We start from the raw sequence: 57,671 nt of genomic DNA, 5'->3' as shown, positions 1-57,671 counted from the left end.
CACCTTCGCCGGTTTCTATTACTCTTTCTTCGATAGTAGCTCCGTTTTGTAGAGTGATGGTATCTTGTCCGCTTCCAGTCGTTATGATATTTTTAGTAGGCGTACCGTTTTCTATTTTTCCAAGTAGTACGCTTCCATCTACTGTTATTTCGTTATTTCCATCACCTAAATTTATAGAAGTATCATTTTCTAATTTTACTTTAGGGGTGGCTACTGATTCCCCAGTAGTATCGGAGATATTTACTACGTCTCTATCGGCACCGCCTTTAATTTTTACGGAATCTAAATTTATACCTCTATTGACTTCAGTTGAATCTCTAGTAATATTTAGAGTGTTTACTCCGTCGCCCATAAGTATATTACTATTAGTAATTTGAGTTCCGTTAGTCATGGAAATTGTATCGTTACCGGCTCCACCGTCAATAGTCGAGTTACCACTAATAGTAGCATTCTCACCGATAGTAATCTCATCGTTACCGCCGCCGCCGCTTATTATAGAGCCGCCGCTCATAGTTAAATTATTGCCTATCGTGATGATATCGTTTCCGTCTCCGGTGTTATTTACCGCGCTTCCGTTATTTCCCCAGTCGCCGTGTATACCCGCGCTATTAGCAAGCGTTAGATTATCGCCCGCGGTAATAGTATCGTTACCTTGGCCGCCTTTGATGTCCGCCCAGTCTTTAATAGTCGCGTTATTCGCGATATTTACGGTATCATTGTATCCTTGACCGCCGTCGTCCATATGGATATCGGAATTCGATATGGTGGCATCTTTTCCTATATTTAAATTATCTGCACCATATCCTAAGTCGACGTGTGTACCTCCACTAACAGTACCATTTATGTTTAGTGTATCGACATCGTCTCCGGTTATAAGCTGAGAATGTTCTACGGTAGCGCCCGATGCTACGGTTATAGTATCGCTACCTCCGTTAAGATCGAACGTCGCGTTTTTAACGATAGCTCCGGCATTTACGTTTACGTGATCTTCGCCACCGTAGTTTACTATCTTAGTTTGATATTGAGAAACACCAGGACGTACTTCAGCCATATTGTTTGATTGATCACCGAATACCGCTCCGGAATTTATATTTACGGTATTTTTTGTTCCTTGTAATTCCACGGTAGTTTTACTAAACGTACCTCCGGCGATATTTACGACATCCCCATCGCCCATATACTTCCCGTTTCCGGTACTTATCTTAGTTTCGGTAAAATTTCCGCCGTTTATATTTATTTTATCGTCTCCGTCTCCGCCACTTATTACCGAATTTTCTTTTATTACACCCCCGTTTATGTTTATCTTGTCTTCTCCGTAAGCGCCTAAAATTTTCGCATTCGTAAGAATTCCGTCATTTATATTCGTCGTCGTTTTACTATGAGATGTATGAATTTCAGAGTCCGTAATCTCGCCGCCGTTAATATTTATGGTATCTAAGTCGTTTGTGCCGCCGTCTTTATTATCTAGTCCGGAATAAATCTTACTACCGTTTATTACCTTAGAACCCGCATTAATATTTATAGTATCGCTACCGTATCCGGCTATAACTTTTGAGTTGTCTATTATCGCTCCGGTACCGATATTTATCCTGTCGTCTCCGATTTTGGCGTCTATTTTACTATTTTGTTCAAATTTAGAATTTGTAATGTTTATAATATCGTCGTCATCGTCGCTATACCAAGCAGGTTGATCAGATACGCCGGCGCGTAGTTCCGCGCCATTAGTAAAGGTAATGCCGTCGATGTTGATCCTATCGTTACCCTCTCCGAAATCTATTACGCCGCTTTTTATAGTTATCCCTTTTTTGAAATTTATCGTATCTTCGCCATTACCCATCTTTATATTAACCGTATCCAGATTTTCATTTATGTATGCGGTATCATTTCCGTTTCCGGCAGATATAGTGGCACTAGTTACGCTTGAGCCTTCCTTAATATAAATAGTATCGTTGCCGCCGCCCATACCTACGCTACTACCTCCGCTTAATGTAGCTCCGCTCTCTATATGAAGTTCGCTGTGTTTATCGTCATTATCGACATCGCCCGCTTCTATTCTAGCTTTACCGTCGACGGTTCCTCTAACGTATACGGTATTGTTACCCTCGCCGGCTTTTATTCTTGATTCTCCGGATACGTGCCCGTTTATATTTATCGTATCATCGCCGCTTCCAGTACTTATCTCATTAAAATGATTTGGATTACCGATCATATTGCCGTCTATATTTACGGTATCTTTTCCGGCTCCAGTTTTTATATCTCCCCAAGATAGATTTGCACCGTTTTTAATATTAATCGTATCATCGTCCTCGCCGGTGTCTACTCTAAGAAATTTGCTAAAAGTTGCTCCGCTTTCGATATTAAACGTATCTTTTCCGCGTCCAGTACTTATTGCAGCATATCCACTCGTTTCTCCGGCAAAATTTACGGTATCATCGCCGTCTTCGGTATCTATCATCGTATTATCGCCTAGCTTACCCTTGATACTAACTACGTCGCCTCCCTCGCCGGTATTTATATTGCTATTTTTTATTTCCGCTCCAGCATTTATGTTTACCTTGTCGTCACCGCTGCGAGTATTTATCGTCGACGAGTTCTCTACCGTTCCGTTTATGTTTACGGTATCTACTCCCGCGCCGCCGTATACGTTAGAGTTATTTCTAACCGTTCCGTTGATATTTATTTCGTTACCTGCGTCAAAAGAATTCTCATTGACGTCGTCGCCGTATACCGATGAATTATCTATTACCGCACCGGATTTGATGTTTATAGTATCGTATCCTTCGTTACCTTGGATTTGAGTTCCGTTTTCAGCCGTTCCGCCGAAATTTATAGTATCGTTGCCTTCATTAGCGTAAATAGTTGCGCCCTCCTTAAGAACTCCGGTCGAACCTATGTTAAACGTATCATCGCCGTCGTCACCGTAAACAATTCCGCCCTTGATCTCTCCGTTCATGTTAAAGGTATCGTCGCCGTCTCCGCCATATATTCTAGTGCCGGAGCTACCGCTAATCCCTACGAATGAGCCTTGATTAAGATTGATCGTGTCGTTACCGTCGCCGAGAATTATCTGATCATTGCCGTAATTTAGTATAGAGCCAGATTTTACATTTACTACATCGTTTCCGTCGCCAGTTTCTACACGAGAATTTACGTCACTAAAGGTTCCGCTCATATTTACCGTATCGTCGCCGTCGCCCGTAGATACCGCTTCGCTTAGCCCCTCATTAATATTTACGTAATCGTCGTTATCGGTAATTTTGCCGTTAGCTTGAGAGTTAATAATCTCGTCGTTATCGGTAGTTACGTTTAGAGTTAAATTTCTTTTATATATGCCGTATTCTACTCCGTTTAGATTAGAATACCTGCTTCCGTCTTGTTCGCCTTGGTTTTGATTGGCGCCCATCTCAGTAGGATTATTAGCTAGATTAACGCCATCAAGTCCGTAGTTGTCTATCGTTTTTACTCTTACTTTAACGTTATTGATTTGATTTGCGTCGGCAAGATTTACGGTAGTACCGCGCGTCCAAGTATTGCCACCGTCGGTAGAATACTCTATAGAGTTTGCGTCGTAATCTACTCCAGCTACTCCGCCGCTAAAATTTAAATTTAACGTAGTAGGTCTAGCTGTCAATGCAGTAGGTAAAGATAGGTCATAAGTCATAACTCCGCCTTCGTTAGAGCCAGCAGAGCTTATATTTATACCAATTTTAGGTGTAGTTGCCCCAGCTCCAGCCCCAGCTCCAACAGCACTTCCTCCACTTACACCAAAGCTATTATCTCCACCTGCTGCTAGAGATAAAGCATCTATGCTTCCTACATTAGCATTGATGTTACTAATGTGGCCTCCTTCTGCAAAGCTAGTAGAAGATAAGCTTACGCCATCTCCACCATTACCACCTGCTTGTGGACCACCTGCAGCAGTTTCTTCTAGAGCATTAAGGTCTGTTCCTTTTAAGATGGCTTGTTGTAAAGCTGAGATATCAGCTACTGTTTCGTTATTGTTAGAGTCTTGATCTAGAGTTAGAGTGTCTTTACCTATTAAAGTTATATCTTTACCATCAGTTTGAGTTATTGTTACTTTAGAGTTAGAACCCTCTGTAACTATCTTTTCACCTTGGTATACAATATCTCCTACACTTAATTGTCTTACCTCTCCTGTTAAGTCATTAAGTGCTCTTGCTATTCCTCCGTTTATACTTTTAACTACTCCGGCTTCTTTAGCCATCATGTTCTCCTTATTGTTATATTATTTGAAATTTTGAATGAATTATATAAATTTTAGAAGTATATGTCTATTGTACTGGGGTACAATAGATACTAACCTATAAATTAAGCTCAACATTATTATTGACTGCGTTTTCGTTTATATTAACATAATCACTCAACTTAATCCCTCAAAAATTTTTAACATTATTGAAGTCGATAGTATAGTTACATATTCCACATTGGTTGCTTATTTTTACTACTCTCTACACTACCTAACTTGTTTTATTGCTACGTTAACTAGTTATTAAAGCCAAAAATTAGAACAGTTGCCAAAATAATACAAGATTAAAAACTGTGGTATTTATTTGGAGTAAAACCCAAGAAATTCTTGGGTTTTAAATAAGATATTATAAATCCAGTGTAACATTATTTTCTATTTTAATACTTACCGTTTCGCCATTTACGGTCGTAGAATACGTTCCGTCATTATTATTTTGCCATGAAGACGTATCCGTCTTATGAACGGTATCGTCGCTACCGCCTTTTACGGTAAGAGTATTGCCGGTAGTTTTATTGATATCTAGCACGTCTTGTGCAGTAATGTTTAGTTTTGCGCCGTTTATACTCGTCATATCTACCGATTTTACGTTTTTATCCGTTATAGCAGATAACTGGGATAGATCTACGGTTTTATCGCCTTCCATATCGGTTATATTTACCTCCCCGTTTGTATGAGTTATAGATACTTTGTTTTCAAAATTTAAGTTATTAAATCCAGCAGAAGCTCCGTTTTTCAAAACTAAAGTATCATTACCCCCATCTCCGTTTATAGCTATGCTACCTGAATTATTTATAGTAGCTCCACCACTTATACTTATAGTATCATTGCCCTGATTGCCTCGAACCGAAGAGTTCGTCAAAGTAGCTCCAGAATTTATATTTATAGTATCGTTTCCTGCATATCCATAAACGTGACCGCCGTTTAAATTGGCTCCAGAATTTATATTTATAATATCATTACCTTCGCCTGCACTTATATGCGTACCGCTTTCGAAATTAGACCCTGAATTTATATTTACAACATCATTACCACTTCCAGTTCCTATTCCAGTTCCTTGTGTTGTCGTAAATGTAGTATTAGTAGCATTTATAGTATCGTTGCCCTCTTTCGTCCAGATATTAGTATCGTTTACAGTAACGTTATATAAATTTACGGTATCATTGCCAGTTCCAGTATCGACCTTGACGTTTTTATTGTAGACATTGTCGACTTTGTTTAGATTCATATTTCTTATTGTAACAGTATCGTCGCCATCTCCACTAATAATTTTACCACCGATAGAACCTTTCCTGTCAGCTCCTCCGTCGATATCGATCGTATCCTTATCTTTTCCGCCTAAAACATCGCCTCCGATCTTTGAGTTTGAAATTTTGATCTCATTATCGCCGCCATAAGTGCTGCCCTCGACATTGCCTTTTATGGTGGCGTTTTCTATGGTGATTTTGTTTCCATCAGAATTTGCAGCTCCACCGTATGCGCTAGGATTTTCTCCATTGCCGCCTCTTACGCTTCCTTTTACGGTTGCGCCGTCTAAAATTTTGATCGTATCGCTATCTTCTCTACCATCAACGTTTCCTAATATTGTAGTGCCTTCGCCGCGCACTGTGATCTCGTCATTTCCCCACAAGCCCCATACATGACCTGCTTTTGCGCCGTTTTCTACAAAGATTTTATCGTCACCGCCTCTACCATTTATGTAAGTAGCATAAGCATCTTTACCACTTACGGTTATAGTATCGCCTCCTTCATCTCCTTGTATATAGCTAGTCCTTGCACCATCTTTTACCGTGATGATGTCATCACCGTCTCCACCAGCTATGATTTTCGCGCTTGTTCCTTTACCGCTTACGGTTATAGTATCGGCATCGGCGCCTTTATCTTCTATATCCAAGCTTGGTCTTACTTTCTTTTCATACTTATCGTTCTTTGTTTTCGTGTCGCCGTATATAATGCCATCTACTTTAGCACCGCTATCTACGGTTATAATATCTTTTCCCGCATTACCGTATACGTTTCCGTTTATTATAGATCCGTTTTGTAAAGAGATCTTGTCTACGCCGTCGCCACCGCTAATAGCATCTGTGGTATCATCTCCTGTATAATCTTTAGCGGCTCGTCCACTTACCGTAGAATTATTTACGGTTATACCATCATTTCCAGAACCACCAAAAATTTCTACTGTCTCTGCGCCATTTTTGAGATTGACATTATCGTTTCCAACTCCACCATATACAGATTCTATTTTTGCATTGTCTACTGTTATTTTATCTATGTTATCCGATCCGAATACTTTTAAATTTTGGCTAGGATCTACTATCTTAGCTACTGAGCCGTCATCCGGATAGTTTGAAGCTTTTGCCGTGCTAGTCACCGCTAAATCTTTAGCATTATCTTGACCGATGGCAAGGTTGCCGTCTTTACTTACATACCAACCTTCTTTATAATCAAATGCGCTAGGGGCAGTAGGATCGTCAGGAGTTAGATAATCTCTACCATCAGTATGTCTATATAAGTGGTATCCATGAGGTATAGAAGAGTGAAATGAAGATAATAGTCCTGATGATACATCCTCTCCTGTATACGCCGACAATGGAATTTTTATACTTCCCGCTGGTAAAGCAGGTCCTGTTGATTCAGCTCCAGCCCCAGCTCCAACAGCACTTCCTCCACTTACACCAAAGCTATTATCTCCACCTGCTGCTAGAGATAAAGCATCTATGCTTCCTACATTAGCATTGATGTTACTAATGTGGCCTCCTTCTGCAAAGCTAGTAGAAGATAAGCTTACGCCATCTCCACCATTACCACCTGCTTGTGGACCACCTGCAGCAGTTTCTTCTAGAGCATTAAGGTCTGTTCCTTTTAAGATGGCTTGTTGTAAAGCTGAGATATCAGCTACTGTTTCGTTATTGTTAGAGTCTTGATCTAGAGTTAGAGTGTCTTTACCTATTAAAGTTATATCTTTACCATCAGTTTGAGTTATTGTTACTTTAGAGTTAGAACCCTCTGTAACTATCTTTTCACCTTGGTATACAATATCTCCTACACTTAATTGTCTTACCTCTCCTGTTAAGTCATTAAGTGCTCTTGCTATTCCTCCGTTTATACTTTTAACTACTCCGGCTTCTTTAGCCATCATGTTCTCCTTATTGTTATATTATTTGAAATTTTGAATGAATTATATAAATTTTAGAAGTATATGTCTATTGTACTGGGGTACGATGTTGAAAAATTTGTATGGCTAGCTTTTATCGTAGCCTTAAAATTTAGCCTTTGCCTTTAAAATTCTTAGCATTAGTTTTAGTAGAGATTGATTTTATTTAAAAATTTAAAGACCTACTAAAATACAAAGTAAGTCTTTAAATATGATCTTATAAAGCCTTTATATCTCCACCGATAACCCTTAGCCCTCTACTATCAAATATCGCCTTTACGCCAGCTACTTCTATCACGACACTTGATCCCTCTATCGTTACTTTTGTACTACCTACTTGATGGATTATCTTATCTTTGGCATTTACCTCATAAGTCGTCTCTATATTGCTAAATTTTGAATCAGCAATCTCCGTGTGCTGGGCAGCTGTTTTTGTTGTGAAATTTGACTTAGCATTTATATCAATGTAGCTATTTGCCTGAAGCACAATATGCTCGTTACTAAATTCATTTATGCCTTTTTGTGAATTTAGCTTATAGCCACCATCTATATTTTGCTCTTTTGTGCCTTTTACCTCTTTCATCTCATCATTATGTATGGTCGTATTAAGATTTGATTTTACTTCTACAAATTTATCATGTCCTACAAATTCATGACTATCTTGACCTACTCTTGTATTGTTATCAACAGCTACATTTAGCGTATTTGAGACACCAACTACTGTATCTTTTGAAAGTCCAACTGTTGTTAGATACTCGCCTCCGACATTTACATTTTTTGCTAGATCTATCGTCTGAATGTGGGCTTTTTTTACTCGTTCAGTATAACTTCCATGCACTTGTGAGCTTTTGTCATTTAGTATTGTTTGAGAAAAGTCGTTATTTACAAGCTCGTCATAGTCCTTTTCTGCTTTTACATAAATTTGCTCTTTATTTTTTAAATTTGATAAAGTGATCTCGTTTATACCGGTCTCATCTGCACCGATTGTCTTTGAGCTAAGAGATGTTTGGTGATAGTTACTATCTACATTTACAAGTGGCGTATTTGAAGCATTATATAGGCTACCACTTACTACCGGGTTGTCTATGTCATTTTGTAAAAACGAGATGATAACCTCATCACCGATCCTTGGTATGGCAAAAAATCCTGAGCTATTGCTAGCAATAGGCGTTATCACTCTTAGATAAGCACTCTTGTGATAGCTTGCGTTGATGACATCATCTTTATCGATTATCTCTTGCGTGCTAAAAGCATTTAACCTCACCTTTACCCTACCATAGCTATCAGTATGGATCGTGTTATTTTGGCTGTTTAGTCCATCTTGACCGACTACAAGACCTAGCGTGATATCTGGTGCTTTTGGCTTTTGTTTGTAGCTTGGGACAAATTTCACACTACTTGGAATGATACTTATCTCATTTGTATATGAGCTTATAAATTTTTTATCTTTAAACGGAACATTATCGCCTAAATTTAAGGTATTTTCTAAAACACTCTCATCAATATAAGTATGCTTTAAAGCTATTATTTTAAACTCATATTCGCCCTTGCTAGCGTCAATGGCTACCGAGATATTGTCATTTAAATTTAGTGCGAATACATTTGAGCTAGCGGTAAATTCTTTTAAAAGCATATCGCTTCTTAGTTTTTTAAGATAGGTACTAACTTCAAGCAAGCTAGTATCGCTAAATGAATACTCATCTAAATTTATATGCTTGTCATAGATATTTACCTGCTCGTCAAATATCTTTTCATTTTTACTCTCTAGCACATTTGGATAAGCTGTATTTTGAAAAGAGTGCGTAAAGCTATTTGCCTTTAGCGTCTCGCTCTTTGTTATTTTATTTATGTGTTCGGTTGCTAGATTATTATTCAAATTTACATTAAAGCTTACTTTTCTAGCTTCCTTGCCGTTACTTGTATCGCTTGAAGTAAAATTTTCATTTTGATTGCTATAAGCTAGTATAAATGTATCATGAAAATAAATTTTTTCATTGTCTTCATAAAAATATATACCACTATCATGACAAAGCCTTGTTATGAAAGCTAGATCACTCTCATTGTACTGGGCTATAAATTCTCTTTTGTTGTAGTTATTTTTGATATTTGAGAAGTCTAGCTCTTTGGTTAGTCTTTGTTTATTAAAAGCTAAAATATCTTTTACTACTTCTAAAATACTCTGGTCTGTATAAATTCTATTTGCTCTATTTATGCTTAGTCTATATAGTGGCGAAGTTAGCTTAAATTTAAAGAAGTATTTTTTATCTATATTTGTACTAGTCTCATCATCTACGCCAAGATACTCTACATCGCTTACTATTCCACTAAAGTGCATATCGTTTGAGCTGCCATCTGGAACGATATTTTTATTTGTTGAAGACGGCCTTTTTATGCTTAGCTTTATACTTTTATCAAGATACTTATATATGCTTGAGTAGCTTTTATCGTTATTGTAGATGGTGTCTAAATTCTCATAAAGCGGGTTTTTCACCAAATTTATATAGGCAAAGCACTCTATGCTAAATATACTTTCTAAATTTTCATAAATATCTGCACGTGTAACGATAAATTTATCGTTTGACTCGTTTGCTATCTGAAGAGTCGAGAAAGTATCGTTAGATACGCCGTAGTCCACAAAGCCGTCTGTTGCTACTGAATTACTAGATGCTAGCGTGACAGGCTTGATTAGTGATGATGTTGGTGATGTTAAATTTTTGTCCATTTGTTGCTCTTTCAATCTTTTTTCGTTTTCTTCTTCTTGTAATCTTTTTTCAAATTCTTTAATATCAGCATCATTTAATTTAATCGTAGGCTTTGACTCTTCCAGTATGCCAAGCCTTTTTGCCTCTTTATATTTTCTGAATTTAATTTCTGTTTGATCGTCTATGCCTCTTTTTACTCCTTCTCCAGCAGCATCAAAAATTTTGCCCATTAGCGGAGGTTTAGGATAAACTCTTATAAAAGCATCTACATTGTCTTTTGCATTTTGTGAGGTAGTTTTTTCTTTAAAGTCTTTTAAATCAGTATTATCATTTTTTACTTCGAGTTTCTTCTTACTTATATTAAATAAATCCATTACCTATTCCTGCCTTCTACTAGCTCATCAAATTCTTTTTCGTCATTTACAATTTTTAAAATAGATTTTAAAACGGCATAATCTTTTGGGTCTTGCCCATGATCTAATAGTTTTTTGATCAGTTTAAATTTCTCTTCTTTAAATTCCTTATATTTTGATGTTTTTATAAATTTAAGCAATTCTTTACTGGCTCTTTTATTCTCTATTGGAACTCCATTGCTATTAAAAAAAAACGAAAAGTCAAGCCCTATTGATGTAGATAGCCAGCCATTTGGAGTAGCACCCTTGTCTAAAAGCATGTCAATAGTTCTAGTCTTGTTTGCATCGTAAGCAAATTCTAATAAATTCGATCTAGCCATTAAATTATTTAATTTTACGCTAGCATTAGCATCACAACCCAGTTTGTCTATATAATATTCTATGTATTTAGCGGTATTTTCATCAGTTATTTTTTTATCAAAAATAACCCCAAACATATCTGTACAATTTGCTTCATGCGAATATAAAGATGTTATGAGAAATATGATTATTACTAATTGCTTCATTGCGCTAATTCCTTTTGAATTCTATTCTTTAATAAATTATCTAGATCTTTTTCATCATTTATGAGTTTCAAAATAACCTTTAAAACCTCATAGTCTTTTGGGTTTTGTCCGTGCACTAAAAGCTTTTTAATTAGCCTAAATCTATCGTTTTTAAATTCTTTATATTTTTGAGTTTTTATAAATTCTAGTAGTTCAGGGCTAGCTTTTTTATTGTCTATACCGACACCATTTTCCCTAAAGAAAAATGCAAAGCTCATGCCTATGGACGTTGCTAAACTAGCATTAGCTGATGTTCCTTTTAACAAAAGAGTATCAAAAGTTTTTGTTTTATTTACATCATAAGCATATTCTAATAGATTTGGTCTTATTGAAAGATCAGGAATTCTTATAGTCATATTTACATCGCATCCAAGCTCATCTATGTAGCATTCTACGCATTTAGTAGTATTCTCGTCGTTCGTATTTTTATCAAAGATCACAGCAAACATATTTAAACAATTTGCTTCGTGTGAATATAGAGATGTTATGAGAAATATGAGTATAACTAGGTGTTTCATATCGCATTTCACATATCATGTTAATTTAAAAGATAAAGATAAAAAGGGCTCATCTGTGTCCTTCTGGCTAGAAGATGATTTTATTAACCCTAGGGGTAAACCCTAGGTTGGTTTTAAGCTTTTTTAGTAGCTTCTCTCCAGTCATCGCTTCCGCTTGTACCTGCAGCTACGTGTTCCCAAACTATCTTTCTATAGTTCATTGAAACTTTGAAAAGCTCTGTTTTGTCGCTGTTTAGCTTATCTTGAGCATTTGGACTTACTAGAGTAATATCTGTTATAGTTGCATCTTCTAGTTTTGTAGTAAAGAAATGTTCCGCACCACCACTAGTTGATGTTCTATACCAATAGATCTCAACCTCTGGAAGTCTTTCACCTTGTGTTAGAGCATTGTAAAGAAGTGGAACAGCTTTATTTAGTGATGTAGTAAAACTAAATGGCTTATGGACTCTTTGACCTGATGGTTGGCCACTTTGTGGATCAGTTGGAACTGTTACTATATGAGAAACCTCTTGAGCCATAATCTCATCTTCGTGACCTGACTGATAGCGATTACCTATACTAGCTTCTGTTGAAGCACCACTTGAAATAAGTCCTTGTGTAGAACCTTTCACTTTAATATACACTGGTTGTGACATATTTACTCCTATTAAAAAGTTTGGATTATTCTATCTTTTATTTACTTTCTGTTTTATTAAAAACATTACTTTTTTAACATATAGCTTTGAAGAGCTTTATGCAATAGATAATTAAACGCTTCCTTATCTTCCTTAGTACTTTTTAGTACGGCTCCTGAAAGATATTTAAAAAATGAGTTATTCTCGACTATATCATACATTTGGCTATATAGCTCTTTGCAGATAAGCTTAACCAAAACCGCATTTATCAGTTCTGTCGAGTCACTAAGAGGAAGAGTTTTCATGATTGTTTCCATATCTTTTGTATTTAAAGTCCTAGTCTGCTCACTTATAGGGCTCATATTTGGTTGCAATTTTATACTCTCAACTATCTTTGTCAAAAGCTCATCCATGCTTTTTGCAGTAAGCATATTTTGATTATTTGCATTTTCTTCTTCATCAAAATTTTGAGCTATCTCATTTAAATTTAAAACTGCATCGTGCGCATTTTCATTTAAAGTGATATCTTTTTTATCATTTATTAATGAGTTTATCTTTGGCTCTTCTTTAAAATCAACATTTGAAATTTTACCAACTGGCTCAAAACGTTTATCATCAAGCTTGTCAAAATTTTTCGTATTTTCTATTATCTTATGGGCTTTCCCTATATATTCATCAATTCTAGAAGGATCTATAAATATAAATTTTAACTCCCCTATCCTAAAGACATCGCCCAAATTTATGACACTCTCATAGTCATCTGGAAGCTTTGAATATGAATCACTATAAAAAATTTCACAATCTTTATAGCCACAAATTGTGAAAACCCCCTCTTCAAATCCAACATGAGCGTGTTTTGGTGCGATTGAATCGCTCATATCATTACAAGAAAATTTTGTAGTATCTAACGAGCCTATATCACCGCCATTTTCATCAAAAATGATAAATTGAGCTGAAAAGCTTGACGCTTTATCGTAATTTTGTATAACTGCTGCTATTTGTTGCATATTTTTTTCCTTAATAAAGCATCTTCTTTGGTAAATTTATCGTTGGTATGATATCCATAAGCTCTAAAAGCTCTCCTCCATTTGGCGTTACTTCAAAGCCAAAATACGAATCTCTTCTACCATCAAAATTAAGCGTACTAACGCCAACGCTACTAAAATTTGAAGCTTTTAATATCTTATACCAGCCCCATTCTCCATCAAAGCTTAGCTCTTTTCTCTCACTTCCAGTACTTGAAACTGCATTGAATTTAAACTGTGTTGATATATCAAAATTTTTACTTGAAACTATCAAATTTGAGGCAATTGTATGATCGTAAGTCAAAGAGTTATTAGAATAGCTAATATTTATATGGCTAAAATTTGCCGATAAGTCGACAGCTTTTAAATTATAATTTAATTTTAGCTCATCATTTGAATCAAGCATTAAATTTGAAATTCTGTCTATATAGGCAATATTTTTAAGGAAATCCCTACTAAATCTTAGCTCTTTTGCATATTTTGGTCTTATTTTATAACCATCAGCAGTTTTACTTAAGATTTGTTTTAGATATTTATCATAAAAGCTATTCCAAGTTCCGTTTTTGCCAAAGAATCTTTTAAATTCTTCTATGCTGACAGCCTTTGGAGATTGTTCGTTAAATGGATAAAATGGCTTGATAAGACTTTCAAAATCATCAAAAACATCATCTCTATATGCTGTTGATAAAAGCACCGAAGCACCATTTTCTACTTGTTTCCATGCAAGTGTCGATAACTTTTGATAATATTCATTTAACTCATCTGGAAGCTTCTTAGCATCATTATTTAAGACAACAAATGGGTCGTTTTCATTTTTTATACCATTTATTGCATAAACTATTTTATCATCGTTACTTTGAAGCATTTCGAAGTTATAGTCACTAACTTTTTTATAAACACTTGTTACGTCATTACTTATAATATCTAGCAAGTCATTAGAATTTAACGCATGATAGTTAGTAAATTTAGCACTAAAGTCACTGAAAACACGTTTTATCTCACTTGAAGCAAATCCTAGAGAATAGATATATTTTAGTAAATTCTCATCATTTAAATTTGTATTTTGATTAGTTAATTTTATTAAAGAATTTAAAGGATTTTCTCTCTTTGACAAGATGTCGAGCTCTTCTATGACCTCTTTTTTTGTGCTAAATTCATTTGGTTCTATTTCTCTTAAAATTTGGCTCCACTTATCAGCATAATTTTGCAAATAAAGTTCTATTACAGCAATGCTTAGCTCTTTCTTATCATTTGAGCTAATATCTTTTAAAGAAGAATTTGTCTCCATTAGCCAAGATTCTATTCCAGCTGTTTGATCTATGTTTGAGCTAAGCTTTGACAAGAAATCTCTTAAATTTTCTTTTGTATAAATTTTATTAAATGGCTTAAATGCTTCTTTTTCTTGGACTACTGTGTATAAATTTTCAACATCTTTTTTAATATCGTAAAAAGATTTATCGTCCTTGAATGATATGAACTCAAGTATATAGTAGAGCCTTTGTGCTCTTTGAACAGGTGATAGCCTCGTATTTGCTATACTTTGAGCAACTGTATCTGCAGTTATGTTTAAATTTTCTGCCTTTAAAATAGCCTCAATATGAGCTAAAAATTCATCTTTTGCAACGCCATATTTTTCAAATTTATCCCAGTTTGTACTAATCCAAATTTTAAATAAATCCACATTTGTGTAATCTTTATCAAAGAGCGAATCATACATATAAAATGCTTTTATTAGCTTATCTGGATCGCTTTCATTTTTTAGTATATTTTCCATTTCAGTTAAAACTGTATTTTTGAAAAAATCAGCATTCAAATCATAGTAAAGTGCTTTAACTGGAGTGAAGCCTTTATAAGAAGTATCTAGTGTTATATACTCAAATTTAGTATCGCCGCTAAAGATTCTTGGATAGTCATTTAGACTTTGTTTTAGTAAATTTAGAAGCTCAATCTTTTGTGTTGGAGAGAGATCCTTATATTTTTTACCATCAAGGTATGAAGAAATTTTATTTGCATTATTTATAGCATTTTGCTCTTTTATATTTTTGGTCTCTAGAATAAAACTAGAACCCAAATATACTCCAGCACAAAGTATGGCTACTAAAACAAAATTTATAAATTTTGTAAATCTATTTTGAGCACCAAATTTATTTAAGTTGGCTTTAAAAGCTATCTCTTTTAAAAATGATTTTACAAAATAGCTTTGTTTACTATAGTTATTTACCGCTCTTAAAAGTGGTTTTTTGATATTATATCTATCGCAAATAGTGTTTGTAAGGTAGTTTATAGGTATATTTTCTTGATAAGCACTTACGAAATAAATTCCATTTATGGTTGAGCTATTTTTAAGTGCATTTTGAGAGCTTAGCTTTGTTACAAAATCTTTCACTAAAGCAAAAAAATTATCAAGTTGTTTTAAAAAGAGATATGAACGTTTTTTATCTTCCAATAAATGCGAAATCGAGTTCTTACTCATGAGATGTTTAAATAGTGACTCACTTAAGCCTTTTAGTTCAGTTTCTAGTGATTGTTTTGAGAAATTTGGATCTAAGTTTATTCCTAGAGCTTTATTTGCCACATCTTCATTGAAAAGCCTAAAATAATCTCCCATGCCATCTATTAAGTCAAGCTTGCTAAAAACAATATAAATAGGAAATTTAGTCTTTAGATGTTTCTCACAGTCATTAACCCTTTTTATCATATATCTAATTAATTCATCAAAATATTCTTGCGTGCCTTCAAGGAATTTTTTAGTATCTATGATTAAAACCGCACCACTTAATCTAGCGTTAAAATCATTTCGTTTTAAAAAGTTTAAAAATTCACTCCAGATACTTTTTTTAAGCAAGTAATCCCTATTTTTATCCACATCATCTTCGGGAAGCTCTTCAGTAGCTGTTGGCTGATATAGGCTCTCTTGTGCGAAATGTATACCCTCAGTATCTAAAAGTGCACCAAATTTTGAAATATAAAGATTAAAGTTTGTCGTACTTTTATGTATTTTTTTATAAGTATCTAAACTATCAGATAGTGGAAATTCGATATTTGAGTAGTTTATAAATGCGCTCTTTCCAGCACCTTCGTTACCCATTATCATTATTAAAGGTAATTTTTTAAAATTTATATCTTTTTTCCAAGTCGTTTTGGCATCTTTCAAAGAAAGCATAAAATTTCTTTTTGCCTTACCAAAACTATCCATAGACTCTTTTTTTATCTCTTTTAGCTTATTATTTTTTTCATCTTTTTGAGATGCTAAATAGTGCATTAATGGCTTGATTAAAACAAAAAATAAAATAACTGCCCAAAATGCAATTAATATAGTGACTCTTGAACTTATACTAGCAAAGCTATATACATCGTTAAAAGCTATAAGTGGAGCGTAAAGCCAAAATAAGATACTTAATGCAATAGAAGCTACCAAAATTGTACTGTGTTTGAATCTAAAAAAGATAAAAAATCTTCTTAGGTAATCGATAAATGCCATTGATGCACATCCTTTTACAAATAAATATATTTCTTTAATGTAATAATAACAAATATTTTAGATTTTATATCTGAAAATTTAAGAGCAGAGCCTAAATTTTATAAAATTTGACATATTTTTATTACTTTTAAGCCTTGCACCAAGGCCTATTTTACTATAACTTTCATCTATTCCAAGCCTTAGCTGCATCTTTGGAGAATAGTTTATTTTTATGTATAAATCAGCAACAAATTCATTGTTTGTAAAAAAAATAAGAGTATCTTGAAGCTCTTTAAATTTTCTTCTTTTTGGGAAAAAATCAATAGCTTCTTCATAATCTATACCATTTATATAAACTGCTATTTTAGTTTGTTTCTCAAAAAGCTTTTTGCCAAGTATAAAATTTCTGCCCAAAGTCCTATTTTTGATACCAAGCGAATTTAAATTTGAAGGTGCTATGAAAATTTGATTTGGTAAATTTTCCAGCAAAAATAGTTTATTTTTTAAATTAAAATGACGCTGCAAGGCAAACTCGATCTCTCTTTTAGGCCTTCTTTGACTAATAATAAGCGGAGAAAATGGTAAGAATTTTTTTGCTAATTTTTTATTGCTTATGTTTAATATATCCAATAAAATCTTTGAAATTTTATCGTCAAGCTCTTTTTCAAAAGATCTTGCATAATTTTTTAAACTAATGCTATCAAAGAAAAGCCAAAGCAAGTAATTGTCAAAAAAGTCAAAAAATTTCTCGAAATTATTATCGCTACTTTTCGAGATCTTTTCTAAAATATAACTTGTAAGATGCGAGCCACTTCCCAAAAGACCCATAAAATTTACGACAATTTTTACCGCATCCTCTTTATTTAAGCTTTCAAGTTCATTAATCGGATAGGCAAAACTTGGGCTATTTTTTAAAAAAATATCTCTTCTATTGTGGTGCTTTAGGCAGTTCTTTACTAATTTAAAAAAAGAAGCTTGATTTAGTTCTTTGTTCATATTAATTTTTTTTTACCACCTAAAAAGTCATAATTAAGCAAAATTTTACTCTTTATACACTTTATTTTAAGCTCACAAAATGAATTAATTGATGCAAATTTTGATAAAAATTTAGCCAAATTTATACCTAAAGCATAGACATTTCCAATACTCTCAAATTCGCTTTCATCTATATAGAATATGCAGAGCAACCCTCTTTTTGCAAAGCCTTGATCAACTCTATAAATTTGCTTTGTTTTTATATCATAAAGCGAGTTTGCAAATTTTTTAAAAAACTCATCATCTGGCGCGCTAAAGGTATTAAGAAGTGCTAAAAAAGAGCCCTTCTCTAGTATACTTTGATAGCTAAAAGATAAGATACTGACTAGTTTCCAAAGAAGATTTCCATCTATTTTTACTCGCTTTACACTAGTTGGAATGGTTAAATTTTTAGTTGTTACACCTTGATGCGATAACACTCTATCTATTTCACCAAGTCTTAATTTACAAGGCAAATCACCATTGCAGCAAAGTGCATCTATACTAATGGTTTGATCTTTAGAGTCACTTTTAAAAAAAGAAATTTCTTTATATGAGTTTAGTTTTATATCTGTTTTATTGCTGACAAAATAATAATCTTTTGCTCGCTCATCATTTAAAAATTCAAATCTCTCAAAACTTTTATAGTTTTTTAATATCCTTTTTTCATTATTACTACTATGGGCGACCACCTTATTGATTGAAACGATTTCATAAGCATCGATATTTGAGCGATCTAGAAAAATTCTATATTCGCTTCGCCTATTGTTATTCAAAATAGGCTCGGCACTCATTGCAAATAAATTTATTGCAGGCGTAGCAAAAAGAGAAAAATACTCTAGTCTTGGCACATATCCACTTGGCATATCTTTTGAAAATATGAATTTAATATTAAAGCTTTTTGCGGAAAAATTTTTAAGAAAACTAAGTCCATTTAATCGCACAAAATTTAACTTTGAAGGAAAAAATGATAGCTCTTTTAAAAGCTCAAACGCTTCAAATCCGAACTCATCACTCTTTATCAAACGCTCATCAAACTCATCTAAACTAAGTTTATCAGGGCTTAACTTTATCTCTTGACCACTATCTTCAAAACTTATTGTAATAAATTTCAAGTAATTTTTTAGCCACATTAAGAGCGTAGAAGAGAAGTAAACATTATTTCCAAGATATAAATTTAAAAAATCTATATCAAGTTCTTTTGTGCTAAGCTCGTCCTTTGTAACGCTTATATTTAAATTTAGAAGATAATCACTCTTGTTGTTTGACATAAAAGCTTTTGTTATCTTTAAGGGAAGTAAATTTATGTCAAAGATCGTTTGAAATTTGCACGTTATGCCATTGATCTGCTTTGACTCGACTATACTTCCTTTTGGTATAAATTCTCTCACCCCAGAGAAGTCATCTCTTAAGGTAAATTCTTGCATACAAACTGATGGAAAAGGATTTGTATAGCTTGGCATTAATATATTTACTAAAGACTCAGCGATTAGTGGGATATTTTCATCTAGTTCTTGCCTGATCCTAGATGTTAAAATAGCCATATTTTCTATTATGCTCTCAACATCAGGATCTTTGCTTTTAGTATCTAAAAAGGGTGCTACTTTTGGAAAATTTTTAATAAAAAGGGCTCTTGTTTCATCAAGATATGCCATCTCTTTTTGAAAATAAGCTAGATTATTTTCATTATAATCCATTATAAAATCTCACAATATCTATTGTTTTTAAAAATAACTTTTAGCAAATACTCTTTGAAATTATCGTTTTTATGCTTATAATTTATATTAAAGATGATACGCCAAGGCTTTAGTGAGTCATCGTATCCGATAGATGTTACTTCTATTCTATTCTCATTTGAGCTGATTAGTTCATATATTGCCATACCAAGTTTATGACCAAGCTCATTTATCTCAACACCCATCGACCAAAGATCAATAATACTATCATTTAATCGGCCGTAGTTACCAAGTCTAGAGTTTAAGATAGTATCAATGTGATCTTTTATGTCGCTGTCTAGATCTTTAAAATATGGACGTAGCTTTGATTCATCGCTAAATTCATATAAAATTTTATCTATCAGCGACATAGTAAGCTTACTCTTTGTCTAGTTTTCCAACCAAAGAAAGCTCGAAATTTGCTCCCATAAATTTAAAGTGAGGTCTAGCCAAAAGCTCTATTTTATACCAACCAGGCTCGCCAGCTATATCACTGACGATTACTTTTGCGCTCCTAAATGGTCTTCTACTTCTAACATCTGCTGGTGGGTTTTCCTGATCTGAGATGTATTGTCTTAGCCATTCATTTAAGCCACGCTCAACATCGCTACGCTCTTTCCATGTACCTATCTCTTCTCTTTGAAGCACTTTTAGATAATGAGCCAAACGAGAGATCAAAAATACATAAGGTAGTTGGGTTCCGAGTCTGAAATTTGTCTCAGCAGCTTTACCTTCTGGAGTATTTGGGAAAATTTTAGGCTTTAACGCAGAGTTAGCAGAGAAAAATGCAGCGTTATTGCTATCTCTTCTTAAAGTAAGAGCGATAAATCCATTTTCTGAAAGTTCAAATTCTCTTCTATCTGTGATCAAAACTTCGGTTGGAATTTTTGTTTGAACGCTTCCATAATTTTCGTAAGTGTAAGTTGGAAGATCCTTTACAGCACCGCCACCTTTTGGCCCAATGATATTGCCGCACCATCTATAATCAGCAAAACTATCTGTAAGCCTTGTAGCAAACGCATAGGCCCCATTGCCCCAAAGCATATCATCGTGATTATTTACAGTTTCTCTATAATTAAAGCTCTTTATAGGATTATCTTCTGGCACATAAGGAGATCTTGTAAGAAATCTATTTACCATACATCCTGTGTATTTTGCATCTTCATTTTCTCTAAAAGTTCTCCATCTTGTATATTGTGGGCCTTCTAGCATGCTTTTTAGATCTTTTATATTTTCAAGCTCACCAAAATTATCAAGTCCGAAAAATTTAGCAGAAAGAGATGTAAGAAGCGGTGAATGGCTCATTGCAGCAATTGATGACATTTTATTTAAAAAAGTCATATCTTGATTTGATTTATCTAGCTCATAATCAGCCACTATCGCACCAACTGGCTCACCACCAAATTGTCCATATTCAGCTGAATAAATTTGTTTATAAAGTGTACTTTGAGTTATATCTAGATTGTTTTCAAAATCATCTAAAATTTCTTCTTTTGTGGCGTCTAAAAGATCAATTTTTACATTTTCATTAAAATTTGTTCTCTCAACCAAAAATCTAATTCCACGCCAAGTTGATTCTAGCTCTTGAAAAGATTTATTGTGTAAAATTTCATCCATTTGAGCAGATAAAAGGGTATCAATGTGAGCTATCATCTCATCAAGTGCGAGCTTATTTATTTTATCTTCAGCATTATTTGTTGTTATTATATTTGAAATAAACTCAGCAACTCCTTGCTTTACAACACTATAACTCTCGTCATCTTTTGAATATTTACTCCTTTGCATTATGCTTTCAATGATAGGAGTTTTAACTTTAGTTTCAGACATTTTTATTCCTTATCTTGTTCGTCTTTAATCTCTAAAAGAAGTTGTTTTCTACTATCTTCATCTTTTATAGCTTCTAAAACCGCTTTTCTAAAATCAGGCATATTACCCATAGGACCTTTTAGCGCAACTAAAGCTTTTCTAAGCTGCAAAAGTTTTTTTAGCTCAGGAATTTGATTTATAATATTATCTGGATTAAAATCATGGATGCTTTCAAAATCAAGATCAACATTTAAGTCTTCATTATTAGAATTTAGCTTATTTTTTACAGAGAAATTTGTATGAATATCTAAGCTTTTCATAACCTGATCAAAATTTATTTTATTGATAGAAATCACTTCACGATCTTCAAGTGGAGTTTGGTTTTCACCAGTTAAATTTGCAACTACCATAAGTTTTAATGGAAGCTCTACATCAGCCTCTTGGTCATTTGTCTTAGTTTTATAAACTATATTTATGCGTTCTTTTGGTGGAGTTAGATTATCTGCCATAGTAACATCCTTTTTTCGTAAATGATTTAAGAATTATATTTAAATAAAATTAAAGGTGATTTAAAAAAACATATTTTATCACACAAATGTTTTTGCCTTTATATATATGTCTGATAAATAATCTTTAAGCTCGGTATTTTCTATGAAATTAACTATTTGTGCATAGGTAGCTTTTGCATTATTATTCATACCTTGTGCAGTAAAAATTTTTGATAATTCAAGCATAAAATTAAGCTCACTTTGAGCACTTGAAGCATGCTTGCTTTTGTCTAGTTCTTTTATTAGATCTTCAAAACTCATATCTTTTTTACTATCACTGCTGGAAGTAAATTCCAAAGAGTTGCTTTTAATAAAAAATTTACTTATATCTTCACTAAAAAAAGCTTCTCCGCTTTGAAATTTGAGCTTTTTTATATCTGGAAATTTATCAATAAAATTTAAAACCATATCGCAAATAAGATCACTTTGCCTTGCAAGTCCAGCACTATTTAAAAACTCACAAAATATCGTAATGCCTTCTATCCAAAATGGATTAAGTGCTAAATTTCTTATAAATTTTTCTAAGTTGTCAAGATTTAATTCATTATTTTTTTTAAAAAGCATAATCAGATTTTCATCAGGATAACGTATCTGTGTTATTTGATCGCTACTTGATGGGAGCGCCTTTATTCTGCCCCACATTGCTTCAAAAATTAAAGCATAAGCATTAAAATTTTTAATATCACTCCTTAAAAGCATTAGTGATAAATTTATAAAATATTCTCTAAATTCTCTATCATTAAATGTGCTAATATCATTGCCACTAAATGAAACGTTTTGATAGTAAGTTGGCTCAGTTTTAGTAATGACTTTTGGCTCTTTAGCTTTTAAAATTTCTTCTTTTTTTTCTTCTATATAAAGCGTATCAAAATGTGTACCAAGCTCTTGTGAAAGCTCAGGCACAAGGTCATTAAACGCTTTTGCGTCAGCTTGATCCAAAGCTTTATCATTAGCTTGCGTAAAAAGCTCTATTGTCTGAGCTATTATCTTTTTTTTAGCAGGTAGCTGCTTTTCGTTTTTTGCAAGCGAATTTGGCTCTTTTTTCAAAATAAATAGAAAAAAAGCAAAGGCTTTTATAAGTGTCTTAAAAGCCTCTTTGTCGTTTAAATTTATAGCAGAAATCGCTAAGAAATTTAAAAGCTTGGCGTCAAGACTAAACTCACTTAAGGCTCTTAAAGATGAGCTAAATACGTAATCCCACTTTATGCTATCATGCATCAAAGTTTTATACTTTGACATTTCATCAGTTAAACTAATATAAAGCTCATTCTCTAAAAAATCTTCATTAAATTTATTACAAAAATTATCTTGCACTTACTTGTTATCCATAAAATTCTCTATCTTATTATTTAGGACACTATCGTTTCTGATATTATTTTGATCCATAGAATATGTACTATATAAAAACGCGGCTGCGATCATAGCAATGGCTAGCAAAATGAAATAAAATTTTAAGCGCTTTAGCGAAAATATCTCAAGAAAGCTTTTCTTTGTCTGTTTTAAGTAGCTCTTTTCAAATACATTTTCATCAGCTTTTATGAGCGGAGAAACGGCTGCAGCTATATTTTCACAAAGGTAAGAAATTTTTTCATTGCAATCTTCTTGGGTTTCATATTTTCCTTTATAGCCAAGCACCAAACAAGCATATATAAATTCCAAGAAATCTTTATTTTTGCCAACATTTTCAAACCACTTATCCATAATGCCAAAGAATTTATTTCCGCCTAGATTTTCATTAAAAAATCTTGTTGTCAGGGTATTATTGGCCCAAAAGCTGTTCATAAAAATTTCATTTTTTAGTAAGCTCTCATCTATAAAAACACAAAGGCAATATCTAAGCCTAATGATATCGTCTTCCTCATAAATGCTTAGATTTGATATCTTTGAAGTGGTACTTAAGATATCGTTTATCAATTTTTCACGTAAATTTGCCATTTCGCTTTGTGAAAAATTTTGTAATTTTGAAACCCTATTTGCCAAAAGAAGTAATGGTAACACGTGATCTAGTGCAAGATTTGTGCCAAGGCCCAAAAGATTTGTTTGACTTAAAACTGAGGTTTCATTTTGATTTTCGTTCATTTTTATCCTTATAATAAAGCCCACATTTTAATGTCAGCATTTGGTAAATTTGCCGTTATATAAACGCTAATCACATTTTGATTTGCAAAGCTTTTAAAAATTTCATCTTTTTTGTCTATCTTATAATAGATATAATCGTTTAACTTTGGTAAAGTGCTAGGAACAACAGAAATTTGCTCTACGTTTATACCTCTTAGCTGTGAAGAAACTATGCCTTTTATATTTGATTGAGTATGGATTTTGCATTGCTCTTTGAAATTTTTAAGAAGATACTCATTTTTCGTATCGCTGTGAATAGCAAAATAAATTTCTGAGTTTTCAATAATGCTTGGATTATCAAAAATACAGTCATAAAAGCCGTGATTATTTTTAACAATCTGTGCCATTATATATTTTGGAGATAAGATATGTGAGAATAAAAGTCTTAGATTATTTATCAAAGGCACAAAAGTTTGAGTTAGATTATTGTGATCGTAGGCTATAAATTCGCTAAAACTATTATCGTGACTAAGTGCCAACAAATCAGCCTGAAAATCAACTAATTTTTCATACAAATACTCTGGGTGAAATTTATCTTTCTTTAGTAAATAAGAGAATATTAAATGCCATTTTTTTAGCATATTTAGTGTTAAATATGTTGAAAAATCAAGTCTATTTTTAGCTTGATCAACACCTCCTAGCAACCCAAAATAACTCTCTTGATGTTGCTTTGTAGCAAAGCTAAGCTCCTCTATAAAATTTGTTATGAAAGTGTTTTTACTGATGTCAATACAAGTTGGAATAAATTTTTCGTCAAGTGTTATTTGCTTATTTAGGTCTATATTTTTTATTTTACAAATTGGTATGCTAAGCTCGTAAGGCATCTTTGAGCCAAATACTCCAAGAGACGATCTTTGGCTTGCTAGGATTAGATTTTCTTTATCTTGTGTAAAGGCAGAAGATAGTTCAAAATCATCTTTATCATCTAGCTCATTTAATATATCGTTGCTAGCTTCATCATGCACTCTTGAGCTAATAAGTGCTTGCTTGGCTGTAAATTTTAAATTTGGTAAATTATTTTGCAAGCTAATATCGACCAAATCTGAGCTAATAGGTAGTTTTAACACTAGAATGGCTGAGTTTAGCTCGCTTGGGCTTATCTCAAGTGGCTCTGGTAATTCATCTTGATCTGGCGCGTTAAAAATCGTACCATCTTGAGAGATACAAGAAATTTTAGTTAGCCCTATTTTGCCTTGAAGCAAAAGATCGCTTGAAATTTCTAAATCTAAAACACCGTATAAATTTGAAAAAGAAGAGATGGTTTTTAGGTTTAAATTTCTCTCAAAATATCTTTCTTGCTGCTCGAAATGAACCTTATCAACGTTCATTCCGTTATACCAAACGACTTTTAACTTTTCAGACATTTTATTTGCTTGCTTGTATTTTAGAGCTACTAGCGTCTAAAACATTTACGCCATTTTTTGTTATTTCAAAAACTATATTTTTTTCTTTTATCTCTTTTGTGGCTTTATAAGCCTTGATATTTGTCTTGCTCTGATCAGCATAAAGTACCAAAATACCGACATACGGAACTTCGTCAGGATATACATTTGTAAAAGCATATCTATTTGTATTTGGCTGAATTTGTGTTTTTATGGAGTCAATCTTATCATAACCTAGTATTTCACCATTTCTCTCGGCTAGATCGATAATGCTAGCTTCTTTAAATTTAGCCACATCTCTTAATTTATAAGCTATGATAGTTATAGGAACATTATCGCCATGATAGTTCAAATTTGAATTTGGCATATTGCTTATAATAAGATCTTTTGCGCATCCTGTAAGAAATAGCATAAATACTAAAAAAGATAGAAATTTAAATATTTTTTTCATGAGTTCCTTTACCTGATTTTAATAATATTATTTTTGCGTAATTATATCTAAAAAATTTAGATGATGCTCATTTTAAAATTAATGTTCTTAAACAAAACTTTTATATCTGTTCTTATTCTTTTTTATCGTTTTTATTATATTTATTGATCATACTATCTACAGCCACCTGTGTTATTTCCAGTAAGTATACTTGCTCCAGCTTCAGCCGCGGTCTTATTCTACTCGCCCACTTTTATGTTTACACTCTTGTGGCGTTGTAACCAATCCACATTATAAATACAAATATAGCCTGTATCAAAGAAATACCGCCTATCGTGACGTCCATTTCTTTCAAATTCTTTTTCGAAAAGTCGCTCTTTTTTATACCGTTTTTAATTATGTAATATATATTAGTCAAGATTATCCCAGCAAAAATAACGTCACCGTAGTGTTCTCCAAAGAGAAGTTTTAGGATTACTATAAAGCCAATACACAATATGCTACCAAAAAAAATAATTAGAAATTTTTTTATTTTTTGTTATCCTTTCTATCTTTGTCATTTTTGCTTTTTATGCTATCGGCTACTGCTTGACCTGTTTCTGTCACAACTGATACTATGCTTTCAGCCTCAGTCTGCAAATCTCCATCACCAATTTTTATGGTTTTACCGAAATTTCCTGAGAAATTACCAAAAACTGTACTTATCTTAAACATATTATCATTACCCATACCAACATAACAATAATAAGTCATATTAACGATATACCGCCATGCCTAATATCTATGTTTTGAAAATTTTTGTATGTAAAATCACTTTTTTTAATTCCATTTCTTACTATATATAGTATTAATAATTATAAAAACAGCAACTAATGCATCTATGTAGTATACTTCTCCAAAAAAGTATTTTAATACACGCAAAAAGCCATTTAAAATAAGACCAAAAATAATACCCCAAAAAAGTAAAGTATAATATTCTTTAAAAAACTTTTTCATAAATTTACTTTTTATTGTTGATATTATCAAATTGTGCTTGCGCTACACCAAATATTATATTGGTCAAATTTTCAAAAGATGACTTATAGTTGCCAGGTATTTTTTCTCCTATTTTTCCCATGTGACTCGCTCCATAACCTATAAGTCCACCAACTCCGGCCTTTATAAGAATTCCATCTTTATCCACATCTTTTGATCTATCTTTAAGCTGAGGGTATAGCTCGGTAGATGAGTTGACAAAAGCGCCTCTGACTATTGCCGAGAATAAACCGCTAGCAGCTCCGCCATATGCACCGCCTAATGCATTTATTACTACTTCTGTATGGTCAATATTTTTAAAACTGTAGCCGTTATTTATATACTGCGATCCAATATCTATACCTCCGCCTATGGTGGCGCCTGCTACTATACCCGGGGTTTTTGAGCTATCATAAAATTTAATATCTTTTGTTGCGTCTTTTATTAAAGTACTAGGACTGCTTTGCGAAGCAGAGAGCTTTGATTTAGAAGCTGTCACTAAATAACCTTTATCGTTAGTAATTTTATAAACCTCTACCGGTTTATTATTTTTACCTAATTGTTGATATATCACTTTATTTCCCGTTATATCCATACTATGAGCTACATACTCTTTACCGTTGTGTCTTAATATACCGTCGCTACCTAGCTTTCCTCCTTTTGGAGTATTGGCTAATAGTTTTTCGTTTATTCTTGCTTGCATCTCTACAAATGGAGCTTTTATCGCATTTTTTGAACTAGAGTATAGAGCCGACGATAGTTGCTTTGCGGCGCCGACGGCAGGTTTAGCAAACGGTACAAGTATATCGCTTGCATCTCCTAGTCCTATGGTATGGTCCGGGTCCCAATGCTTATCCTCATACTGCTCTTTAGTTGCGGTGTATAAAGGATAACTCGTCATACCCTCTTTATAAACGTCTGTAAAGTATAAATTTCTCTCTTTGGCAGTAGTTGCCAATATATCATACGCCTCATCTATTTTATCTCTATCAAACACCATATTATACCTAGGCACCTCGACTTCATCGGCGCTTTCTAATGTAGATACAACATGTTCAAAAGCTTCTTTTTGAGATTTATCGACATTCGTTTTAGCTGCAAGCATAAAAAGGTTTATTGCCTGGGCATAAGGTACGTTATTTTCTTTACTATATCTATATGCTAATTCCATCGCAAGATCATGTTCATTGCTTGTTAGTATTCTATTCACCCCCAAATTCTTATCCAGTTTTGCAAATTCTCTATTGTTATTTATCATGCTTGTTGTTACAGCTGTTGTTAAAGGTGTTTTAGAAAAACCTTTATCATTTAGCCATAGAGCATGAGAGAAATATCTAGTTGCAAAGTCTGAGAAATTTGATGCGTATTTAGTATCATCATCTCTGTTTTGATTTATATCTCTATGATCTTGTATATCCATAGATCTTTGGTTTTCATGGGTTATGGTTTTTACAAGATCTTTAATATTGGTTATGTTTTTGAAATTTATATAGCTAGATCCGGTTTGCAAGCTTGTAAAACCTTGTATCTTTTCGCCATTATATCCTGTTTCATCTGTATATATAGCCTTTACATTACACTGATTAGTGTAGTCTTTTTTAAAGCTTTCTTGAAAACCTTTAAGGAAATTCTTTACAAAGGCTATATTATGCAGCTCATCATCTTTGCCATTGGCATCTCTCATATTGCCATTGCCATTAAACTCGCTTAGAAGTTTGTAACGATTAAGGGTGGTTGGATTTTTGTTGAGATACTTTATATGCTCGGTTTGATTTTTCTCACGACATGCATGTGCAAATCTACCTATGGCTTTACCATATGTTAAAAAATCTGACCTTACGTTTATAACTAGATTGTGGTCTTTTATTGTGTATGAATTAGCCATGGCAAATCACCTCAATATATGAACTTTCTTTCGTGCTAGCGGTGCTAGTTACTATTAATGAAAATTTTTTCATTTTTATCCTTTTAAAAGATATTTATAGTAATTACACCAATTTTGGAAAAAATTTCAGCTAGAAATGCAAAAATTTGTAAAAAAGTTTATTTTTCAAGAAAAAAATTAAAAATATTAAAATAATGGAGATTAAAAGTGTTTATTTAAGGGAGGTTTTAGATAAAAGATTATCCGCCCCAGATGAGGCGAATAGGAGATTATTTTTTAGTAGGCGGATACATCTTCCAGCTACTATCTACCTTCCAGTCTATCGGATGGCAAGACATACAAGTATTTAGCTTTTGCGGATGATGCACGGCGTGGCATGACTGACACTGTAGCATCTCATTGGCTTTGTTATGAGTACCTTCGTGCGGGTTAGATAGGCCATAGTGCGCGGTCTTTTTTCTTATGTCGACTATCTTATGACAGCTAGTGCACTGCTCATTTTTAAAGCCCCTTTGTTTCGCCGGCATCTCAAAGTCGCCGGTCACATACATCCTGACCTCGTTTAGCTGCTCGCCTATGGTCGGCGTGTGGCAGTCGTGGCATGTTACATTTGCGTCGTTATGCTTTTTAGCTAGCATATCTCCTTTTGTAAAAGAATCGTACTCAGGCTGCATGTTGTGACACAAGATACAAAATTCAGCCTTGTGGCTAGCTGCTTCTATCTGATGAAAAGCTATAAAGCCAATGATAGCTGCTACTATTAGCCCTATTATCGTATATTTTTTTCCCTTGCTCATGTTTGTACTCCTTTTGCGTTTGCCGCAGCCTGATAATCAGCTAAGCGTCCGTAGCATAGACATGTTCCGTGGCTAGTGCCAGCTAAAACTACTGGATAATCACCCAAAAAGCGTCCGCCCATAACATTACCGCAGGCATAAAGTCCAGAAATTTTGTTATAGTCAGTATCTAACACATTTGCAGTGCTTGGCTCTACGGTGAAGCCGCCCATGACGACTAGGCTAGCACCTACACCCATCTTGCCAGCGTAAAACCTATATTTATTGGTATTTCAACCGCATCTTTTACAGTTTTTGCTTCTTTGAATTGTTTCTCAAACAAGGAAATATTTTTGATAAAAAAGCAGTGCAGTTTTTCCAGAATTATTTTGCTTTATAAAAAAGATTCTATGAAATTACTTTGGATTTATATTTAATTTTAACCAGTATGATGTTTTGCTTAAATATAAATTCAAAATAAGTATCTCAGTAATATTATGCGATATAGTATAGGCTAATTTTAGCAAACTTTTGGTCACCATTGCAGACTTTTATCCTAAAAATTCTATAATGCCAGAATGGGATTCAAGCGAATTTATTTTTATATTTTATTAGTTGCCGTTAGTGTGGGATATTTTTATTTAGTTTTTACAAACTACAATGAGAATAAACATCAAACCTACGACTCTGCCGTCTTAAGTCAAATAAAAACCGTACAAAAATACAAGGCAATCATAAATGAGCGTATCGAGCAGCAAAAGCGACTGCTTGAGGAGACAGCAAAATTTGTTGCGACAAAAGATTATACACAAGATTATACTACGATAAAAGGCGTGCTTAGCATTGTTGCTAGAACGGGTAGCTTTTAGCAGTATATGCCGGATATCCGGATAGCTACAGATTTGTCGCAAGCAACGAAATCGAGCCGCAATATAATTTCTCAGACCACCCTTGGTTTGTCGCGGCAAAAGGCAGTATGGCAACAAGTTTTACCGAGCCTTATATCGACCGCCAGCTTGGCATCTATGTCATCTCTGTCTCAACGCCGCTTTTGAAGGATGGCGAATTTATAGGTGTTTTGACGGCCGATCTCGACTTTGAAATTTTTCAAAAAGAGCTTGCCGCACTCTTTCCGCTTGCAAATGGCTCAGCGTTTTTAATGGTGGATGGCAAAAACATTCTTGATCAAACAGGGCAAATTTTAGATTTTTCAGACACTCAAACCAAAGAGGTATTGCAAAAAATTTCAGTTAAAAAACAAGGAAACGAGCAAATTTTTATCAAAAATAAGCCTTATATTTTTGTATATGATACGCTCGCAAATAGCAAATGGATGCTAGTTAGCGTGCTTGACAAGGGTATGATTTACAATCAGATTAACAAAAAAGCACTAAAAGATCTTGGTATTTTTTTGGCATTGGCATTTTTTGGCATTTGCGCCTTTGCCAGTCTTTACGTGGCACAGCGAAAATTTTATAAAAACAAGCACCTTCTAAATCTTTTTGCAAAAAATCCAATAGGCGGACTTGTCATCACGGATAAAGCCGGTAATATCGCCTTTATTAACAAAGAATTTGAGAAAATTTTTGGCCTAAAATTTAAGGCAAATATCGGTAAAAATTTAAAAGAACTCTCTAATATTTTCTGCTCAAATCAAACTACACAGAGCATATTTACGCAAATCAGCAGCAACCCAATCAAGAGCTTTGGCCTGACCTCAAAAAAGGGCGAGCTGTTTTATAAAACAGAGTTTTTGCCGCTGCTTGACAAGCAAGGCGTATTTGAGGGTGTTTTTATCATGTCGCACGATATTACGCATGAAGTGGGTTTGGAACAAAATAGGCAAAAACAAGAGCAAATTTTACTGCAAAACTCCAAAATGGCAGCACTTGGCGAGATGATAGGCGTGATCTCACATCAATACAAGCAGCCTCTAAATACGCTTTTGCTTCTTGCAAGCGATACGCATGAGCTGTTAAGCGGCAAGAATGGCGATAAAATGGCACTAAAAAACATTGAAAATATACGCATGAACGTTGAGCTTATGAATGAGACTATCGATGTTTTTAGGGATTTTTACAAAGAGGATTTTTGCGAGAAAGAATTTGACTTAGTCGACGTGCTTGATGATGTTTTATACATTTGCCGACCACAGCTTCAAGTAAAAAATATCGAGTTACGCTTTACATACGACGATGGACCCCATGAGATTAAAGGCTATGCAAACTACATAAAACATGTGCTTATGAACCTTATCACAAACGCAAAAGACGAGCTGGCCAAAAAGGCAAAAAGTACCGACAACTTCATCCCTTATGTAGGAATAAATCTTCGTCAAGATGAGAGCAAATTTATTATCACTATTGAAGATAATGCAAATGGTGTAGATAGTGAGCTTTTAGATAAAATTTTCGAGCCGTTTTTTACCACAAAAGGCGACGACGGCACCGGTATGGGGCTTTATCTTTGCAAGCTGATTTTTGAGAAAAAACTACGTGGCGACATAAGACTTGCAAATGCCAAAAACCCGACAAAATTTGAAATAGAGCTGTTAAAATGAACGAAATTTTTAAAGAGTTAGCGCACCTAAATGTACTTTTAGTTGAGGATGACACGCAGCTGCAAGGAGTTTTGGCTGGACTTCTTGCACCATATGTAGGGCAAATTTACAAGGCGCAAAACGGGCAAGATGGTCTTGAGAGTTTTAGCAAAAATGACATTGATGTTATCATCACCGATATCAATATGACCCAAATGAGCGGAACAACGATGGCAAAACGAGTTAGAGAGCTTGACGAGCGTGTGCCGATCATTTTTATTACGGCCTATGATACCGATGAAAATTTACAAAACTCGCTCAACATACAAAATTCAAACCTGCTTAAAAAGCCATTTGACAAACAGCAACTTTTAATCATGATATTAATGGCCACAAAAAACGGTGCAAAAACTAGCAAGCGACTAAATTTAGGTCGTGGATTTAGCTATGATACGCAAGATAGGTTGCTTTATAATGAGAACAAAAATATCGTTTTAACTAGAACTGAGCAGCGACTTTTGCATATCCTAGCGATAAATAAAGAGCGAGTCGTATCATTTGAGATGATAGAAAATTTCACGTGGAGTGGCAAAGTAGCGTCATTTGATACTATGCGAAACTACATAAATAAACTGCGTAATAAAACCTATGCGCAGCTTATCAAAAACGTTCAAGGACTTGGTTACAAGCTCTCGATCGATGATGAGGCTTGATAGTAAATTTAAGTCTAAAAGCAATTCCGTGATTTGATTTAAAAATTGCTGAAAAATTTCGACCTAAGCCTGGGGATATAGTCCATCAAAGGCCGAAATTTTCTAGTTTATAGAAATAAAGCACAAATAAAGTTATTCTATTGGGGCTTTGCTTTGTAAAAATCTAGTCAAAGTTTGCGTTTCTGTCTCATCAAGTCCAGCGTTGCCGATCATAGTTTTTATAACACTTGGCCAAACATTTACGTTAAACTCATCATATCCGTGTAGTGCATGGCACGCCCCACATCGCTCTTTAAACAACTCTTCGCCAGGCTTATAAACCTCGTCTAAATTTGGCTTTAAGGCCTTTTTTTCGACCGTTCCCTTAACACTAACTTTGATCCATTCATTGTCATAGTCGTCTTTTAAGACGCCATTTTTCTTGAAATTTTTATCGTTTTTAACACTTATGTCGCTCTCTAGGACACCTAGTCTAGCATAAGCTGTATTACCCTCGCCAGGCACAAAGCCGTTATATTCGACTTCGGCGAAATTGCCACTATCTTTTAATACCTTGACTTTTGCGCCCACAAAAAGCTGACCGATCTCTTTGCCACCAACCTTATCTAAAATTTTAGCTGGCGTACCGACATAGGCATCGTTAGCAAAAAGCGCAGCACTAAGCCCTAAAAATATAACTATTTTTTTCACTTCTTATCCTTTTTTTGCAAATTTTGGCCGAGAAAAGACCTCTAGGTTTGGCAATTCACCCTCAAATTTCTCGATTTGCACGAGTGCAGTTGCTTGATTTCCCATAGCAAGGCTTGAGGTTGGCTCGTTTGGTATTAGGACGTTTACGTTTCCGTGTCTGCAAAGTCCGTTTTTATCTGGATCCCACCAGCTACCCTCTTGCATTCTAACAACGCCTTGTTTTACGTTTTTAGTTACGATAAGTCCTGCTAAAGTTTGACCGCGATCGTTAAAAATTCTTACCACATCACCGTTTTCAAGACCTCTAGCTTTTGCATCGTCTGGATGCATCCATACAGGCTCTCTACCTTGAACTTCTTCAAGGTTTCTAAGCCATGTGTTGTTTAGTTGGCTGTGAAGGCGATATTTTGGGTGCGGAGTTACTAAATTTAATGGATATTTTTTTGTTTTTTCCACGTCTCCTAGCCACTCCATCGGCTCCATCCAAGTTGGGTGCGCCTTGCAGTCATCATAAGCTGCTTTTGCGATCTTTTTAGACAAAATTTCAAACTTGCCAGATGGCGTTCCTAGGCGGTTGATGATAGGATTTTTTCTATACTCAGCCATAGTTACGTATTCGTGAGCGTGAGGCGGGACCTTAAATTCAACATAACCTTTCGCCCAAAACTCATCAAAACTAGGCATGCCAAGTTTTGCATCATCGCCCTTTTTCTTTGAGGCATTATAAAACTGCTTGATCCAGTCCATTTCACTCTTGCCCTCACTAAATGCCATATACTCTTTATCGCCAAATTCTTTTAAAATGCCGCAGTAAATTTGGTAGTCGTTTTTAGCTTGCTCGTATGGCTCAGCGATCTTGTGCATAGCTATAATAAATTTGTTTGTATGAGATTTTGTGATGTCATCTCTCTCTTGCTCGGTAGTAGCCGGCAAAACTATGTCAGCCATGCGAGCCGAAGCCGTCCAAAAGCAATCCTGCACGATAAACGTATCAAGCTTTTCAAATGTTTTTGCCATTAAATTTGTATCTGGCGCATGGTGGAATGGATTGCCGCCAGCCCAGTATGCCATTTTTATAGTCGGATAGGTGATCTTTTTGCAGTTAAAATCAACCTCTTTGCCATGGTTGTTTATACAATCAAGAATCCTTGAAACCGGTATAGCGATATTGCTGCGGTTTTTCCACTCGCCCTCAGTTGATGGTACGATGCCGATAGCTCCTAGTCCAGGGAAAGCTGTAGATGTCGTAGCAGAGCCGCTTGCAAGTGCAAGTGCGCTGCCGTTTGGCGCAGCTGGGCTTGGGCAACCGCCGTCAGAGTAGTGGTAACCAAAGCCATATCCGCCACCAGGCAAGCCGATCTGTCCAATAAACGCAGCAAGAGTTATCATCATCCAGTGAAACTGCTCACCATGATGTGCGCGCTGTGGTCCCCAGCCACCCATTAGCATGGTGCGTTTTGAGCCAAAAATTTTAGCTAAATTTACAATCTCTGCCTCGCTTACGCCGCAAATTTTTGCCGCCCAAGCCGCATTTTTTACAACTTTATCCTCGGCTTCGCCTTTTAGATAAGCGATAAATTGCTCTGAGCCGCTTGTATATTTTTTTAGAAATTTCTCATCAGCCACGCCAGCGCTCATCATCTCGTAGCATATCGCCATCATCATGGCAACGTCGGTTGTTGGATTGACGAAAATGTGCTCTGAATTTAGATAGTTTGCAGTGTTGTTATAAACTGGATCGATTGTAATGACTTTGATGCCACGCTTTTTCATCTGCTCTTTTAACTTACGAAAATAAATGTAGCTCTCGTGATCTGGCACTCCCCATGCGATCTGGTTTGTATTGATCGGGTCAGCTCCCCATATGACGACAACTTCGGTGTTTTTAAGTATCACAGGCCACGCCGTAACAAGAGAGTTACCCTCGTCAGAGCCTGCAACGTGTGGCGTGATCGCACTGATAGCATGCTGCGAATAGTTTAGCGTACGAGTAGTGTAGCCGCCAATAATATTTAGCATACGGCCAAGAAGCGTTTGCGGATTGTTAATGCTACCAACGCTATACCAACCATAGCTACCGCCATAGATCGCGCTACCGCCATATTCTTTATTAACGCGTTTTAGTTCGTCGGCTACTAGTTTAAAAGCCTACTCCCAGCTTATCTCGACCCACTCGTCCTTACCGCGCATTGATTTATCGCTTTGATAGCCTTTTTCTAGGTATCCTTTACGCACGCTTGGACGCGCGATACGAGTTTGATCGTAGGTTCTAGCAACCACGCCTTGAGTTAAGCTAACTGGGTAAAAGTCGATCTCGCTAGCATCTAATGCGCCTTCGAATTTACCGTTTTTAACTAGCCCTTTGATAGCACCAAAATGGCTTGCGCTCATCTTTGCAGGCGTGTCGCTCATTAGGTTGTCGCTTATGAGACTTGTTGCGTTTAAGCTACTTGCTCCAGCAGCTGTAGCTGCTGCAGCTTTTAAAAAATCTCGTCTTTGCATCTTTTCTCCTTGCATAAAATTTTATGATTAGTTTAAAATATAAATGTAATTTTAAATAAAAAGTATAATAAAAGTATAATTTAAAAAAAATTTGTAAAAAAGTGTCCGAAAGACTCAGACACTATATGTTTTATGCGTTAGGTTTTGAAAATACCTTTACTTTTGGGACATTGCCTGTAAATTTCTCTATATTTACAAGAGCCGTATGAGATATATTGCCTTGTGCAAGCTTTGATGTGCCTTTATCGATAGTTAGGACGTTTACATCGCCATGAACACATATAGATCCTATCTCGCCAGGATTTTGTGGATCATACCACGCACCCTCTGCTACGCAAACTACATCTTTTCTGACATCATCTGTTACGACAGCGCCACATAAAATTTTACCATGTTTTGATGAAACAACGACTAGATCACCATTTTCAATACCTTTTTGTTTAGCATTTTCTGGATTTATCAGAACTGGCTCACGCTACTTCGCCAAGGGATACAAGCTAGTAGCGAGCCAAAAACCTTTTGCGTAGATAAACAAAAACGCACTATCTTAAAAAATGGAGAAACCATAGCGCTTACAAAGGCGGAATTTGACATCTTTATCTACTTTTATGAAAAAGAGGGGATAGTCGTATCAAGAGAGGATATTTTGATAAATTTGGGTCAGGCGAAATTTCAAAGATGGCTAAAAAGTATCGACGTAGCCATAGGATGCTTGCGTCAAAAAATAGGAGACGAGCCTAAAATCCACACTTCATCCACCCCGTGCGCGGTATAGGGTATAAATTTATCAATGCGTAATATATCTATCATCGAACTCATATCATTTTTCTTTTTTACAGCGCTTATTACGGTAAATTTGGCATTTTTTATTGAGTCAAAAAGGCAGGTAAGAGATGCATGAACGCTTTATGCTAGGTATGAAAAACAGCGAGCTTGATCCTATTGAGATCGGACAAGGCGGAGAGAAAATTTATAGCGACTCGTATACTGATATGATAAGGTATAACAAGAAGTTTTATTTTGTGCCTATATTTTCTTCTATCGATCCAAAAATGTTTTCGCGCATTATGGATGCGGCAGGGCTTAATATATCAAGCAAAGATGAGATAGCAAAAAACGATGTACCTTTAGAAAATTTAGAAGAAATTTCTTCGCATAACATTTGGATACTTTGGCTTGTAGTAAATGTCGTGATGGTCGCCTTTTTTATAGTTGTTTTGAAAAAATTGCTAAGGCTTAGAAATTTAAAAAATATGATTAAGAAGAGCAGGCGAGGAGGATAATTTAGGCTGATACAAGTAGAGGCAAACGACGAAATAGGCCAAATCACTGGCGAATTTAACACAGCTATGCAAAAGATAGACGCCATAAAACAGGCTAAGGCGCTCTTTTTACGCAACATCTTGCACGATTTTCGCAACCCGATAATGAAAGGGCGGATCATGGCGGACATGATAGCCGAAATTTTATAAGACGATAAGGTGGGAGATAGGTTAAAACAAATTTTTATAAGGCTAGAGATGATACTTGGCGAGGTTGTCAAGGTCGAAAAACTAGTATCTAATCAATGGGAGCTTAAAACGAACAAGCACCGAGTCATAGACATCGTCGATCACTCTGTAGATATGCTTTTACTAAAAGATACAAGCCGCATAGAGGTGCGAGATAAGCGCTGTTGAGGTTGATTTTGAGCTTTATGCGACTGGAGTTAAAAATTTGATCGATAACGCCTTAAAATATTCAAGCGACAAAGTAGTCGTCAGCATAGATAAAAGTACACTCTGTATAAGCAGCGTAGGTAGCGAGCTTGAGCCAGAAAGGCTTGAGTTTGATAGGGCATTTAACAGAAGAGTAGAAACTTCAAATTCTGGACTTGGTCTTGGACTTTACATAGCAAATCAATTTTTTAAAAAGCACGGCCATGCCCTAAAATATAAACACGAAGGTGGTAAAAATATTTTTATGATATGTTTTGGGGAGTGATTTAAATAAGAGTTGCTTTATAAGTCTCTTGAAGATATTTAGAATTTCATTGAGTAGATTTTATATCTTGACAAAATTTTAAAGCAAATCTATTTTTTATGATATTAAAAGGGTGATGGCTTTATAATCATTGGAATTTTTAAGAGACTGTCCCACTTTAGTAACTAAGTGTTCCACTCTTAAAGGAAATTTTAAAGAAAGGGAAAGAATAAAAGCATCACTGCTAGTGCCTAAAATATGATGTTTTGGTGTCACGGGGGAGACTTGAACTCCCGACCTCCGGCTTATGAGGGTTTAAAAATAAACCTTGCGTAAGCACCAAAAAGACGTCACACAGCCAGTTTCACACTAAATATCTGCTACATTTTGCTACAAAGTTATATTGCATAGGTAACAAAGATGCAATATCTAGTCAAACGAAATGACATATACTACTTTAGAGTAGCTATCCCACTATATTTGAGGCCTTATTTTGGTAATAAAACCGAATACATAACCTCCTTCCTCACAAAACGCTTTGATACAGCAAAAAATCGTGCTAAGATCTACTCTATAATTTTTAACGCGATCAAAAAGGCATGGAAGATGAATTTGAGCAGCGAACTTATAGAGCACTTGGTGCTTATGCTTTTAAAAGCCAAGGAGGCCAAAAGTATCAAAGAGCATGATATGCTTGGCAGATATATAAATTTAGATGGACTACTATCACTAAATTTGTTTTTAAAACAGAGTTTAAAAGAAGATAGCTTACCCAGTGTCATATCAAAAGAGGTTGATGAGATCTGCAAAAAGCTATCTTGCGCTGACTCTCACACCAAAAAGCTTCTTGGCAAAAGAGTGCTTGAGGCAACGATAGATAATATAAATCACATATCATATAAGATGTGCAAAAACCAAAAGCTACTAAATGATAAGCAACAGGCATTTGTGCCATTTGGCAAAAAGCATAAGAGCACAAATTTAGATGATGGCACCAAAGACGAAATAGTAAAAAGCATTAAAGAGGCTAACATAGATAGCTATCAAGACGACATAGAAGCTTTAAAAAAGCAGGATTTGGTGCTGCCTTTTACTAAAAAGTCTTTAAAGCACTCTGTTTGCGAGTTAAGAGATTCTATAAATGAGCTAGCTAAGCAAAAAGGCGCACTCACACAAAACGATATCCTAAGAATATTTGGTTGTGAGTTATTGCCAGATGGAGATAATGAGCTAAGTGATGATCTAAAATTTGGGTATGGAAATTTAAATGATCCTAACTTTGGTGGTCAGGTAAAGTTATACAAGGCAGATAAATATGAAGATAAGGGCATAGTTTTAAGTGACATTGAGGCTAAAGACCTTGAGATAGATGATACAAGTGATGCTAGTGGCATGACCTTCAATGAAGCTATAAATTTCTTTCAAAAGCTCTTCTCAAATAGAGCTAAAAGTCTTAGATACAAACTAGACTCTTCTACTAAAAATGAGAGTAAAGCTAACTTGGTCACGCTAAATAGCGCATTTAAAAACTATATATCAAACACAAGCATTTCAAATAACTGGAGTGATAGCACATTTGGCCTTGTTAGACATGTAGGGCGGTTAATGTCTATGAAATTTGGCGACGAGCTAGACATCAAAAAGATAAAAAGAGATGACTTACTAAATTTTAGAAATGTCTTACTACAACTACCAACCAAGCTCTCTCAAAATAGTCTCTATAAAGATAAGAGCCTAGATGAGATCATAGCTTTAGCAAAGGATAGACCAAAAATTTCTAAATCAACCATCAAGAAGTATATTGTTAGAGTTAGTGAGTTTTTTAAATACTGCTACGATAGTGACTATATAGATAAGAATCCAGCTATAGATCTACAAATAAACATAAACCAAGATGATGTTACAAATAAAAACCCTTATGAAGATAGTGACGTAAATGTACTTTTGGATATTGTTAGTAAGATTAGATCAAGTGGTGACACTAAAAGTCAAAGGATTAGCAAAGATGAGCTATTTTTCGTTACTCATATAGCAGCTTACTCTGGCATGAGACTAAATGAGATAATACAGTTAAACACAGATGACATAGTTGAAAAATATAACATAGTATGCTTTAGTTTAAATACAAAAATAGATGTAAAAACAGGTAAGAGTAAGACTTTAAAGACTAGAAACTCTGTAAGGATAGTTCCTATCCACTCTAAGCTAAATAGCATTGGGCTATTTGAATTTATAGAGAATAAAAAGAAGCTAGCTAGGAAATGCGGCAAAGCAGTTAGGTTATTTAGCTGTGATAATAAAGACTTTTCTGAGTATTTTAGAAAGAAGATCAATACTAAAGTTATAAAAGATGATGATAAGACAAGGACATTTCACTCATTTAGACACACTTTCATAAACAAGCTCATTCAAAGTGGTCAAAGGGTTGAACATATAGCTGCCCTTGTAGGGCATGAACAACAATACAAGATCACCATGAACACTTATGGAGAGCCAGTAACTCCAAAAATTCTAAAGGATCTAGTTGAAGAGGTAAATTTTTATCAAGGAGGGGAAGGGTGAGCGTAGTAAACTATTTAGAATGATGGGATTGTTAACATAAATAGTAAAGGTTGATTTATAATTTAAGGTTATTTAAGATTCTGAAATTATGCTTAATTTTATGACTTTTTAATATTTTGCTATATGTTATTTTATTTATCTTAAACGGATCAATAAACAACGAAAAGCATAACCTGAACCAGCTTGCATATATATTCTATATATGGTATTTGCTATCAAAAAGCCATCTTGTATTTCATCTGGGCGAGGATACTTTTTGTCTGACAAGTCAGACAAAAACACCTCGTTAGGGATAATCCCTAAAACCCTTTTAAAGCCCATTACGGAATGCTAAAATCTTATAAATTAGTTGCTAAACTATATCCAAATTTAAAATATGGCTTAGTCGCCTAAAACAAATCATCAAATCTAGTTTAGCATTTCTATCAAATTTTTTATCGCTTAACATATTTATCGATACTAATCTCTTGCATACGTCGTGCACCGTGGCAGCCTCTTGAAGGTCGCGTTCATTAAAATATTTAACGTATATGTATAAAATTTTATTGACGTCTTTGATTACGCCCGTAAAGTCTTCTATCCATTGGGCGTAATAAACCTTTCTCCAATCCTCCGCTTGCTTATCCAGCAAAAGACAAACGTATTGCATATATTGTTTGGCGTTTGCGTCCAGAGATACTACCGAAACGTCGGCTTCGTTCAATTTACGCCCCAAGGAATAAACTAGATTAAAAAGAACGCCTCTAGCCATTTCGTATTTAGTGATAGACAGATCTAAATTTAGATCTTCACCGGTACTTTTGAATTCGCTAGCGTTTTTCGAATTTTTACTCGTCAGATTTTCTTTCATAGCTCATTCTCCTAAATTAAGACTATTTTAGGAGATTTTATAAAATATCTGCGACAGGTTATGTCATTTCAAATAATCCCTAAGCAAATTTTCAAATTTATCCTTCAAATTTAAAGGCTCTACTATCTTTATAAACGGTAGCCAGTATTTTACGACCCGCAATATCTCGTCATCGTAAGCTACTTCCGTGCTTATAATGATTTTATCCTCATCCTCTTGCACTACTTCGTAGTTTGGCAAAAACTCTTTTCTTTTAAAATACTCCATAGCTTCGTTTTTGATTTCAAGCGTAACCTTAAATTTATCATCCGAAAACCAGTTGGTGTCGTTTTTTTCGATACGTTTTAAAAACTCGGCGTTTACAGAGAAAGTATCGCCCTTTATCTTTATGCGTTTTATTTTAGAGAGAGTGAAGTTTTTTAGTTTGCCTTCGTCGTCTGCTAGCAGATACCATATACCGCTATTATTTATTAGTTTATACGGGTTTAGTTTGCGCTCTTTACCACTATATTCGCATTCTACGATACGGTTTTTTACTACGGCTGCACTCACGGCTTCAAAATCATCCCTTGAAATTTGGATACTTTCAAACCCTTGGTTTTTGATTAGATAGGCTTTGTTTAGCTTCTCATTCAAAACGTCGCTGATAAATCTATCGTCTAGCTCGGGAAATAGCGATCTTGCGCCGATTAGTGCAGCAAAAGCTTTTATATCTTTAAAGCCTAGTTTGCCAAGAGCATAGTCCTCTAGGAAATACTTGCCGTTTTCTTTTCCTATTGGCAAGACGCTAAGTCTCTCAAAATCTCTCAAAATCGTTCTTTTATTTACGTTAAACTCTTCTGCCAGCTCATCTATGCCGAGTCTTGCTCTGTCGTTTAGTTTTATCAAAATTTGGGCAAGCCTAAATGCTATCTTGTCGTGAGAGTGCATTTTTATCCTTTTACATAGTCTTTTGGTATCTCAAAATAATACGATTGCGGTAGAATTTTGCAGTTAAAGTCGAGTAAGTAGCATTCATTATTTTTTTGAGCCAATAGTATATTCTCCCATATTACATCTACACAATAGCCGAAATCATGCTCCATTATAGTTTTTAAATCACTACTTATTAGATATCTTTTATCGCCGAGTCTAGCATTAAAACCAAAGCCATTTATAGGAACTGGATCACAACCATAAACAACATCTGTGATACTTAAATCCAACGCCATAATTCCCAATTTACCATCTACATGAATTTCTAAATTTTTATCTCTTGTGCAGCAATAATTACATTCCAAACTTTTTAAAATTTCCCCTTTATTGTTAAAAATAGATAAATCCTTATCTTTTATTACAAAAAAATTGTCTCCAAAAAAATCAACATATCCTTTGCCTAAAACCTCTCCTTTACTGTTCATAACGATTCTTTCATATTTAGAACTATCTTTTACGATATACAAATTCCCCTTTTGCTCATAAATATACAAATTGTCTAGTACTACTTGATTTGAATTTTCATCTTGATAGCTATATTTTTCGTATATAACATTACGATCAATATAAAAATTATGCTCTTTTATTTCATTCAAATACTCATCTACAAAAGTTACACTATCTCCTTTTACTAGAGCTATAACATATTTATCGTAGTCAAAACGCGATTCTATGATATGATCAAATTCCATATCTAAAATGATTTCACCTTTACTATTTATTATGCCGGCCTTACCGCTTTTCCTTTGAACTATAAAATTTTCAGTTTCTTTTATCTTATCGAATCTCTCAAGCTTTACGGGTATTATATTTTTACCATTTTTATCAAATAGTCCATATTTGCCGTATTTTTTAACTTTTATAGCCTCATCGCTTAAAATATCTATCCAATTATATCTGGGCGGTATTATAATGTTTTCGTAAACATCCATTACACCGTATCTACCACATTCTACAAATTCTTTCATCGTATATATTTTTTTTAGGATTGACACAAGGCAACTGTCTAAAAATATTTCCATCTTTATCCATAAAAAGTTTTTCATACTTATCGTAAAGTTTTAAGTATCCCAAATGCATACCAGTCCAATAAATAGATCTAAAGTTTTTCGCTTCGGCAATCCTTTTCCCGTCTTTATCAACAGCCCATCCATTTTTGAATTCCAATCCATATTTTTGTAGATTATTAAAGCATACTACATCGACTTTTTCATCTCTTTCAATTTTTTTTTCGACTTTCTTAATAGTCTGCTCATATTCTTTGACGCATTCTGGTAATTTTTTTGCTTCTTCTTTTAGTTTTTGTAACTCTTCAATAATATCGTCAGACTCTGAAAAAGCGGATAAAAAGTCTTGACATTCTATTTTAGAAACTAAGTCATCAAATTTATAAAAAACGCTACTGACGATCTTGTCTAGCTTTGTATCGTCTAGATAATCTTGCAAATTATATATATCCAAACTTTCGCTTAATTCATCAGGCAAATCGTTTAACATTTTAGATATATAAAATTCATCAAGTTGCTGTTTTAAAGTATCCCCTTTTAGTATTAAAGATTTTTCTATGTTTTTATATATAGGCTGAACATATTTTTTCCTAGTTATCATTCCTACTATTTTTAATAAGATAGATATTACATTCATTATACCGGACAGGAGCATCAACCATAAAGAATTACGCAATTCACCAAAAGAATTGTTATGAAATAACATATCCCAAATAGATATTCCACTTGTAAAACTAGCTTTTTTATCATTTCTATCGGCTTTTTCTAATTTTAACTTATCTATTTCGTCGGCAAAATCCAAAGCAAGTTTACCAATATTTGCATTTTTGGCTTTGCTTATAATTTCCCTTATTAAGGCAATATCCTGCGTCGTCATCTCGTCTCCCTTAAATTTTTAAAAGATTATAGAATTTTGGTTTGACAGGTTGTGTCAAATAGTAAAGCGATACTTTATTTTACAACCCTTGATGTTTCACATTTTCCAGCCTCTGCCCTAGCCTTGACCACTTTAGCTAGCACGCTCTCACAAGCCACGCCTATTATCTTTGCTCTTAGCTTAGTTACGTCGACATGGCTAGGGGCTTTGGCATGCACGGTTTCGTTTCGCAAATCTTGAAGATCGGTTATGACCTTAGGCAAGGTTCTAGTCACGTAGCTTTGTAGTAGATTTCCTTCAAGCGCATCCTGGATGAGGCGTTGTTTAAAAAGAAATTTATAAGTACCTAAATTTGGCTTGTTTTCAAATATGTCGCTTACCGTAAAGCTCGTGCCTTGCACTTCGTATGGGATATTTAATATAGACGGCTTTATCTTTGCAAGCTGATCCATGAGAACTTTAACGAAAGCATAAATCTCTTGTTCCATAGTTTTTGAGTATTTGACTACTACAGAGCTAAAATCATACAGCGGATTGGCAATGTTACTCAGATACTCTATCTCTGCGGAGATGATATTTTCTATGCTATCTGGGTGCATTAGATTTATTAAACTTCGCCCGAAGCAGTAACAGATCAAATTTCGTTTTATCTCTAAAAACTCGGCGCTTTTATACACGTCGGGATAAAATTTGCCCTCATCTTCAAAATAGAGCATCTCTTGCTTCATCTTTATGATTAGAGGATAAACGTAAGCGTTGCCGTAGACTGCGTAAGTATGACTGCTTACGGTAAAATTTGCCAAGTAATCGTCCCTAACGCACTCAAAGTCGTTTCTAACTAGCTCTCTTATGTCGCTTATGATAAACCACTTTTCTACATCGAGTCTTTTTTCTTTATAATACTCGGGCGCTATCTCGCTCATATCTTCATCGGTTACGGCAATAACTTTTGCGACGAATAAATTTGAATAGTCGGTCAAGAATAGTTGTAGATATTTATCGCCCTCAAGGTTCTGGGGAGCCAGATTTGATATTTTAGAGCTTTGGGCTTTTGGGCTTTGATTGCTTAAATTTAAGCTCTCGTAAATTTTCTCAAGCTCGGCTTCGTGAGAGTTTATCATATCTCGCCGCTTGCTTTTTATCTTACCGAAGGCTACTTTGCCTTTGGAAATGAGGATCTTAAGGTGTTGCTCGATGACGCCCTCTTGATAGTATGGGTTGTAGAGGATGAGGATGTTAAACACTCTAACTCCATTATTTTAGAAAATTTTTGATCTTTTTAATCAAATCAGGAAAAGTATTTAAAGCAGGATTTTTTAAAAATTTTTCTAGCTCAGCTATATCGGACTTTTCGATTGCTTCATCTATCAGTTTTTCATAAGCTTTATGCCTATACTTATCATCTACAAAGCCGCGGCTGGATTGAGATGACTTACTTCTACTTTTTTTTACGGCAAAATAAACGACTCCACCAATTATCACCAAAACTATTCCGCTAAGTAAAAATTTAGCTCCAAGTGATAGCCCAACCTCTGTCATTTTGTCTCCTTATTTAGATTTAGTTTTTTTAGCTTTATTTGATTTTCTTTTAGTTTTTTAGCACTTTCTTGTATGTCTCGTTTAAGCTCATCGATCTCTAAAATCTTGTTTCGTCTAAAATTAGTAAAAATAGAGTTTACATCTTCTGTATATTTTTTTATGCTACCTTCATATTGTGAAATTTCTTGCTCCAAAAACTTATCTACACTATCCTTGATATTTTCATCAAGCATACTTTTAAGCTTTTTACCTTTTAATTTTATAATATGCCTTTCTCTTTGCATGGTTACTTCTTTTTCGCCAAATAGCTTTTTTGCTATGTCCCAATCTTGTATAAATTCAAATCTAGTATCCGCTATAGTTTTTGTTCTTTTTTTAATGTACTCACTAGATAAAACAGACCGAGGAACGCTCATTTTTGTTTCAGTAATAGAAGCCAAATTTAACTTCAATAGGTTTGAAGTATCTAGTTTAATATCAAGAGCTTTTGAGAGTTGTTGATTGAGTATATCTTTCGTTTGTACAAATTTATCTACAGCAAATCGCCTAAAATCAAAACATATTTCCTCTACTTCGGATTTAATATCAAGATAGTTGGCTTTGCATTCCTCTAAAAGCTCACCTGTATAATCTTGTATAGCTTTTGAAAATTTATCGTCTTCATTTTTGTCGCTTTCGTATTTCTCTTCTTCATCCAAATTAACATTGCCATATATTAGCGGATCTTTAGCTATCTTTTTTGCAGATTTGAAATCCGAGCCACGCATTAGTTCCATTACAAAAGCCATCACCCTTCTCGCTATCTCATCGGTTTTATCCAGCATTGTTTTTTGCATTTGGCCATGCACTGCTTCTTTTAGCTTTAAAATAGTATTCTCTTTATTTGTTTTAAGATGTTCATTTAAGTCGCTTTGCAACTTTTTAGCATCATGCTCCAAAAAATTTTGCGCTTTCTTTACTTTTTGCTCCGCTTCTTCCTTTGGCTTTTGTAAAACAGTTATGTTTCTTTGTAGTTTTTCTCTTTGCTCGAAGTAAATGCTTTGTATTTCATTATCTATGGCTTGCAAAAAGTTATTTAAAAACTTTGTCATTATGAGTTCATTGATATCTTTTTCAAGCCTATTAAAACCAAGATAGGTTATAAGCCTACTTTCCCACTCGTCTTCATCAAATATCTCTTCAAAATAATCTTCTTTGAATCGCCGTAATTTCTTTTTATCATCGTAGCCATTGCTTTCGTCTCTATACAAAAGCCCGTACATTGATGAAACAGGATATACATCGGCATTGTTTATGCCGTGATTGTTTGCGGCTCTCTTAATTTCTTGCATCCTTTGCTCTTCATTTTTAAACCATACCTCTTTTTTTAATCTACAAAGTTCACTTTTATCTTCTACTTTTTTAAGCTCTATAAAATTGTCGTCAAATGCCTCATCTATTTTATTTAGAATGAATAGTACTTTAAAATTTTTGTCATTTTCACACTTTGCCTTTACGGTGTGCCAAAGCCCTTGCTCATCGCTAGTTAAATTTGCTTGAGCTTGACCATAATCAAACAAAAATAGAGCCAAATTTGCTTCTCTTAAAACGTTTCTGGTTTGGTTTTTGTGTTTTTGTGAGTAATCGGTCCCATTTGAATTTGGTCCAGGCGTATCTATAAAGATAATCTCAAGTTCATCGTTTGCATCCGCTTTTATACATTTGAAAGGATAGTAAAGTTCTATCTTTTCAACATTTTTATATTTATAGTCCCCACAATCTTCATCCTTTTTGGCATATTGCTTTATTTCGTCGGCTAAATTCTCTTTTATTTCTATTGTTTCCTTACCGTCTGAAAAATATATAACTGCTCTTTTTTGGATACCTTCTTTAGAAAATATATAAGTAGCACAATCGGTCGTTGCCTTAGTTGAAGTCGGCAAAATATCGGCTCCAAAAAGAGCATTTATAAAAGTCGATTTACCGGCACTCATATTTGCAACTACCGCTATTTTATATTGTTGTGATTTTAGTTCTGATTTGATCTTACCAAGCTTTTGCGTACTATCTTGATCTGGATACTCTTTAAAATATTCTTCCAGTTGCTCAATATCATGCTGCAGCATTTGTTTTGTTTTCATATTTACCCTTTGCTATTTGGATTTGTTGATCTGCGATATTTTCATAAGCACCTGCCACTTTAGATTGAAATTTGCCATCTGGATTTTGTAAGTCTATTGATGGAATCTTATTAATCTTGTAATTTTCCTTACCATTTAATTCAGTTACGGCTACCTCACTACCATTTGAATCTACTTTCGCAATTTCTATTTTTAGCTCGCCGTCTATCTCTTTAAGTCTAAAAATTCTTGCACGATATCTATCTTCATTTACCATTTCTTTTATGGTAGCATAGTCCTTATTGTCAGGATTAGCTTTTTGCAAGGCATCAAGTTTAGCTTGTATCCATTCTTTTGACATTTGTGTTCCGTTATTTGTTTCACCAAGCTGTGAAGTGTTGTATTTACTTTCGCAAATTAAAATCTGCTTAATATTGCCATCTTTGTCACGTTTAACATATAGTCCGTCTATGCCGTTGCAACCCACTTCACCTTCAAGCTTTTCCCATCCGGTATTTTGAAAATACCAGTCCATTAACTTTTCCGAGATATTGCCTTTTATTTTATTTATATTGGCATCATTGGCATCTGGCACTTGCTCTTTTATTTTTTCTTTTAATGTATCTTTAGCAACTTCTTGTTGGCTAGTTTCGGCAACATTTGAAATACCAGAATTTTTTAGTTTTTCTTGCAAATCATTCGGAGATATTTTTTTATTAATATCTTCAAAATTGAGTTGTTTTAACTCGTTTAGTTTTAATGCGATTTCTTGTAAGGCTAAATTCATCATATAGTTTCCTTTACAATTTTAATACTTTTTAGTGCAAATTTTAATTGGTTATTTGCAACTCCAAAAACTTTTAATGAAAAAATTTCTAAATTCTTATCAAGCGCATCGTCTGTCGCTATATCGGTCCAAAATTTATACAAGCCACTACTTGTGGTTATATTGTCAAGTACTAGCAAAGTGTAGTCAATCTCATTGGTAGGGTATTTTTTCATATCCTCAAATATACTTTTTATATTTTTATGCATGAATGCTTTTTTAAAAATATCAATACTTTCTATGATTTTATCGCTTTTATTAGAAGTATGTAAAATAGTATAGACAAAGTATTCATAAGCTTGCATATAAGCATCGATATTTCTATAGTATTGGTAGTTTGAGATATAATTTAAATTTAGGAAAACATACAAAATAGAGTAGATATACTCATTTTCTGTTTTATATGCCGGAAATTCCGATTTTAAAATTTCATAAGCTTTTATAGCATTGTTCTTATCAAATATAATAGAGTTTATAAATTTCATAAGTTTTGGCTTTAAAGTATTTAAACTTAAATCTTTAAAATTTGGTTTATCTTCAAGATAGTAGTAATTTTCTAGTAAAAATTCATATTTAAATTTCTTATTATCATCCTCAAAATTTTTATAAAAATTGTTTATATGTTCTAAAGTTGTCGGCTTTTCTTTGAATTCGTCTATTTTTACTAAAAAAGCCTGATGAACATCCCTATTATGGACTATAGCTTCTCCTTTTTTAAGCTCAGCAATATCTAGTATCTGATCTTCATTTAAGTTGGCAGATTTTCCAACTATATTTCTATCTTCTGAATCCATAGTTCTATGTATTATTTTAACATTTGTATTTTTTATTACGTCTGCATGTAACTTGGATACTATTTGATCCGCTACTATTATGCCCTCGCCATAAGACCTAATTTCAGCTAAAATATTAGTAAAAGTTTCTACCGCCTTGCCTCTTGGATTTGCATTTTCTTGATTTGTGCTTGTCGACATATTCGGCAGAAGTCTATGCGCTTCTTCTATGACGGTTATATGTCTTAATGTGTCACTACTACCATTTTCTTCTCGATATTGGTACAGCTTGCTAAGCAAAAGCCCCATCAAGAAAGCTTTTTCGTCATCATTAACGATATTTGAAAGTTCTATTATCGTAGGCTTGGTAAATAGTATGCTGGAATCAAAACAATGTTTAGAATTAAAAATTTTACCTTTAACACCAAGCGTTAAGTTGCCTATCCTGGTTTTAAGAGCAGCCTTTATATTACTACCTATATCCTGATAATACCCAGCCGACTCCGCAACCCCTACAACCTTTTGCTTTAAATCATCCATCGTAGGAAAGAGCAAACTTCTCCTATTGGCATCTGCCCCCAGTATATCGGTAATATATGGATTGCTTTCATTTTGCAAATTCCATCCTCTATCTTCGTATATTTTGTAAATGGCTTCCTCTAATATATAAGGCATCGGACCATACATACCAAAAGCCGAGATAAATGTTGTCTTTAGCATATCTATGTGTTTAGTTAGAGTTGTAGATAAATTTTCTTTTGAATATTCGAAAATAAACGGATTAAACCTAAAAATATCATTTTTAGCGCCGGGTCTAAAAATTTGCAAGCCTTTTATATCGTTTAAAAGATTTTTATATTCCGATTTTGCCGGCTCTATTACTAAAAACGGTATTTTTTGCTCATTTGTCTTTTTTAATATACCTTTAATGGTATTAGACTTTCCGCTACCTGTGGCTCCAGAAACAAAAACATGCGAGTTAATAGCATCAAAACTTAGTTTAAATCTTTGTGAAGTCAATTTTTTCTTATTAGATATATTTCCTATTTTAATACAGTTATATTTATCAAGTTCGCTATCTTGCGTAAGACCAAAGTCTGATATCCTACTAACGCTTACACCATCTATGTCGTTTTTTGGTAGTGCGGATAAAATGGCTAGCTCTTGAGTATTAACTATGCTGTTAAACCCAGCAAAGCTTTGATGAATAGGGTGTAGCACAATATCTTTATCAAAATATAGGCTATTAAAATTTAAAGGATTAAAATCTATGTCATTTAAATTTCTTGTAAACCTTATAGCTTCAAAGTGTGTATCATCTCCGCTATATACGCTTTTTAACGTATGTTCTAGCTCGCTTAAAACGATTTCATCATCGGCTTGGATGTATAAAGATACTTTCCACATACCGTAGCTTAGACCTTTTTGAAACCTCTCTATAAATTTATCTATCATTTCTTCGACATAAATGGCGCTTTTGTTTATCTCATCATAGCTTACAGATACGCCCTTTGTGATGGCATCGCTAGAGTTATTCGATACGCTTTTATTCGTGGCATTATTTATTGATCCGCCCAATGAAATGCCAGCAGTATCATTTTCATTTACTGTTTTGTTTGCAAATACAGTATCTACCATACCTTTTACTCCGCTACCAATTAAGCCGCCACCAGCCATGCCTGCACTAGCTCCCGCCATAGCTCCTGCCGCAATCTCGGCAGATGTTGCCATAGCGGCACCGATACAAGCTCCAGCCAATGCTCCTCCAAAAGTCATAACTCCAGCCAAAACTGTAGTTGCGACGCCAACCGCCTTAGCTGCCGGACCTTTATCGTTATATCCTTTGGTGTGGCTTTTATTTTCAGTTAAGTTTACGCCTTTAGCTTGACTACTTCCTATGGTAAAAGTAAAACCCTCAGTATGAGCTAGGCTATGATTTGCGCTTTTGCTTATTTTTGTTATTTTGTGTATATCGTCTCCCAAATTTTGATAGCTTGATATTATATCTCTTATCACCTCATTACTGTAACTATCAGCAACAAGTATAATCCTAAATTTTTTACCCTCCATAGGGAAAATGATTTTTTCTAAATTTTGTTTATAGTTTTTTTCAGAATCTCTTTTTAAAGATGGAATTCCAAGCATCGCTTTCGTATTTTTAATATCGTCAAGTAAAAAATTTTCACAAATCTGCGTTTGAGAACCAGAGTATATACCATTAAACGTATCATTTAAAAAATCGACTGAATCCTTGGCCGTCCCTATATATAGGCTTACTCCGTTTTTATCTCCATCTATAATATAGGCGAATTTGGATGTTTTTGAAGATACTGCGCTTAAAATTTGTTCAAAGTCTATTAAATTAATATCAGTCTCGTCTTTTTTTCTATCATACGTAATATTTGAGATTTTTATAAAGCCAAGTTCCTGTGGATTTTCTGTCTCAAATTTATCTAGGCTATAGTTTTCATACCCTTGTCTTTCCAAAAAAGCACTTATGCTTTTATCGAGTCTAACTTGAACAGTAGATAATACACTTTCCATGTCCATTGCATTTTTATCGCTGTCCACTTCTAGTCCTTGATTTTCCATCCCTATACCTCCTAAAAATTTTGCTATTTTAGCCTATTTTAAACAAAAACCGACTTAATTCAAGTCGTCCGAATTTGCCTTTTTATAAGCCCTTTTTACGCCCTCTTTCACCGCTGGCAAATAAAGATTTAATGCTAAGAATTTAATGATTTTATACATAGCATATCCAAACAATAAATCTAAAACCATTCTCCACATTTTAGCTCCTTATCCTAGCTTAATTTTTAGCCTTTGAAAGGCTCTTTTGGCTTGTTCGTTTATCTCTTCGCCGTTACTTGTTAAAGTTGTGCAAGAAATAGCGTTTATTACTAGATTATTTAAATTTATAAGCTCCGATAAAAACTGCATTTGAGTATCGTTTAATGAGCTAAAATCGTCGTTTAACGTCGCTATCTCGTTAATAGCGGTAAAATTTACAAGCTCGTTCGCTTGCGATAAAATGCGCGTAAAATCCTTTAAAAGCTCTAAATTCGCCTCGCTTGCATTAAAGTATAAATAATCCTCTTTAAAAGGTGCCGCTCTAAGCGGCGATACGTTTGCTTTTACGTCTTTTATCTCGGATAATGCTTTTTGAAATTCAAAAAATATTTCAAAGCTTTTACTTTTTTCCGCTTCAAAAGCGTAAAATATCTCTCTGATCTCTACCGAAAAATTACCCGCGTCGTCTTTTTCGAAGCCTTTTTTTACGAGCTTTTTTATAAAGCTTACCGAATCGTCTAGCATATAGAAAAATCTTTGTCTATTTTCGTGGTTTTGTAGATACTTTTTAGCTCCGTAAACTCCTGCACTGATAACGGCTGCTAGTGCTAACTTATTCATAGATTTCCTCCTTAAAAAATTTCTTATCATAATATCTTTTATATGCGGTTGCCGTATCTTTAAAAATAGTTGCGATCTCCTTCATGTGCGTAGCCATTCTTAACTCTCGTAGCGCTTTTACTAGGCGATTGTTTAGTTCAATCAACTTGATGACTATTTCTTGCTGTTCTTCGCTAAATTTATCATAGTCGCTCACGCTCTTGTTATAAGACGCGTCTAGTTTAGACATATTGCTTTCTATCATGTATTCCAGCGCGTAATTAATCATCAAATTTAGGTCACACAAAATTTGCAAGTCTTCTTTGGTATCTATAAATAGATATAAAAATTCGTTAAAATTTTTACCGTCTACCTCATTAAATTTTAAAATCTTCTCGCCGCTGATAGATGTGTAAGCAGATTTTAGCTCTGGTAAATTTTCTATACTGGATAGTTTTTCTTGCAATATTTTTAAAGATATAAAAAGATGATTAATGGTTTCATTAAATTTATAACCTTTATCCGTAGCTTTGCCCCCTAAAGGATTATCGTCGGTAAAGCTTTTAAAATTCATTTTGTGCTTGTCTTTTATGCCTGGATCTTTGGCATCGCTTTGAATTTGATCACCTAGAGATAAGTGTGTATCAAATTTATCAATGTATTTTTTAAGTCCGTAACCAGTAGCTGCCAACGCTACTCCGCCTATAATATATCTTAGCATTTTTGTTCCTTTGATTTAAATACGACGGAAATTTAGCATATGGTAGCGACAGGTTATGTCACACAGGTAGTATCGGGGCAATTAACCCATTCCCATATCACCACAAGCCCAGATATCTTTAATATCCTTCCTTTTTATCTTACTTGCGTCTATTTTTATATCTTCGGGAATACGACTTACTACATGCTTTCTAGCGACTTCTTCAAATTCTCTAATTGCATCATGTATCTCTCTTGAAAAAAATGTCTGATTCTCGGATTCTTTGCTGTAAGTTTGTTAACTGTATTTGTATATTCTTTAATTCTTGAGACAAAAAGCTCGTAATTGCATTTACAACTTTGCTAACTCGTTGTTGAACGAATCGTATTCCGCCATATGTGCGGTGGGCCTAAAACGGTATAGCTGAGCTCATGCAAAAGAACAAAAACGCTGAGATATTTGGGCAAGTATATGAACTAGAGGACGATCTTTTTCGCATATAGGCTTTCATAAATGGGCTCGTGAAGTTTTAAAACCTACAAAAACTGATAACTTCCTAAATTCTAAAGAATCTAGCTGAATAGATAAATTTTTATCAATTAGAAAAAGGTGGATATTAAAAGTAATGCTTTAATATTAAGGAACTTAAATTTTAAAAAGAACCCAATAGCACTGCTTTCTCCCGTAGAAAACAAATGCTTATAGTCATTTATAATAAAATACGCTTTTATTTAAAAAACAATCTTGTCTGTATCTTATTACACACATTTTTGTGCTATAATTGTATTGCATTACATAATTCAGGGATAAGCCATGTTAGATCAACTTTTCTTAAAAAGCAATGACCTTATAAGGTTAAATAATCATAAATTCAAAAGATATTTTATAGATTCCAAGGATTTATCTCATAGGCTTATTGTTATCCTGGGACAAAGAGGTATAGGTAAAACAACTACACTAGCTCAGCTTGCCAGTAAAAACAAAGATAGTCTTTACTTAAGCCTAGATGACATAGAGATATCAAATGATATAACCTCAATTATAAGAGAGTTTGTACTAAATGGTGGAAAGCATCTATACCTAGATGAAATTCATAAAAGCAAAGATATATCGGCCGTATTAAAATTTGCCTATGATAACTTTAAAGAGCTAAACATAGTAGCTACTGGCTCGTCTGCTCTTGAAGTGTTAAAAAGCTCTCATGATCTAAGTAGAAGAGCGATCGTATATAAGATGAATGGAATGAGTTTTAGGGAATATCTAGGGCTAAGATATGGTATAAATTTAGAAGCGATTGAGCTTACAAATTTGCTCGCAAGCCATCAGGAGATGGCTGTTGATATTATTAATACTTTAAAACAAAAAGATTTAGTCGTCATTAAGCTTTTTAGAGAGTATCTAAAGGTAGGCTACTACCCATACTATAATGATATGCCAAATGATACTGCCTTTTATAAGACTCTAAGACAAAGCATAGAAGCAACAATAGATAGCGATCTTTTAAGTATATATCCAAATTTAAACGGCAACACAGCAAGAAAACTAAAGATCTTAACTCATGCCATAAGCACAAACGTCCCATATCAACCAAACTACTCAAGCCTAAAATCGCTTGTTGATATAAGGGATGATAGGACGCTAAAAGAGTATCTTGCTATGCTTGATAGTGCCGGGCTTATAAGGCTTTTAATGAAAAACGAGCTTGCTATAAAAAATATGGATAAGGCAGATAAGATTTACCTTGAAAATACAAATTTAATGTATATAAACAGCCCTGATATAGGAAATGTGAGAGAGACGTTTTTTGCCAATCAGCTTGGAAATATCACTGAAATTTACTCGGGCAAAGCCGGAGATTTTATAGTAGGCGAATTTGTCTTTGAAATAGGCGGAGCAAAAAAGAGCTTTGAGCAGATTAAGGATATGCCAAATTCATTTATAGCAGCAGATGATATTGAAGTAGGAGTTGGAAATAAAATTCCACTTTGGCTGTTTGGGTTTTTGTATTAGGATTTATATATGAGTAAAATAAACCAAATAGAACAAGAGTTATCTCAGATAGATGCTTCAAAATTTCACAAATTGATAAACACATATTTATCCAAAAAGTTTTCTTTTATGGTTCATTCAAACGGTACAAAAATAGGCGAAGATAAACCTATTTCAGGGACCCCAGATAGTTTTGTAGCTCTAGAAGATGGGGATTATGTCTTTGTAGAATGTACAACGCAAAAATCGGATATATTGTCTAAATTTTTAAAAGATTTGGAAAAATGTTTTAATGAGGAAAAAACCAATATTAGTATATCTAAAATAAAGAAAATTATTCTAGCTTGCAATTGCGATATTAAGCCTAATGAATTAGAAATTTTACAAAAGTATTGTAATTCAAAAGATAAATTATTTTTTATAGGAATTTCAAGTCTAGCAAATGACTTGTATGCAAACTATTCTAAAATAGCATATGATTTTCTTGGTGTAAACGTAGATACCGTGCAGATATTAGACGAGAGCGATTTTGTTTCGGAGTATGAAAGCGGCGGCTATGCTACGCCACTAAATACGGTACTTTGTTGTAGAGATAAAGAGGTGGCTGATATAGAGCTTGCTTTAAAGGATAGTCAAATAACATTTATAACAGGAAAGGCTGGAGTTGGAAAAACAAGATTAGCAATAGAGGTTGCACCTAAATTTGCTAAGGAAAATGGGTATAAATTTAAGGCCATTTTTAATAGAGGTGTCAATATTTACGATGATTTGATGGCGTATTTTAAAGTTGAAGATGAGAAATTCTTAATTTTTATCGATGATGTCAACAGGATTCATCAAGCACTTGAATATTTGCTTGACTTTTTTAACAAAAAAATTACAAATTCTCAAATCAAAATAGTTGCTACAGTTAGAGACTACGCTAAAGACATTATAGAAAAAGTTCCAAGCAACATTAGTTGCTCAGTTATTGAAATACAATCTATGGACAATATCTCAGTAAGTGAAATCATTTCTAAAAATTTTAAAAATATAGATCCTATACATAACGAAAAAATTTTAGAGATTTCACAAAATAATCCAAGAATGGCTTTTATGGCTTGTAAAATAGCTGAAAATGGATCTTTTGATGCTGTAAATAATGCCTATGATTTATACAAAGAGTATTTTAAAAGTGCTGATAATGATATAAATATTTTTGGTGATATTGACATTGGAAAAATAGTTGCGATAGCAGCATTTTTTAGAGCGATTGACAGGCAAAACGATAAACAAGTAGAAGTTATAAAACAAGCCTTTGGGGTTGATATTGTTTCTATTTGGGATAAAATAGAAAAGCTTCATAGATATGAGATATTTGATATGTATGAAAATAGTGTCGTTAAAATATCAGATCAGATACTAGCAACATATCTTTTTTATAAGACTGTATTTGTGGATAAAAGCCTAAAAATAAATAGTTTTATAGTAAATTTTTTCCTAAACCATTCAGGCAAAATAAGAGATGTTTTAAATCAAATAATGCCAGTTTTTGATATCAATTTAATCTTAAAAGAGCTAAAAGGTCCTGTAGATAGGTTGTGGATAGAATATTCAGATAAATCGTTGTTGTCGGGGCATGATAATAATCCAATAATAGAGTTTATAGAAATTTTTTGGTATCTAAAAGAATCAGAAATACTAGAAAAACTACATGAAGAGATACAAGACTTAGAACAAGAGCATATAGATGTAAATAGTATTGATATTTTTAAAAATGGCGATAACAAATCAAATTTAGTGCTAAAAATACTCTCTTTACTATCCAGAAGCAATGATGAAAGCAACCTAAAGATCACAATAGAATTAATAGTGATGTATCTAAATAAAAAGCCAAATAAAATACATGAAGTTATTTATACTTTGGTAAAAGATTTTGGATATGAGCTTAATAGCTATAGATATGGATACAAAAAAGAAAAGATAGTTATGGATGGGCTTTGGGAACTATCAAAAAATAGCGATACTTTGCTCTTAAAAAGACTATTTATTAGGATCGCCAGTGAGATGTTGGGCACTGACTTTCAAGATGCTAGATATTATGGTAGAACATTCAATTTATACAACTATACTCTTGTTCCGACACAAGCTTTGATTAATTTTAGAAAAACTATATTTGAAAGGCTTGATGAGATCTTTAAAAATAACTGTTTTTTGGCTGACTTGGAAAAATTTATAAATACATACTATCGAAAACCCAATATTTCAAATAGCATAGAAATAATAGAGCAAGATAAAAAATATATAGTAGAT

The 57,671-nt window shown here is 34.0% G+C and carries 46 protein-coding genes and 4 pseudogenes (1 of these 50 running past the window's edge); 12 read left to right on the top strand and 38 right to left on the bottom strand.

Features of this window, described 5'->3' with window-relative positions; translation table 11 throughout:
* The 21 genes and pseudogenes from CYP64_RS02555 to CYP64_RS02450 all read right to left on the bottom strand — a co-directional run.
* Positions 1 to 4,225: the 5' portion of a retention module-containing protein gene (locus CYP64_RS02555; protein WP_103648562.1), read on the bottom strand. Its footprint begins 1,598 nt before the window's first position; 4,225 of the gene's 5,823 nt are visible here — the first part of the coding sequence; its start codon is at positions 4,223 to 4,225; the stop codon falls past the left edge of the window.
* Between the two features lie 388 nt (positions 4,226 to 4,613).
* Positions 4,614 to 7,403, bottom strand: coding sequence for a retention module-containing protein (locus tag CYP64_RS02550; protein WP_103648561.1), 2,790 nt, complete (start codon positions 7,401 to 7,403; stop codon positions 4,614 to 4,616).
* Positions 7,404 to 7,638: 235 nt separating this feature from the next.
* Entirely contained in the window at positions 7,639 to 10,497 is a 2,859-nt protein-coding gene (locus CYP64_RS02545; protein WP_181001675.1) for a type VI secretion system Vgr family protein, read from the bottom strand.
* Positions 10,497 to 11,042: a hypothetical protein gene (locus tag CYP64_RS02540; RefSeq protein WP_258032904.1), complete on the bottom strand. Its 546-nt coding sequence runs from the start codon at positions 11,040 to 11,042 to the stop codon at positions 10,497 to 10,499. The genes CYP64_RS02545 and CYP64_RS02540 overlap by 1 nt, the downstream gene beginning before the upstream one ends.
* Entirely contained in the window at positions 11,039 to 11,599 is a 561-nt protein-coding gene (locus CYP64_RS02535) for a hypothetical protein (RefSeq protein WP_103648560.1), read from the bottom strand. Before CYP64_RS02535 ends, CYP64_RS02540 begins: the two co-directional genes overlap by 4 nt.
* A 113-nt stretch (positions 11,600 to 11,712) precedes the next feature.
* The gene (locus CYP64_RS02530) at positions 11,713 to 12,234 is read right to left on the bottom strand and encodes an Hcp family type VI secretion system effector (protein WP_054195925.1); all 522 of its coding nucleotides are present in this window, start codon (positions 12,232 to 12,234) and stop codon (positions 11,713 to 11,715) included.
* Between the two features lie 65 nt (positions 12,235 to 12,299).
* On the bottom strand, positions 12,300 to 13,220 hold the full coding sequence (locus CYP64_RS02525) for a hypothetical protein (RefSeq protein ID WP_103648559.1): 921 nt from the start codon (positions 13,218 to 13,220) through the stop codon (positions 12,300 to 12,302).
* A 10-nt stretch (positions 13,221 to 13,230) separates the two neighbouring features.
* A complete protein-coding gene (gene tssM, locus CYP64_RS02520; protein WP_103648558.1) occupies positions 13,231 to 16,719 on the bottom strand; it encodes a type VI secretion system membrane subunit TssM in 3,489 nt (1,162 codons plus the stop codon).
* Positions 16,720 to 16,797: 78 nt separating this feature from the next.
* On the bottom strand, positions 16,798 to 17,694 hold the full coding sequence (locus tag CYP64_RS02515) for a type VI secretion system baseplate subunit TssG (protein WP_103648557.1): 897 nt from the start codon (positions 17,692 to 17,694) through the stop codon (positions 16,798 to 16,800).
* On the bottom strand, positions 17,691 to 19,409 hold the full coding sequence (tssF, locus tag CYP64_RS02510) for a type VI secretion system baseplate subunit TssF (RefSeq protein ID WP_103648556.1): 1,719 nt from the start codon (positions 19,407 to 19,409) through the stop codon (positions 17,691 to 17,693). The genes CYP64_RS02515 and tssF overlap by 4 nt, the downstream gene beginning before the upstream one ends.
* Positions 19,409 to 19,798: a hypothetical protein gene (locus tag CYP64_RS02505; RefSeq protein WP_054195920.1), complete on the bottom strand. Its 390-nt coding sequence runs from the start codon at positions 19,796 to 19,798 to the stop codon at positions 19,409 to 19,411. The genes tssF and CYP64_RS02505 overlap by 1 nt, the downstream gene beginning before the upstream one ends.
* Before the next feature lie 7 nt (positions 19,799 to 19,805).
* Complete coding sequence (tssC, locus tag CYP64_RS02500; RefSeq protein ID WP_054195919.1) at positions 19,806 to 21,254, bottom strand: type VI secretion system contractile sheath large subunit; 1,449 nt, start codon at positions 21,252 to 21,254, stop codon at positions 19,806 to 19,808.
* A gap of 2 nt (positions 21,255 to 21,256) precedes the next feature.
* Positions 21,257 to 21,742, bottom strand: coding sequence for a type VI secretion system contractile sheath small subunit (gene tssB, locus CYP64_RS02495; protein WP_103648555.1), 486 nt, complete (start codon positions 21,740 to 21,742; stop codon positions 21,257 to 21,259).
* 78 nt (positions 21,743 to 21,820) lie between these two features.
* Positions 21,821 to 23,095: a type VI secretion system domain-containing protein gene (locus tag CYP64_RS02490; RefSeq protein ID WP_103648554.1), complete on the bottom strand. Its 1,275-nt coding sequence runs from the start codon at positions 23,093 to 23,095 to the stop codon at positions 21,821 to 21,823.
* The gene (gene icmH / locus CYP64_RS02485) at positions 23,096 to 23,860 is read right to left on the bottom strand and encodes a type IVB secretion system protein IcmH/DotU (RefSeq protein WP_103648553.1); all 765 of its coding nucleotides are present in this window, start codon (positions 23,858 to 23,860) and stop codon (positions 23,096 to 23,098) included.
* Positions 23,861 to 23,868: 8 nt separating this feature from the next.
* Positions 23,869 to 25,263 carry a type VI secretion system baseplate subunit TssK gene (gene tssK, locus CYP64_RS02480; RefSeq protein ID WP_103648552.1) on the bottom strand — a complete coding sequence of 465 codons (1,395 nt, stop codon included), beginning with the start codon at positions 25,261 to 25,263 and terminating at the stop codon, positions 23,869 to 23,871.
* A 1-nt stretch (position 25,264) separates the two neighbouring features.
* Positions 25,265 to 25,732, bottom strand: a complete 468-nt coding sequence (tssJ, locus tag CYP64_RS02475; protein ID WP_054195914.1) for a type VI secretion system lipoprotein TssJ — start codon at positions 25,730 to 25,732, stop codon at positions 25,265 to 25,267.
* Positions 25,733 to 26,239: 507 nt separating this feature from the next.
* Positions 26,240 to 26,464 carry a hypothetical protein gene (locus CYP64_RS02465; RefSeq protein WP_141091144.1) on the bottom strand — a complete coding sequence of 75 codons (225 nt, stop codon included), beginning with the start codon at positions 26,462 to 26,464 and terminating at the stop codon, positions 26,240 to 26,242.
* A gap of 247 nt (positions 26,465 to 26,711) precedes the next feature.
* Positions 26,712 to 28,610: a hypothetical protein gene (locus CYP64_RS02460; RefSeq protein WP_103648549.1), complete on the bottom strand. Its 1,899-nt coding sequence runs from the start codon at positions 28,608 to 28,610 to the stop codon at positions 26,712 to 26,714.
* Positions 28,611 to 28,879: 269 nt separating this feature from the next.
* Positions 28,880 to 29,407: a cytochrome c3 family protein gene (locus tag CYP64_RS02455; RefSeq protein WP_103648548.1), complete on the bottom strand. Its 528-nt coding sequence runs from the start codon at positions 29,405 to 29,407 to the stop codon at positions 28,880 to 28,882.
* Positions 29,404 to 29,655: pseudogene (locus tag CYP64_RS02450) on the bottom strand (FAD-binding protein); the annotation flags it as partial. The gene CYP64_RS02455 and the pseudogene CYP64_RS02450, both read right to left, overlap by 4 nt.
* Before the next feature lie 357 nt (positions 29,656 to 30,012).
* On the opposite strand from CYP64_RS02450, the gene CYP64_RS02445 reads away from it, so the two are divergent.
* From CYP64_RS02445 to CYP64_RS02435, 4 genes and pseudogenes are all read left to right on the top strand, one after another.
* The gene (locus CYP64_RS02445; RefSeq protein ID WP_141091143.1) at positions 30,013 to 30,255 is read left to right on the top strand and encodes a hypothetical protein; all 243 of its coding nucleotides are present in this window, start codon (positions 30,013 to 30,015) and stop codon (positions 30,253 to 30,255) included.
* 38 nt (positions 30,256 to 30,293) lie between these two features.
* Positions 30,294 to 30,722, top strand: a pseudogene (locus CYP64_RS10230) (cache domain-containing protein); the annotation flags it as partial.
* A complete protein-coding gene (locus CYP64_RS02440) occupies positions 30,720 to 31,946 on the top strand; it encodes a PAS domain-containing sensor histidine kinase (RefSeq protein WP_315969214.1) in 1,227 nt (408 codons plus the stop codon). The pseudogene CYP64_RS10230 and the gene CYP64_RS02440, both read left to right, overlap by 3 nt.
* The gene (locus CYP64_RS02435; RefSeq protein WP_103648545.1) at positions 31,943 to 32,638 is read left to right on the top strand and encodes a response regulator transcription factor; all 696 of its coding nucleotides are present in this window, start codon (positions 31,943 to 31,945) and stop codon (positions 32,636 to 32,638) included. Before CYP64_RS02440 ends, CYP64_RS02435 begins: the two co-directional genes overlap by 4 nt.
* Before the next feature lie 132 nt (positions 32,639 to 32,770).
* On the opposite strand, the gene CYP64_RS02430 is transcribed toward CYP64_RS02435, so the two are convergent.
* From CYP64_RS02430 to CYP64_RS10445, 5 genes and pseudogenes are all read right to left on the bottom strand, one after another.
* Positions 32,771 to 33,328 (bottom strand): hypothetical protein, encoded by a 558-nt coding sequence (locus CYP64_RS02430; RefSeq protein WP_103648544.1) that lies wholly within the window; start codon positions 33,326 to 33,328, stop codon positions 32,771 to 32,773.
* A 3-nt stretch (positions 33,329 to 33,331) separates the two neighbouring features.
* Positions 33,332 to 33,802: a molybdopterin dinucleotide binding domain-containing protein gene (locus CYP64_RS10225; RefSeq protein WP_258032916.1), complete on the bottom strand. Its 471-nt coding sequence runs from the start codon at positions 33,800 to 33,802 to the stop codon at positions 33,332 to 33,334.
* A 333-nt stretch (positions 33,803 to 34,135) separates the two neighbouring features.
* Positions 34,136 to 35,464 (bottom strand): annotated as a pseudogene (locus CYP64_RS10220) (molybdopterin-dependent oxidoreductase); the annotation flags it as partial.
* A gap of 12 nt (positions 35,465 to 35,476) precedes the next feature.
* Positions 35,477 to 35,845: a twin-arginine translocation signal domain-containing protein gene (locus CYP64_RS10215; protein ID WP_258032903.1), complete on the bottom strand. Its 369-nt coding sequence runs from the start codon at positions 35,843 to 35,845 to the stop codon at positions 35,477 to 35,479.
* Positions 35,846 to 35,960: 115 nt separating this feature from the next.
* The gene (locus CYP64_RS10445; protein ID WP_369008328.1) at positions 35,961 to 36,260 is read right to left on the bottom strand and encodes a molybdopterin dinucleotide binding domain-containing protein; all 300 of its coding nucleotides are present in this window, start codon (positions 36,258 to 36,260) and stop codon (positions 35,961 to 35,963) included.
* A 6-nt stretch (positions 36,261 to 36,266) separates the two neighbouring features.
* On the opposite strand from CYP64_RS10445, the gene CYP64_RS02415 reads away from it, so the two are divergent.
* The 6 genes from CYP64_RS02415 to CYP64_RS02405 all read left to right on the top strand — a co-directional run bounded on the left by CYP64_RS02415 (position 36,267) and on the right by CYP64_RS02405 (position 40,354).
* Complete coding sequence (locus CYP64_RS02415; protein WP_219809689.1) at positions 36,267 to 36,605, top strand: winged helix-turn-helix domain-containing protein; 339 nt, start codon at positions 36,267 to 36,269, stop codon at positions 36,603 to 36,605.
* 118 nt (positions 36,606 to 36,723) lie between these two features.
* On the top strand, positions 36,724 to 37,113 hold the full coding sequence (locus CYP64_RS10210; RefSeq protein WP_258032902.1) for a hypothetical protein: 390 nt from the start codon (positions 36,724 to 36,726) through the stop codon (positions 37,111 to 37,113).
* A 66-nt stretch (positions 37,114 to 37,179) separates the two neighbouring features.
* Complete coding sequence (locus CYP64_RS10205; protein WP_258032901.1) at positions 37,180 to 37,302, top strand: hypothetical protein; 123 nt, start codon at positions 37,180 to 37,182, stop codon at positions 37,300 to 37,302.
* A gap of 48 nt (positions 37,303 to 37,350) precedes the next feature.
* Positions 37,351 to 37,509 carry a hypothetical protein gene (locus tag CYP64_RS10200; RefSeq protein ID WP_258032900.1) on the top strand — a complete coding sequence of 53 codons (159 nt, stop codon included), beginning with the start codon at positions 37,351 to 37,353 and terminating at the stop codon, positions 37,507 to 37,509.
* 37 nt (positions 37,510 to 37,546) lie between these two features.
* Entirely contained in the window at positions 37,547 to 37,813 is a 267-nt protein-coding gene (locus CYP64_RS10195; protein ID WP_258032899.1) for an ATP-binding protein, read from the top strand.
* A 399-nt stretch (positions 37,814 to 38,212) separates the two neighbouring features.
* On the top strand, positions 38,213 to 40,354 hold the full coding sequence (locus CYP64_RS02405) for a tyrosine-type recombinase/integrase (RefSeq protein WP_103648543.1): 2,142 nt from the start codon (positions 38,213 to 38,215) through the stop codon (positions 40,352 to 40,354).
* A gap of 352 nt (positions 40,355 to 40,706) precedes the next feature.
* Here CYP64_RS02405 and CYP64_RS02400 read toward each other — a convergent pair whose 3' ends face one another.
* The 12 genes from CYP64_RS02400 to CYP64_RS02350 form a co-directional block, all read right to left on the bottom strand.
* Positions 40,707 to 41,204 carry a hypothetical protein gene (locus CYP64_RS02400; protein ID WP_103648542.1) on the bottom strand — a complete coding sequence of 166 codons (498 nt, stop codon included), beginning with the start codon at positions 41,202 to 41,204 and terminating at the stop codon, positions 40,707 to 40,709.
* A gap of 63 nt (positions 41,205 to 41,267) precedes the next feature.
* Entirely contained in the window at positions 41,268 to 42,134 is an 867-nt protein-coding gene (locus CYP64_RS02395; protein WP_103648541.1) for a helix-turn-helix transcriptional regulator, read from the bottom strand.
* Between the two features lie 2 nt (positions 42,135 to 42,136).
* Positions 42,137 to 43,147: a WG repeat-containing protein gene (locus CYP64_RS02390; RefSeq protein WP_181001674.1), complete on the bottom strand. Its 1,011-nt coding sequence runs from the start codon at positions 43,145 to 43,147 to the stop codon at positions 42,137 to 42,139.
* Positions 43,122 to 44,063: a hypothetical protein gene (locus CYP64_RS02385; protein WP_103648539.1), complete on the bottom strand. Its 942-nt coding sequence runs from the start codon at positions 44,061 to 44,063 to the stop codon at positions 43,122 to 43,124. The genes CYP64_RS02390 and CYP64_RS02385 overlap by 26 nt, the downstream gene beginning before the upstream one ends.
* A 74-nt stretch (positions 44,064 to 44,137) precedes the next feature.
* Positions 44,138 to 45,307, bottom strand: coding sequence for an HP0729 family protein (locus tag CYP64_RS02380; RefSeq protein ID WP_103648538.1), 1,170 nt, complete (start codon positions 45,305 to 45,307; stop codon positions 44,138 to 44,140).
* A gap of 10 nt (positions 45,308 to 45,317) precedes the next feature.
* Complete coding sequence (locus CYP64_RS02375; protein WP_103648537.1) at positions 45,318 to 45,602, bottom strand: hypothetical protein; 285 nt, start codon at positions 45,600 to 45,602, stop codon at positions 45,318 to 45,320.
* Positions 45,599 to 47,722, bottom strand: a complete 2,124-nt coding sequence (locus CYP64_RS02370; protein WP_103648536.1) for a dynamin family protein — start codon at positions 47,720 to 47,722, stop codon at positions 45,599 to 45,601. The genes CYP64_RS02375 and CYP64_RS02370 overlap by 4 nt, the downstream gene beginning before the upstream one ends.
* Positions 47,694 to 48,491, bottom strand: coding sequence for a hypothetical protein (locus CYP64_RS02365; RefSeq protein WP_103648535.1), 798 nt, complete (start codon positions 48,489 to 48,491; stop codon positions 47,694 to 47,696). Before CYP64_RS02365 ends, CYP64_RS02370 begins: the two co-directional genes overlap by 29 nt.
* The gene (locus CYP64_RS02360; RefSeq protein WP_103648534.1) at positions 48,488 to 51,892 is read right to left on the bottom strand and encodes an ATP-binding protein; all 3,405 of its coding nucleotides are present in this window, start codon (positions 51,890 to 51,892) and stop codon (positions 48,488 to 48,490) included. The genes CYP64_RS02365 and CYP64_RS02360 overlap by 4 nt, the downstream gene beginning before the upstream one ends.
* Positions 51,893 to 51,946: 54 nt before the next feature.
* Positions 51,947 to 52,090 carry a hypothetical protein gene (locus CYP64_RS09945; protein WP_181001673.1) on the bottom strand — a complete coding sequence of 48 codons (144 nt, stop codon included), beginning with the start codon at positions 52,088 to 52,090 and terminating at the stop codon, positions 51,947 to 51,949.
* A 9-nt stretch (positions 52,091 to 52,099) separates the two neighbouring features.
* Positions 52,100 to 52,711, bottom strand: a complete 612-nt coding sequence (locus tag CYP64_RS02355; protein WP_103648533.1) for a hypothetical protein — start codon at positions 52,709 to 52,711, stop codon at positions 52,100 to 52,102.
* Positions 52,704 to 53,411: a hypothetical protein gene (locus tag CYP64_RS02350; protein WP_103648532.1), complete on the bottom strand. Its 708-nt coding sequence runs from the start codon at positions 53,409 to 53,411 to the stop codon at positions 52,704 to 52,706. Before CYP64_RS02350 ends, CYP64_RS02355 begins: the two co-directional genes overlap by 8 nt.
* Before the next feature lie 792 nt (positions 53,412 to 54,203).
* On the opposite strand from CYP64_RS02350, the gene CYP64_RS02345 reads away from it, so the two are divergent.
* On the top strand, positions 54,204 to 55,400 hold the full coding sequence (locus tag CYP64_RS02345) for an ATP-binding protein (RefSeq protein WP_103648531.1): 1,197 nt from the start codon (positions 54,204 to 54,206) through the stop codon (positions 55,398 to 55,400).
* Positions 55,401 to 55,409: 9 nt separating this feature from the next.
* Positions 55,410 to 57,671 (top strand): annotated as a pseudogene (locus CYP64_RS02340) (PhoH family protein); the annotation flags it as partial.

This window comes from Campylobacter concisus (assembly GCF_002913945.1).
Classification (GTDB): Bacteria; Campylobacterota; Campylobacteria; order Campylobacterales; family Campylobacteraceae; genus Campylobacter_A; species Campylobacter_A concisus_P.
This window is presented reverse-complemented; position numbering and strand designations above follow the sequence as displayed.

What these genes read in the sequence shown, in the direction of transcription:
- CYP64_RS02375 (WP_103648537.1), bottom strand. Translation starts at nt 45,602, where the DNA reads ATGACAGAGGTTGGGCTATCACTTGGAGCTAAATTTTTACTTAGCGGA.
- CYP64_RS10210 (WP_258032902.1), top strand. Translation starts at nt 36,724, where the DNA reads ATGCATGAACGCTTTATGCTAGGTATGAAAAACAGCGAGCTTGATCCT.
- tssB (WP_103648555.1), bottom strand. Translation starts at nt 21,742, where the DNA reads ATGGCAGATAATCTAACTCCACCAAAAGAACGCATAAATATAGTTTAT.
- CYP64_RS10225 (WP_258032916.1), bottom strand. Translation starts at nt 33,802, where the DNA reads ATGGAGTGGCTAGGAGACGTGGAAAAAACAAAAAAATATCCATTAAAT.
- CYP64_RS02365 (WP_103648535.1), bottom strand. Translation starts at nt 48,491, where the DNA reads ATGATGAATTTAGCCTTACAAGAAATCGCATTAAAACTAAACGAGTTA.
- CYP64_RS02515 (WP_103648557.1), bottom strand. Translation starts at nt 17,694, where the DNA reads ATGAACAAAGAACTAAATCAAGCTTCTTTTTTTAAATTAGTAAAGAAC.
- CYP64_RS02395 (WP_103648541.1), bottom strand. Translation starts at nt 42,134, where the DNA reads ATGCACTCTCACGACAAGATAGCATTTAGGCTTGCCCAAATTTTGATA.
- CYP64_RS02535 (WP_103648560.1), bottom strand. Translation starts at nt 11,599, where the DNA reads ATGAAACACCTAGTTATACTCATATTTCTCATAACATCTCTATATTCA.
- CYP64_RS02390 (WP_181001674.1), bottom strand. Translation starts at nt 43,147, where the DNA reads ATGAAAGAATTTGTAGAATGTGGTAGATACGGTGTAATGGATGTTTAC.
- CYP64_RS02545 (WP_181001675.1), bottom strand. Translation starts at nt 10,497, where the DNA reads ATGGATTTATTTAATATAAGTAAGAAGAAACTCGAAGTAAAAAATGAT.
- CYP64_RS02385 (WP_103648539.1), bottom strand. Translation starts at nt 44,063, where the DNA reads ATGACGACGCAGGATATTGCCTTAATAAGGGAAATTATAAGCAAAGCC.
- tssF (WP_103648556.1), bottom strand. Translation starts at nt 19,409, where the DNA reads ATGGATTATAATGAAAATAATCTAGCTTATTTTCAAAAAGAGATGGCA.
- tssK (WP_103648552.1), bottom strand. Translation starts at nt 25,263, where the DNA reads ATGTCTGAAAAGTTAAAAGTCGTTTGGTATAACGGAATGAACGTTGAT.
- CYP64_RS02360 (WP_103648534.1), bottom strand. Translation starts at nt 51,892, where the DNA reads ATGGAAAATCAAGGACTAGAAGTGGACAGCGATAAAAATGCAATGGAC.
- CYP64_RS02405 (WP_103648543.1), top strand. Translation starts at nt 38,213, where the DNA reads ATGCAATATCTAGTCAAACGAAATGACATATACTACTTTAGAGTAGCT.
- CYP64_RS02440 (WP_315969214.1), top strand. Translation starts at nt 30,720, where the DNA reads ATGCTAGTTAGCGTGCTTGACAAGGGTATGATTTACAATCAGATTAAC.
- tssC (WP_054195919.1), bottom strand. Translation starts at nt 21,254, where the DNA reads ATGTCTGAAACTAAAGTTAAAACTCCTATCATTGAAAGCATAATGCAA.
- CYP64_RS02355 (WP_103648533.1), bottom strand. Translation starts at nt 52,711, where the DNA reads ATGAATAAGTTAGCACTAGCAGCCGTTATCAGTGCAGGAGTTTACGGA.
- CYP64_RS02435 (WP_103648545.1), top strand. Translation starts at nt 31,943, where the DNA reads ATGAACGAAATTTTTAAAGAGTTAGCGCACCTAAATGTACTTTTAGTT.
- CYP64_RS02505 (WP_054195920.1), bottom strand. Translation starts at nt 19,798, where the DNA reads ATGTCGCTGATAGATAAAATTTTATATGAATTTAGCGATGAATCAAAG.
- CYP64_RS10205 (WP_258032901.1), top strand. Translation starts at nt 37,180, where the DNA reads ATGCAAAAGATAGACGCCATAAAACAGGCTAAGGCGCTCTTTTTACGC.
- CYP64_RS09945 (WP_181001673.1), bottom strand. Translation starts at nt 52,090, where the DNA reads ATGTGGAGAATGGTTTTAGATTTATTGTTTGGATATGCTATGTATAAA.
- icmH (WP_103648553.1), bottom strand. Translation starts at nt 23,860, where the DNA reads ATGAACGAAAATCAAAATGAAACCTCAGTTTTAAGTCAAACAAATCTT.
- CYP64_RS02370 (WP_103648536.1), bottom strand. Translation starts at nt 47,722, where the DNA reads ATGAAAACAAAACAAATGCTGCAGCATGATATTGAGCAACTGGAAGAA.
- CYP64_RS02550 (WP_103648561.1), bottom strand. Translation starts at nt 7,403, where the DNA reads ATGGCTAAAGAAGCCGGAGTAGTTAAAAGTATAAACGGAGGAATAGCA.
- CYP64_RS10200 (WP_258032900.1), top strand. Translation starts at nt 37,351, where the DNA reads ATGATACTTGGCGAGGTTGTCAAGGTCGAAAAACTAGTATCTAATCAA.
- CYP64_RS10215 (WP_258032903.1), bottom strand. Translation starts at nt 35,845, where the DNA reads ATGCAAGGAGAAAAGATGCAAAGACGAGATTTTTTAAAAGCTGCAGCA.
- CYP64_RS02540 (WP_258032904.1), bottom strand. Translation starts at nt 11,042, where the DNA reads ATGAAGCAATTAGTAATAATCATATTTCTCATAACATCTTTATATTCG.
- tssJ (WP_054195914.1), bottom strand. Translation starts at nt 25,732, where the DNA reads ATGAAAAAAATATTTAAATTTCTATCTTTTTTAGTATTTATGCTATTT.
- CYP64_RS02465 (WP_141091144.1), bottom strand. Translation starts at nt 26,464, where the DNA reads ATGACTTATTATTGTTATGTTGGTATGGGTAATGATAATATGTTTAAG.
- CYP64_RS02455 (WP_103648548.1), bottom strand. Translation starts at nt 29,407, where the DNA reads ATGAGCAAGGGAAAAAAATATACGATAATAGGGCTAATAGTAGCAGCT.
- CYP64_RS02530 (WP_054195925.1), bottom strand. Translation starts at nt 12,234, where the DNA reads ATGTCACAACCAGTGTATATTAAAGTGAAAGGTTCTACACAAGGACTT.
- CYP64_RS02345 (WP_103648531.1), top strand. Translation starts at nt 54,204, where the DNA reads ATGTTAGATCAACTTTTCTTAAAAAGCAATGACCTTATAAGGTTAAAT.
- CYP64_RS02460 (WP_103648549.1), bottom strand. Translation starts at nt 28,610, where the DNA reads ATGGCTAATTCATACACAATAAAAGACCACAATCTAGTTATAAACGTA.
- tssM (WP_103648558.1), bottom strand. Translation starts at nt 16,719, where the DNA reads ATGGCATTTATCGATTACCTAAGAAGATTTTTTATCTTTTTTAGATTC.
- CYP64_RS02350 (WP_103648532.1), bottom strand. Translation starts at nt 53,411, where the DNA reads ATGCTAAGATATATTATAGGCGGAGTAGCGTTGGCAGCTACTGGTTAC.
- CYP64_RS02525 (WP_103648559.1), bottom strand. Translation starts at nt 13,220, where the DNA reads ATGCAACAAATAGCAGCAGTTATACAAAATTACGATAAAGCGTCAAGC.
- CYP64_RS02400 (WP_103648542.1), bottom strand. Translation starts at nt 41,204, where the DNA reads ATGAAAGAAAATCTGACGAGTAAAAATTCGAAAAACGCTAGCGAATTC.